Annotated in this window: 44 protein-coding genes, 2 tRNA genes and 1 pseudogene; 21 read left to right on the top strand and 26 right to left on the bottom strand. The window is 43.7% G+C overall.

The genetic code is table 11. The features are described 5' to 3' along the window. Window positions 1–113, top strand: a pseudogene (locus tag NI468_RS10035) (ABC transporter permease); the annotation flags it as partial. Next, window positions 110–1,210: an ABC transporter permease gene (locus NI468_RS10030; RefSeq protein ID WP_253101636.1), complete on the top strand. Its 1,101-nt coding sequence runs from the start codon at window positions 110–112 to the stop codon at window positions 1,208–1,210. The pseudogene NI468_RS10035 and the gene NI468_RS10030, both read left to right, overlap by 4 nt. A gap of 27 nt (window positions 1,211–1,237) precedes the next feature. Here NI468_RS10030 and NI468_RS10025 read toward each other — a convergent pair whose 3' ends face one another. The 6 genes from NI468_RS10025 to NI468_RS10000 all read right to left on the bottom strand — a co-directional run bounded on the left by NI468_RS10025 (window position 1,238) and on the right by NI468_RS10000 (window position 8,706). Further along, a complete protein-coding gene (locus NI468_RS10025; protein WP_138743382.1) occupies window positions 1,238–1,663 on the bottom strand; it encodes a DUF3887 domain-containing protein in 426 nt (141 codons plus the stop codon). 68 nt (window positions 1,664–1,731) lie between these two features. Next, window positions 1,732–4,713 carry a DNA gyrase subunit A gene (gene gyrA / locus NI468_RS10020; RefSeq protein WP_253101634.1) on the bottom strand — a complete coding sequence of 994 codons (2,982 nt, stop codon included), beginning with the start codon at window positions 4,711–4,713 and terminating at the stop codon, window positions 1,732–1,734. Window positions 4,714–5,033: 320 nt separating this feature from the next. After that, window positions 5,034–5,693, bottom strand: coding sequence for a hypothetical protein (locus tag NI468_RS10015; protein ID WP_004731795.1), 660 nt, complete (start codon window positions 5,691–5,693; stop codon window positions 5,034–5,036). A gap of 180 nt (window positions 5,694–5,873) precedes the next feature. Beyond that, entirely contained in the window at window positions 5,874–6,806 is a 933-nt protein-coding gene (locus NI468_RS10010; RefSeq protein ID WP_005252481.1) for an FAD-binding protein, read from the bottom strand. Between the two features lie 18 nt (window positions 6,807–6,824). After that, window positions 6,825–7,577, bottom strand: coding sequence for an electron transfer flavoprotein subunit beta/FixA family protein (locus NI468_RS10005; RefSeq protein ID WP_004280496.1), 753 nt, complete (start codon window positions 7,575–7,577; stop codon window positions 6,825–6,827). Window positions 7,578–8,100: 523 nt separating this feature from the next. Further along, the gene (locus NI468_RS10000) at window positions 8,101–8,706 is read right to left on the bottom strand and encodes a LysE family translocator (RefSeq protein WP_004645711.1); all 606 of its coding nucleotides are present in this window, start codon (window positions 8,704–8,706) and stop codon (window positions 8,101–8,103) included. Window positions 8,707–8,818: 112 nt separating this feature from the next. Between NI468_RS10000 and NI468_RS09995 the strand changes: the two genes are divergently transcribed. Continuing rightward, window positions 8,819–9,313: an Lrp/AsnC family transcriptional regulator gene (locus NI468_RS09995; RefSeq protein ID WP_004645712.1), complete on the top strand. Its 495-nt coding sequence runs from the start codon at window positions 8,819–8,821 to the stop codon at window positions 9,311–9,313. Window positions 9,314–9,521: 208 nt separating this feature from the next. Here the strand turns inward: NI468_RS09995 and NI468_RS09990 are convergent, their stop codons facing one another. The 7 genes from NI468_RS09990 to NI468_RS09960 all read right to left on the bottom strand — a co-directional run bounded on the left by NI468_RS09990 (window position 9,522) and on the right by NI468_RS09960 (window position 15,662). Further along, the gene (locus NI468_RS09990) at window positions 9,522–9,905 is read right to left on the bottom strand and encodes a hypothetical protein (protein WP_164543195.1); all 384 of its coding nucleotides are present in this window, start codon (window positions 9,903–9,905) and stop codon (window positions 9,522–9,524) included. A 231-nt stretch (window positions 9,906–10,136) separates the two neighbouring features. Beyond that, window positions 10,137–11,072, bottom strand: a complete 936-nt coding sequence (gene xerA, locus NI468_RS09985; RefSeq protein WP_253101631.1) for a site-specific tyrosine recombinase/integron integrase — start codon at window positions 11,070–11,072, stop codon at window positions 10,137–10,139. After that, window positions 11,073–11,678, bottom strand: coding sequence for an alpha/beta fold hydrolase (locus tag NI468_RS09980; RefSeq protein ID WP_253101628.1), 606 nt, complete (start codon window positions 11,676–11,678; stop codon window positions 11,073–11,075). Window positions 11,679–11,765: 87 nt separating this feature from the next. Then, entirely contained in the window at window positions 11,766–12,611 is an 846-nt protein-coding gene (dapF, locus tag NI468_RS09975; protein ID WP_044111426.1) for a diaminopimelate epimerase, read from the bottom strand. 12 nt (window positions 12,612–12,623) lie between these two features. Further along, the gene (gene lysA, locus NI468_RS09970; protein ID WP_253101624.1) at window positions 12,624–13,868 is read right to left on the bottom strand and encodes a diaminopimelate decarboxylase; all 1,245 of its coding nucleotides are present in this window, start codon (window positions 13,866–13,868) and stop codon (window positions 12,624–12,626) included. Between the two features lie 24 nt (window positions 13,869–13,892). Next, window positions 13,893–14,126 carry an LPS translocon maturation chaperone LptM gene (gene lptM / locus NI468_RS09965; protein WP_005252493.1) on the bottom strand — a complete coding sequence of 78 codons (234 nt, stop codon included), beginning with the start codon at window positions 14,124–14,126 and terminating at the stop codon, window positions 13,893–13,895. Between the two features lie 132 nt (window positions 14,127–14,258). Further along, window positions 14,259–15,662, bottom strand: coding sequence for an amino acid permease (locus NI468_RS09960; RefSeq protein WP_213687528.1), 1,404 nt, complete (start codon window positions 15,660–15,662; stop codon window positions 14,259–14,261). Between the two features lie 319 nt (window positions 15,663–15,981). Here NI468_RS09960 and NI468_RS09955 point away from each other — a divergent pair, with 319 nt between their 5' ends. Next, on the top strand, window positions 15,982–17,328 hold the full coding sequence (locus NI468_RS09955; RefSeq protein WP_253101621.1) for an alanine/glycine:cation symporter family protein: 1,347 nt from the start codon (window positions 15,982–15,984) through the stop codon (window positions 17,326–17,328). 98 nt (window positions 17,329–17,426) lie between these two features. On the opposite strand, the gene NI468_RS09950 is transcribed toward NI468_RS09955, so the two are convergent. Next, window positions 17,427–17,831 (bottom strand): hypothetical protein, encoded by a 405-nt coding sequence (locus NI468_RS09950; protein WP_004645721.1) that lies wholly within the window; start codon window positions 17,829–17,831, stop codon window positions 17,427–17,429. A gap of 174 nt (window positions 17,832–18,005) precedes the next feature. Between NI468_RS09950 and radA the strand changes: the two genes are divergently transcribed. From radA to NI468_RS09890, 12 genes are all read left to right on the top strand, one after another. Then, complete coding sequence (gene radA / locus NI468_RS09945; RefSeq protein WP_004731817.1) at window positions 18,006–19,397, top strand: DNA repair protein RadA; 1,392 nt, start codon at window positions 18,006–18,008, stop codon at window positions 19,395–19,397. Window positions 19,398–19,515: 118 nt separating this feature from the next. Beyond that, entirely contained in the window at window positions 19,516–20,520 is a 1,005-nt protein-coding gene (locus NI468_RS09940; protein WP_004731819.1) for a Tim44 domain-containing protein, read from the top strand. A 224-nt stretch (window positions 20,521–20,744) separates the two neighbouring features. After that, window positions 20,745–21,101, top strand: a complete 357-nt coding sequence (locus NI468_RS09935; RefSeq protein WP_253101618.1) for a hypothetical protein — start codon at window positions 20,745–20,747, stop codon at window positions 21,099–21,101. A 1-nt stretch (window position 21,102) separates the two neighbouring features. Further along, window positions 21,103–22,836 (top strand): PepSY-associated TM helix domain-containing protein, encoded by a 1,734-nt coding sequence (locus tag NI468_RS09930; protein WP_253101615.1) that lies wholly within the window; start codon window positions 21,103–21,105, stop codon window positions 22,834–22,836. After that, window positions 22,833–23,171, top strand: a complete 339-nt coding sequence (locus NI468_RS09925; protein ID WP_005103916.1) for a DUF3325 domain-containing protein — start codon at window positions 22,833–22,835, stop codon at window positions 23,169–23,171. Before NI468_RS09930 ends, NI468_RS09925 begins: the two co-directional genes overlap by 4 nt. A 97-nt stretch (window positions 23,172–23,268) precedes the next feature. Beyond that, entirely contained in the window at window positions 23,269–23,793 is a 525-nt protein-coding gene (locus NI468_RS09920) for a tetratricopeptide repeat protein (RefSeq protein ID WP_168386981.1), read from the top strand. A 353-nt stretch (window positions 23,794–24,146) separates the two neighbouring features. Continuing rightward, on the top strand, window positions 24,147–25,529 hold the full coding sequence (gene ahcY / locus NI468_RS09915; RefSeq protein WP_219308782.1) for an adenosylhomocysteinase: 1,383 nt from the start codon (window positions 24,147–24,149) through the stop codon (window positions 25,527–25,529). Between the two features lie 181 nt (window positions 25,530–25,710). Beyond that, window positions 25,711–26,547 carry a methylenetetrahydrofolate reductase [NAD(P)H] gene (gene metF, locus NI468_RS09910; RefSeq protein ID WP_005265840.1) on the top strand — a complete coding sequence of 279 codons (837 nt, stop codon included), beginning with the start codon at window positions 25,711–25,713 and terminating at the stop codon, window positions 26,545–26,547. Window positions 26,548–26,584: 37 nt separating this feature from the next. Continuing rightward, complete coding sequence (locus tag NI468_RS09905) at window positions 26,585–27,295, top strand: 16S rRNA (uracil(1498)-N(3))-methyltransferase (protein WP_004645734.1); 711 nt, start codon at window positions 26,585–26,587, stop codon at window positions 27,293–27,295. A 176-nt stretch (window positions 27,296–27,471) separates the two neighbouring features. Continuing rightward, a complete protein-coding gene (locus NI468_RS09900; RefSeq protein ID WP_004645735.1) occupies window positions 27,472–30,348 on the top strand; it encodes a putative bifunctional diguanylate cyclase/phosphodiesterase in 2,877 nt (958 codons plus the stop codon). A 140-nt stretch (window positions 30,349–30,488) separates the two neighbouring features. After that, complete coding sequence (locus tag NI468_RS09895) at window positions 30,489–32,768, top strand: NADP-dependent malic enzyme (protein WP_004645736.1); 2,280 nt, start codon at window positions 30,489–30,491, stop codon at window positions 32,766–32,768. 94 nt (window positions 32,769–32,862) lie between these two features. After that, window positions 32,863–34,098, top strand: a complete 1,236-nt coding sequence (locus NI468_RS09890; RefSeq protein ID WP_004645737.1) for a multifunctional CCA addition/repair protein — start codon at window positions 32,863–32,865, stop codon at window positions 34,096–34,098. A gap of 83 nt (window positions 34,099–34,181) precedes the next feature. Here NI468_RS09890 and epmA read toward each other — a convergent pair whose 3' ends face one another. From epmA to greB, 5 genes are all read right to left on the bottom strand, one after another. Next, on the bottom strand, window positions 34,182–35,156 hold the full coding sequence (epmA, locus tag NI468_RS09885) for an EF-P lysine aminoacylase EpmA (protein WP_004645738.1): 975 nt from the start codon (window positions 35,154–35,156) through the stop codon (window positions 34,182–34,184). After that, window positions 35,153–36,220, bottom strand: a complete 1,068-nt coding sequence (locus NI468_RS09880; RefSeq protein WP_004645739.1) for a 4-phosphoerythronate dehydrogenase — start codon at window positions 36,218–36,220, stop codon at window positions 35,153–35,155. Before NI468_RS09880 ends, epmA begins: the two co-directional genes overlap by 4 nt. A gap of 180 nt (window positions 36,221–36,400) precedes the next feature. Then, window positions 36,401–36,490, bottom strand: a tRNA-Ser gene (locus NI468_RS09875). A 273-nt stretch (window positions 36,491–36,763) separates the two neighbouring features. Beyond that, window positions 36,764–36,853, bottom strand: a tRNA-Ser gene (locus NI468_RS09870). Between the two features lie 88 nt (window positions 36,854–36,941). Next, on the bottom strand, window positions 36,942–37,436 hold the full coding sequence (greB, locus tag NI468_RS09865) for a transcription elongation factor GreB (protein ID WP_004645740.1): 495 nt from the start codon (window positions 37,434–37,436) through the stop codon (window positions 36,942–36,944). A gap of 362 nt (window positions 37,437–37,798) precedes the next feature. Here greB and NI468_RS09860 point away from each other — a divergent pair, with 362 nt between their 5' ends. Beyond that, window positions 37,799–38,914, top strand: coding sequence for an MltF family protein (locus NI468_RS09860; RefSeq protein ID WP_005252511.1), 1,116 nt, complete (start codon window positions 37,799–37,801; stop codon window positions 38,912–38,914). Window positions 38,915–39,007: 93 nt separating this feature from the next. On the opposite strand, the gene NI468_RS09855 is transcribed toward NI468_RS09860, so the two are convergent. Both NI468_RS09855 and ttcA read right to left on the bottom strand, forming a co-directional pair. Beyond that, window positions 39,008–39,394 (bottom strand): SCP2 sterol-binding domain-containing protein, encoded by a 387-nt coding sequence (locus NI468_RS09855; RefSeq protein WP_004280536.1) that lies wholly within the window; start codon window positions 39,392–39,394, stop codon window positions 39,008–39,010. 206 nt (window positions 39,395–39,600) lie between these two features. Then, window positions 39,601–40,527, bottom strand: a complete 927-nt coding sequence (ttcA, locus tag NI468_RS09850; RefSeq protein WP_004280538.1) for a tRNA 2-thiocytidine(32) synthetase TtcA — start codon at window positions 40,525–40,527, stop codon at window positions 39,601–39,603. 499 nt (window positions 40,528–41,026) lie between these two features. On the opposite strand from ttcA, the gene NI468_RS09845 reads away from it, so the two are divergent. Both NI468_RS09845 and htpX read left to right on the top strand, forming a co-directional pair. Continuing rightward, complete coding sequence (locus tag NI468_RS09845) at window positions 41,027–41,899, top strand: lytic transglycosylase domain-containing protein (protein ID WP_253101612.1); 873 nt, start codon at window positions 41,027–41,029, stop codon at window positions 41,897–41,899. A 176-nt stretch (window positions 41,900–42,075) separates the two neighbouring features. After that, window positions 42,076–42,981, top strand: a complete 906-nt coding sequence (htpX, locus tag NI468_RS09840; protein WP_004280540.1) for a protease HtpX — start codon at window positions 42,076–42,078, stop codon at window positions 42,979–42,981. Between the two features lie 81 nt (window positions 42,982–43,062). On the opposite strand, the gene NI468_RS09835 is transcribed toward htpX, so the two are convergent. From NI468_RS09835 to NI468_RS09815, 5 genes are all read right to left on the bottom strand, one after another. Then, complete coding sequence (locus NI468_RS09835; protein WP_004280542.1) at window positions 43,063–43,644, bottom strand: DUF4112 domain-containing protein; 582 nt, start codon at window positions 43,642–43,644, stop codon at window positions 43,063–43,065. Between the two features lie 74 nt (window positions 43,645–43,718). Then, the gene (mgtE, locus tag NI468_RS09830) at window positions 43,719–45,059 is read right to left on the bottom strand and encodes a magnesium transporter (protein WP_168386990.1); all 1,341 of its coding nucleotides are present in this window, start codon (window positions 45,057–45,059) and stop codon (window positions 43,719–43,721) included. A gap of 163 nt (window positions 45,060–45,222) precedes the next feature. Continuing rightward, window positions 45,223–48,351 carry an efflux RND transporter permease subunit gene (locus NI468_RS09825; RefSeq protein ID WP_253101609.1) on the bottom strand — a complete coding sequence of 1,043 codons (3,129 nt, stop codon included), beginning with the start codon at window positions 48,349–48,351 and terminating at the stop codon, window positions 45,223–45,225. A gap of 172 nt (window positions 48,352–48,523) precedes the next feature. Then, window positions 48,524–51,619 carry a multidrug efflux RND transporter permease subunit gene (locus tag NI468_RS09820; RefSeq protein WP_253101607.1) on the bottom strand — a complete coding sequence of 1,032 codons (3,096 nt, stop codon included), beginning with the start codon at window positions 51,617–51,619 and terminating at the stop codon, window positions 48,524–48,526. A 257-nt stretch (window positions 51,620–51,876) separates the two neighbouring features. Next, window positions 51,877–53,478: an isocitrate lyase gene (locus NI468_RS09815; RefSeq protein WP_004280550.1), complete on the bottom strand. Its 1,602-nt coding sequence runs from the start codon at window positions 53,476–53,478 to the stop codon at window positions 51,877–51,879. 660 nt (window positions 53,479–54,138) lie between these two features. Here NI468_RS09815 and NI468_RS09810 point away from each other — a divergent pair. Further along, window positions 54,139–55,128: a LysR family transcriptional regulator gene (locus NI468_RS09810; protein ID WP_004280551.1), complete on the top strand. Its 990-nt coding sequence runs from the start codon at window positions 54,139–54,141 to the stop codon at window positions 55,126–55,128. Window positions 55,129–55,255: 127 nt separating this feature from the next. Further along, complete coding sequence (gene paeA / locus NI468_RS09805; protein ID WP_004280552.1) at window positions 55,256–56,578, top strand: polyamine export protein PaeA; 1,323 nt, start codon at window positions 55,256–55,258, stop codon at window positions 56,576–56,578. Window positions 56,579–56,702: the final 124 nt, after the last annotated feature.

The following is a 56,702-nucleotide window of genomic DNA, read 5'->3' as shown; positions in this document are numbered from 1 at the left end:
GTCCATTGCATATTTCACTGCAAGCTGGATTAATGCTGCTGATCTATGCCCTAGTCTACGCTCTGCTGGCTTATCTGTTTCTTAAAAAAATCGCCAAAGGAGCAACACCATGAAATCCCTTTGGTTTTACTATCTACAAAGCTTTAAAGATATCGTCAGTCACGGCACGATCTTTACCACGCTGATTCTATCCGTCTTGTTTTACAGCTTTTTTTATCCAACCGCTTATCAGGCACAGCAGGCTGAAGCCTTACCGATTATTATTGTCGATGAAGAACAAAGTAGCTTAAGCACCCGTATTATTGGTCAGGTGGCACAAAGCCCCAATGTCGAAATTCAGGCGATTACCGGCAATTTTGCCGAAGCCAAACAATGGGTTGAATCTCAAAAAGCCGATGGTATCTTGTTACTACCGGACAATTTATCGCAAAGCTTAAGGCATGGTGAAACAGGCGGAATTGGACTGTATTTAAGCACTGCCAACTTTTTAGTGACCAAACAAATTGGTCTGGGCTTAGCTACATCAGTTGAGCAAACTTTGGCAGACTATACTGAACGCTTTAGCAAGGTCTCGGATTTTTCACCTGCTATTTCAGTGCATCAAATTCCTTTATTTAATCCGCTGTCCGGCTATGGCAGTTATGTCTTTCCTGCGGTTGCACCTTTAATTATCCACCAAACCATTCTTTTGGGTTTGAGTATGCTGATTTTAGTATATCGGGAAAGAAAAGTAGAATTAAATACAAATGCGTTGATTGGAATGTGTTTAGCGGTCTTCACCATTGGCTGTCTGGGATGTTTCTATTTATTCGGCTTTAGCTTCTGGCTATTTGATTATCCGCGCGGTGGCAACCTGCTTGGAATGCTACTGGCTGTTCCGGTTTTTATCTACACGATAATTGGCATGACCTGTCTATTTGCCAGTTTTCTGGATCTGCCAGAACGTGCGGGTCATGTAATTGTGTTTACTTCCATTCCGCTGTTCTTTTTATCTGGTGCTGCCTGGCCGCATGCAGCCATGCCTATCTGGATGCAAGTCGTTGGCGAAATCCTGCCCTCTACCCAAATTGTGCAGATGTTTATTCAACTCAATCAAATGGGTGTGCCTACAACACTGGTCTTACCTAAACTGCTCTATCTTGGAATGATCGGCAGCATGTGCTTTTTCTTGGCTTATCGACGTTTAATTTCTGGTCATCAAAGCAGATAGAACATTATAGCAATGCTCCTATTCCACTTATTTATTCGACTCGCCAAAGACCTGAATATTGAAATTACGAATCTTGTTGCTACCATTCGGCTTGTCAAAACTCACATCATACTGAACCAGATTCTCCGGATAGGCAATTTCATAGCTAACCTTATATTGTCCAGGCTGATTGGTTGCTTCTTCAATCTCTTTGGTCATTAAAGTCTTAGACTTGTATTCACCTTGAGGAATTGAACGTGAAAAGCGTTTCATCAGCTTTTCATTATCCTTAAACTGGGTTTGCAACTGCGGTTCTAACTGATCCAGAAATTCCTCATATTTCCCGTCACGCAAATCCTCATAGGCTAGCTGTGCCGCCTTTTCCTGTTCAGGACTCGGATTCGGAATATTGTCCATTGAATTACAGCCACTCAATGCAACCGCTGCTGCTAACAACATTAATTTGGTTTTCATCGCTTACCCTTATGCGGTCAAGGTTTATAAAAAAGGACGCCGAAGCGCCCTTTTTATCAGTAAAAAACTTATTCTTCTACTGAATTTTCACCATCTTTTTCAACTTGCTCAGTTTCAGCTGCTGAATCTGTTTCTGCCACTAAAGCGTCTTCGCTTTCAATCGCTTCAACAAACTCATCTTCTTCAACAGCTTCGATTGAAACCACACCGACCAGCAATTCCTCATTACCTAAGCGGATCAGACGAACACCCTGTGCGTTACGACCAGTTTGCGCCACTTCAGATGCACGGGTACGAACCAGCGTACCGCCATCTGAAATCAGCATCAGTTCTTTAGACGCATCAATGGCAACAGCGCCCACTAATTGACCATTACGTTCAGAGGTCTTGATCGCAATCACGCCCTTACCGCCACGTTTCTTGGTCGGGAAGTCGTCTACTGGAGTACGTTTACCATAACCATTTTCAGATGCACACAGTACTTCGCCAGTTTCAGGTACAACCACCAGTGATACGATTCGGCTAATCAATGCTGAATCTGAACCATCTTCGTCATCAGACTCGATCTCAGTTTCGTCATTTTCTTCTAGCTGTGCAGCTGCACCAATGGTCACGCGCATACCGCGTACACCTTTGGCAGAACGCCCCATTGAACGTACATCCGTCTCTGCGAAGCGAATAGCTTTACCTTCATTCGAGAACAACATGATTTGCTGTTCACCGTCAGTAATCGCTACACCGATGAGGGTATCATCGCCATTCAGCTCAATCGCACGTAAACCGTTTGAACGAACATTCGAGAACTGTTCAAGCTCTACACGTTTAATCGTACCGTATTCAGTCGCCATAAACACATAGAAGTTTTTACGTACCGCTTCAGCCTGCTGAGCAAAGTCATTGATGATGTCATCATCAAGATCTGTTGCAGAAAGCTCCAAGCCCAACTGTTTCAATTGAATACGCAATGCATCAGAAATATCATCCGCACCATCTTCAGATTCTGTCAGCGCTGCTTCAAGCTCGGCAAAATGAGCATTGATCACTTCATTGGCTTGCAACTGCGCTGCATTGGCTTTGACAAATGCCTTGAAGTCAGCCAGACGTTCTTTGAATTTCTTCGGCGCATCGATCACCGGCAAGATCGCGGTAATGGTCTCGTTTTCATCCAGCGGCAACAAGTTCACCATTGGGCGACCTTTGGCACCACGTGAGGCTTGTGGCACTTCATACACTTTCAGACGATAGACCTTACCAACGTTGGTAAAGCAAAGTACTGTCGCATGACTTGACGTCACAATCAGATGTTGAATGTAATCGTCTTCTTTCATGCTGGTCGCAGACTTGCCACGGCCACCACGACGCTGTGCGGCGTAATCAGACAATGGTTGAGTTTTCGCATAGCCTGTTTTTGAAACCGTCAGCACCATTTGCTCTTCAGGAATCAGATCTTCACGAGAGAAATCGATACGTGATTCAACTATCGACGTTTTACGTGCATCGCCATATTGCTGCAGAATTAACGCAAGCTCTTCGCGAATCACATTCATCAACAGATTAAAGTCATTTAAAATTGCAGTCAGTTCAGCAATTTGCGCCAGAATTTCACTATATTCAGCATGTAACTTGTCTTGTTCAAGACCGGTTAAACGATGCAGACGCAGTTCCATAATCGCATTGACTTGGGTTGGTGACAGACGATAAATATCGCCATCCAGACCAAACGGACGACTTGGGTCTTCACCTTCAATCTCATCCGGACGTACAGAAACTGAGCCAGCTTTTTCTAGCAATGCCAATACACCGCCACCTGCCCACTCACCTGCCTGCAAACGCTCACGCGCTTCAGCCGGGTTTGCAGAACTTTTGATGGTTTCGATGATGGCATCAATATTCGCCAGAGCAACGGTTAAACCTTCCAAGATATGACCACGTTCACGCGCTTTGCGTAATTCGAACATGGTACGACGCGTGACTACTTCCTGACGGTGACGGATAAACGCTGCAATAATATCTTTCAGGTTCATCAGTTTAGGCTGGCCATTGTCCAGGCAGACCATGTTGATGCTGAAAGAGTTTTCAAGTTGCGTATTCTGGAACAGGTTGTTCACGATCACTTCGGCGTTTTCGCCACGTTTCAAGTCAATCGCGATACGCATACCGTCTTTGTCAGACTCGTCACGCAGCTCGGAAATACCTTCCAGTTTTTTCTCTTTAACCAGTTCAGCAATACGTTCAATGGTTTTTGCTTTATTGACCTGATATGGAATTTCCGTAAACACGATCGTGGTACGGCCATTCTTCGGATCTTCTTCGAAGTGATACTTGCCACGGATGTGTAAACGGCCTTTACCTGTACGGTAGGCATCCACGATGCCCGATTTACCGTAAATAATACCGCCTGTCGGGAAGTCCGGACCAGAAATGTGTTCCATCAACCCTTCGATGCTGATCTGGGGATCATTGGCATAGGCCAGACACGCATTCACAACTTCAGTCATGTTATGCGGCGCCATATTGGTCGCCATACCCACCGCAATACCGGTTACACCATTAACCAATAAGTTCGGTACACGGGTGGGCATCACCTGAGGAATACGCTCAGAGCCATCGTAGTTGTCTTCCCACTCGACGGTATCTTTTTCAAGATCCGCTAACAGTTCGTGGGTCAGTTTACGCATACGCACTTCGGTATAACGCATGGCTGCTGCGCTATCGCCATCGACCGAACCGAAGTTACCTTGACCATCAACCAATTGGTAACGCAAGCTGAAATCTTGCGCCATACGTACAATGGTTTCGTATACGGCATAATCACCATGCGGGTGATATTTACCGATCACGTCACCGACTACACGTGCAGACTTTTTATAAGCTTTGTTATAGTCATTGCCTAATTCGTGCATTGCGAAAAGCACACGACGATGAACAGGTTTTAAACCATCTCGTACATCGGGCAATGCACGTGACACAATCACGCTCATCGCATAATCGAGATATGAGCTTTTAAGTTCATCCTCAATGGCAATCGGTCTAATTTCCGATACGCTCATGCATACTCCTTATTCTACAAGCCAATTTTGGCTTGTATTTATATGTCGTAAAACTAGCAAAATCATTAACTCAAACGACTGAGTTAAAAACTAAAATACAGCCCTAAATTATAGCATAAACACTTGTATTTTTGTGTCGAAATATTCAGCTTAACCTTGTTAATTATCTTCATTTTAGTGATCATTTTCTTGTTATTTGAAAACCGAAAATTAGCGCATCCAGACAGGATTTTTCAATACCTCAAATTTTGAGAAATACAGTACTACAAAAACAAAATGCGCCAATCAACTGGCGCATCTTCATCGTTTTTTCTATATTTTTATTGTGCCTGGTTCAGTACTTTACGATAGCTCAGCACAGCCACAATCAATAAAACTGGCAATAACATTTCTACCCCTTCCTCAATGGTCATAATCATGATTTGAGTATGCGGTACCAACTGGATGCCGAATTCTTCTTTCAGGGTTGAGGTCGTGCGATCCAGCACCTTGCTCAGTCCGCCACAGGCAATGGTGAGAAAGATAAAAAAATGTGCAATATTCAAAGAATTCTTCATGCTTCGTATGGTTTGAACCAGCTTTTTCGCCAGTACCAGAAAGACAAAAATAATGCCGAGCAATAAAATAAATCCGAGCAGCTTATCCATGAGCGGAATTTCAGCACTGCGATAGAAATTAGTTTTGATAAAACTCATTTCAAACACCTGCTTATGGAAATCCATTTCCCTTAATCCCAACAATGTCGCTGCTATAGCCGTAAACACTCGGGTATTAGGTTTGATTTCAACATTAAGCAAACACAGCACTGCCAGCAAGTACCATAACCATGGACTCATGACTTCAAAAGCGCCTGATTCACTAAATAAATACTGAGTTACCGAAGCTGGTGCATTCAGGGCAGTATGAATACAAATACCCAGATAAAGCGCAATCAGCAAAAAACTAATAAACAGGATATGGGCGGCTTTGGAAAAGGACATGATTAAAAACAGGAGAAAAAGCAAACCGGGATTTTATCACTTTTCATGCAAATGAAATACTCTAGTTTCGACTGTAGAGTATTTTTAAAATTTTTGCATAAAAAAAACGCCCTTGGACAAAACAGTAAAGCATTGCTTTCACTGCTTGCACAAGAGCGTATTTTGAACCCGATTCAGAAATTAGATTTTAGAAACCAATTCTGGAATTACAGTGTTCAGGTCACCGACTAACCAGTAGTCAGCGACTGCATTGATTGGCGCTTCTTCATCTTTGTTGATCGCAACGATCACTTTAGATTCTTTCATACCAGCCAAATGCTGAATCGCACCAGAGATACCTACAGCGATGTACAGGTCAGGTGCAACGATTTTACCAGTTTGACCCACTTGCATATCGTTTGGTACGAAGCCAGCATCTACCGCAGCACGTGATGCACCTTGAGCAGCACCAAGCTTGTCGGCCAATGGATCAAGGATCTTGTGATAGTTCTCACCAGAACCTACACCACGACCACCAGAAACCACAATACGCGCAGCTGTCAGTTCAGGTCGTTCAGATTTTACGATTTCTTCGTTGATAAACTTAGAAATACCGGCATCACCAGTAGACGCAGCAGCTTCAACAGCAGCAGAACCACCCTCAGCAGCTACAGCATCAAATGCTGTACCACGAACAGTCGCCAATACGATGCTTTCGCCTGATTCTACAGTCGCAATTGCGTTACCTGCATAGATCGGACGTTTGAAAGTCTTAGGACCATCTACCGCAATGATGTCAGTGATCATGCTTACGTCAAGAAGCGCAGCTGCACGTGGCAAAATGTTTTTACCAGTTGTTGTAGAAGCAGCAAGGATATGTGTATAGCCTTTACCTAATTCAGCAACAAGTTTAGCCACATTTTCAGCCAATTGGTTTGCATAAGCAGCGTCATCAGCAAGTAATACTTTGCTTACGCCCGCAACTTTAGCCGCCTGGTCAGCAACTGCCTGAGCGCCAGAACCAGCAACCAATACAGTGATATCACCACCGATTTTTTGCGCTGCAGCAACAACGTTTAAAGTAGCAGCGTTTAATGCTTTGTTGTCGTGCTCAGCGATAACTAAAATACTCATGATTTTTATCCTTCTGTATTAGATCACTTTCGCTTCGTTTTTCAATTTTTCTACAAGCTCGTCTACAGACTTCACTTGTACGCCAGCTTTACGCTCTGCAGGTGATTCAACTTTCACTGTTTTCAGTTTAGTTGCAGGGTTTACACCGAAATCTGCAGGTGACTTGGTATCCAGCGGTTTTTTACGCGCTTTCATGATGTTTGGAAGTGCCGCATAACGAGGCTCGTTCAAACGCAAGTCCGTGGTAATGATTGCTGGAAGTTTCAGCTCAACAGTTTGTAAACCGCCGTCTACTTCACGTGTTACTTGTACTTTATCGCCATCTACTTTTACTTCAGAAGCGAATGTACCTTGACCTGCACCCATTAGAGCGCCAAGCATCTGACCAACCTGATTCGAGTCATCATCAATTGCTTGCTTACCCAGAAGGATCAATTGTGGTTGTTCAGCGTCAACAACGCCTTTCAGAATTTTAGCGATTTCCAGCGCACCCAGTTGGCTGTCATCAGCTTCAACCAGAATACCGCGGTCAGCACCAAGCGCCATTGCAGAACGGATCTGTTCTTGGGCTTCTTTAGGACCAATAGAAACAACAATGATTTCTGAAACAGTTCCTTTTTCTTTTAAACGAACCGCTTCTTCCACTGCGATTTCACAGAATGGATTAATTGACATTTTAACGTTAGTTAAGTCAACACCACTGTTGTCCGGTTTAACACGAACTTTAACGTTGGCATCAACCACACGTTTTACAGCAACAAGAGCCTTCATGTAATCCTCGGCTGTTTTAGCAAATGTAAATGTTGAGAAAAGTTAGTGTAACTCTTCACTTAAATTTTTTTAGGTGCCCTATCTTGCAATGTGTACGGCATTTCGGTCAAGTCACAATTCAACAAAGAGGTGTAAAAATGCGTAATTTTCCCTGAACGATGCGTTCACAATTAATTGTTATCGTTTTATTACAATGAAATGTATCAATATTTACTTAAAATTTAACCATTGATTTATATTATTTTTTTATCTGATTAATCACATCAGAAGTTTTGATTGATCACATTTAATTTAAATTGATTTAAAGCAGCTTGAAGCAAAACAGCCGGAATATACGTATGTCAGCTTTTGTCATTTTGGACAGAACTCTTTTTGAGAGCGAATTAAACCTAATATAAAGACAAATTGACCAAATAATAAACCAGCGCATTGAATTCTACGCCGACAAAGTGAATATTTAATTTCAAATCTTCGCAATTATAAAAAAAGCATACTGCGAACAGTATGCTTCTTTGCAACCAGATTAATTGATGATGAGCCAGCTTGCAGCAAGTGCCAGTAAACCACCAGAAGTTCCATCCACCCATTTTTGTTTACGTTCATCCATTTGGGTTTTTTGGCTGATTTTGCTGAACAAAATACTTAAGCTACAATACACTACAAAAATCAGACTGATAAAAATAAAGGACAGGATCAAACCTTGGCTGACAGTATTGGCGGATTTATCAATAAACTGCGGCAAAATCGCAAAATAAATCAACATGCCTTTTGGATTTAACAGCGCAGTAAAAAAACCTTTTTTAATCGGATTGGCTGAGGTCTTTTTCTCAATGTTCAGCGCTTTTTTACTGAATACCGATTTGAGCAAATTAAAGGCCAAATACAACAGATACGCAATCCCAAGCCAGCGAATTGTTTCAAACAGCACCGGAAAAGAGATAATAATAGCCGCAATTCCGAGTGCCACCAGAATAGAATGCACCAGATAACCGCAACACACCCCTAAGGTTGCCATCATGCCTGCTTTTGCATCTTTACCCATCACTTGAGACAGGATAAATAACATATCGGGTCCAGGCGTAAAAATCAGGGGAAGCACGGTCAGTGCAAAGAGTACAAATACAGACATTTCCTTTTCCTTTCAAACTCCAGAAAGTGAAACAAGTATCTGCGATTTTTTACAAAATTGGCTTTCAATTTATTTTATAATAAGTATTATTTTTCGAATATTATTCTAATTTATGAAAATATCCACCAAGTCTGTGCGGGTAAAACTTGATCGAATTGATAAAAATATCATTCGACATTTACAGGCCAATGGCCGTATTCAGAATAATGATCTGGCACGTGAAATCGGACTTTCACCTTCATCCTGTTTACGCCGGGTAAAATTACTGGAAGATGCAGGCGTGATTCAGAATTACACGACTATTGTCGACCAACAAAAAATTGGTTTTCAGCTGATTTTATTTTCACGCATCTGGTTAGTCGGTCAGGATGCCGAAACCATTGATACCTTTATTGAGGCGATGAAAGAACTGCCTCAGGTGATGGAGTGCTACATTATTTTGGGAGAGAGCGATGCTATGTTGAAAGTCGTGGTGCCTGATCTGGAAAGTTATCGCAAATTCCAGTCCACACATCTAACTAAAAAAAATGGTATTACCAGTGTCAAAACGGATTTACCCAGCCAGATTATTAAACAGAGTTTCCAGCTGCCTTTAGAAGATTTATAGGCAAACTGATTTTAGACAACGACGCTATGTTCTTAATTTAAGATTTGCATAATGGTAGCTTGCTTAAACCATAACCTGTGCTGCAAGCGCATAGATTACAAGTTCTACTATAAGAAAAGGTTGCCTATAGAAGACAACCTTTTCCTCGTGAACAAAGCCAAACCACAGGACTGAATCTTATTATTATGCTGTGTGGATACTTCAGAATTTACTCAGTTTCTTGTGCTAAAAAATCACGATGTACATGGCTTAAATCTACCAGCTCATAGTCTGCCAATTCAAAAATTTGCCAAATTGCAATCGCATCTTCTTTTAAATCGACTGCCTGGGTCGCACGATTCGACAATTGCCATTGCAAATCAGAAATCCATAAATAGTATTGTCCAGTCGCCGCATTAAAGGCCTGAACTTTTCCATCGGCATTAATCCCTTGAATGATGGCGCCTTCAGGTAAGGTCGCTTCAAGATTGGGTAAGCTAATTTCCACAAAATGCTTGATTTGTCGCAGACCATAACCCGCAAACATTTCTTTTTGAGCTTCACTTAACTGTGCATATTTTTGCTCAATATCTGCAATTACCAGTGTGTCCATATCACCTCCCATCGGTCAAATACTGAGACACTGCTCAGCAATATTTCATTTTAAATATTAAATACTAGTTATTGTTATACCTGAAATGGCGCATTTAACGAATAAGACAATAGTGAAATGCTTACCCGAACGCCAATGTTCAGTTCAATTCTATTTTAAGGTTTATATATGAAAGTTTTGTGCCAAAAATACAATTTTCATGATTTTTATTCTTTAAAACTGGGCACATGATCAATCTTCTTTATGCTGCGCACGCGGATGGGCCTGATCATAAATCTGGGCCAGATGATCAAAATCGACATGGGTGTAAATTTGCGTGGTGGTTAAATTGCTGTGACCTAGCATTTCCTGCACGGCTCGTAAGTCCCGGCTATTCGACAACATATGACTGGCAAAACAATGTCTTAATAAATGTGGATGCAGATCGACATTGACGCCTGCGCGCTGTGCCTGAAACTTGACCCGATTTTCAATTTGTCTTGCACCGAGCGGATTGCCTTTCTGGGTAATAAATACATTCGCCTCCGGCACAAAATCACCATTCCATAAGGGATAGACGTGCAACCAGGCCATCACGCTGTCTTTGGCCTTGGAGCCAAAAGGCACAATCCGGGTTTTATTGCCTTTACCAGTAATGCGTAATAACTGCCGGTTGAAATCAATATCTTTAATTCTCAGGCTTTGCAGTTCTGCCAGACGCAACCCACTCGAATAAAGCAATTCCAAAATCGCTTTGTCCCGGAGCCACATTTGCTGTTGTATTTCATTTTCAGGCGCAGGCTGATCAATAATTTGGTTGACGGTTTCAATATCCACCATGCCCGGCAAAGGACGCGATTGACGTTTTAACTGAAAATCATCCGCCGGATTAAAAGCCATATGCTGAGCCTGCTCGGCCCATTTCATAAACTGACGAATAGCCGAAAGCATACGTTGCAGGCTGCTAGGACTGAGCTGATGCTGTTCCACTTTTTCAGCCAGAAACTGGCGTAAATCGGTGGCTTCTACATCATTTAAATTGAGCTGCTCACGCTGGCAAAACTCTAAAAAATCTGAGACATCACGTTCATAGGCTTGCAAGGTATGTTTGGACTGGTTTTGAATTTCACGTTCTTTCAGCCACATATTGAGCAAGAGTTGAGGTGGGACAATCACTGCTTGCTCCATTTAGAGTTGCTCCAAATAATCTTGAATCAGCATTGCAACCTGATTTGCATGAGAATTGGCAAAGAAATGATCTCCACCTTGGATAATATGCAATTTTGCATTTTTAAAAATTCCTGCCAAGTATTGTCCAAGCTGAACAGTACTTAAAGGATCATGATCGCCCCAGATCAGTAAGATCGGAATGTCAAGACTTTCAAGCTGAATGCGGCTAAATTCAGTTTGGTCTTGTACAAACCAGTCCGGTGCTGTTTTAAAATGTTCATGATAATCTGTTCGCCAGTCTGCACAATGAAATGATTGCAAATTCAGGCCACCAGATGTCGCCAACAATACCAGCCCTTTGACTTTCTGCGGATGATTGAGTGCCAACCCAACGGCCAAGACACCGCCCATAGACTGGGCAATCAGAATGGAATCATCCTCAATTTTTTCTTTCACGAATTCTTGCAGATCATACAGGTTTTGAATGGCCAAATTTGGTGCTACGCCATCAAAGCCCGGATAGGCAATGACTTGCTGATCTGGATATTTGGTTAATGCTGCCCTTAATGGCTGCCAAAAGTGCTGGCTTCCTGAAGCACCCGGCAGGAAAACAAGCGTATTCATCTCATTCAAATTCTACGGTTTTTCCCATCCTAGCATAAAAAAAGCACCATCGATCAGACAGTGCTTCTTTCTCAAGCGGAACCAAGCTTAACCCTGGAAATAACGTAAATCCAGACGTCCTTCATACACAGTCGCCGTTGGTCCGGTCATCCAGACCACATCACCTTCTTTCCACTCAATTTGTAACTTTCCGCCTGCCAGTTCAACTTCGACTTTACTCGAAAGCAGACCACGGCGCATACCTGAAATTGCGGCAGCACAGGCGCCTGTACCACAAGCCAAGGTCTCGCCTACACCACGCTCATATACACGTAAACGTGCATGTTTTTCATCAATAATCTGCATAAAGCCAGCATTGACTCGTGCCGGGAAGCGCGCATGCGTTTCAACTTGTGGACCAATACGTGCGACATCGGCAGCAATCACATCCGGTACAATCGTCACCGCATGTGGATTACCCATATTGACCACATCAATGGTCAGCTTTTCACCGCCAGCGAGATCAATGTCATACAGGCTTTCTGGTGCATCGGCCAGGAATGGAATTTCCTGAGGCAGGAATTTTGGATAGCCCATATTGACCCGTACCCAACCATTCGCGCCCAATTCAGGCTCTACAATACCAGATTTGGTTTGTACCTTGATTTTGGTTTTGGTCGTGAGCTGACGATCATGTACAAATTTGGCAAAACAGCGCACGCCATTGCCACATTGTTCCACTTCTGAACCATCGGCATTAAAAATCCGATATTTAAAGTCTGCACTTGGGACATCGGGTGGCTCAACCACCAAGAGTTGATCAAAACCAATGCCAAAGTTACGATTGGCCAAACGCTGAATGGTCAAAGTGTCTAAATAAGCACGCTGGCTGATCAGATCAACCACCATAAAGTCATTGCCCAGACCATGCATCTTGGTAAATTCTAATAACATCCTGATTTATCCTTAAGGCAATAAACGCTCACGTTCCCAAAGTGATTCAATCGTCTCACGTTCACGAATCAAATGTGCCTGATCAGCATCGACCATTACCTCAGCAGCACGTCCACGGCTGTTGTAATTTGAACTCATCACAAAACCATACGCACCTGCACCGAGTACTGCCAGCACATCATTTTCCTTGATCGCAAGCTCACGCTCTTTACCCAGAAAATCACCAGTTTCACAAATTGCGCCCACGACATCCCATTCTTTCGTTTCGACATCGGTACGAGGTGTAACAGATTGAATGTCCATCCATGCTTCATATAAAGCAGGACGAATCAGGTCATTCATCGCAGCATCAATAATCGCGAAATTACGGTGATTCGTTGGTTTTAATAGATCCACTTTAGTCAGCAGCACACCTGCATTGGCAGAAATACTACGTCCCGGTTCCATATACACTTTCAAGCCCAATTTTTCTAAAGCTGGACGCAGCGCATTGGCATATTCTTGAACCGACGGCGGGGTTTCATCTTTATACGTCACACCCAGACCACCACCGATATCGATGTGTTTGAGGTGAATGCCCAGCTCTTTTAACTGGTCAATCATCACAATGACACGATCCAGTGCATCCACAAATGGCTGGGTTTCAGTCAGCTGTGAACCGATATGGCAGTCAATCCCGACCACATCCAGATTTGGCAATAACGCTGCATATTGATAAGTTTCAAACACGCTATCCGATGGAATACCGAATTTATTTTCTTTTAAGCCGGTTGAAATATAAGGATGGGTTTTGGCATCGACATCAGGATTCACACGTAATGAAATCGGCGCTTTGATATTTAATTCAGCCGCAACCTTCTGGATACGATCCAGCTCGGCATAAGATTCCACGTTGAAACAGGCAATGCCGACTTCCAACGCTTTTTTGATATCCGCTTCAGATTTACCCAAGCCCGAAAATACGATTTTCGATGCATCACCACCGGCTTTCAGCACACGCGCCAATTCACCACCGGTCACAATATCAAAACCGGCACCCTGTTTGGCCAATACATTCAATACCGCAAGATTAGAGTTGGACTTTACCGCAAAACAGATTTGATGGTGGATAAAATCAAAAGCACGATCCATATCTAAAAAATGCTTTTCCAAAGTGGCTTTAGAATAAACATAGAGTGGTGTGCCGAATTGCTCCGCGAGCTGTTGTAATGAACATTGCTCAGCGTGCAATACCCCATTAATGCGGGTGAAACTCATGAAGGTATCCTTTCTGTGAAAGCGTTATGGTGTGGTTTTAACGTCTGAATCGGTAGGTGCAGCAAACTGTTGTTGCACAGGTGCCTCGCGTTCTTCATCGGACGCTTTAGGCTCAGTTTCAGTATTTTTGTATAACAGATACTTGGCACGCTTGTCGTAATTCGGATCATTCGGCAAGTGCAAAGCACCTGACTGTCCACAACTTGCAAGAGCAAGACCCGTCGCTAAGATACTGATGTAGCAAATGACTTGGCGCATCTGACCACCTAATGTAATAGTTTCGATGAAGTATAACGCGATCATTCGGCATGACCCAAGCGTTAAACGCTAGAGAGTATCTTTAGACAAAAAAAAACGCCAGCAGATCGCTGACGTTTTTATTGATAAGGTTTATTTATGTTTCTGTTTATAGAAACCAAAATAGCCAATGATTAGCAGGATAAACCAGATCGGACTGATCATCAGTGCCTGGCGAGTATCCTCTTCCAGCGCTAAGACCACGATCATGCTCAGGAAGAAGATAATCACGATCCAACAGGTCACTAAACCACCTGGTAATTTAAAGGTCGATTTGGCATGCAGCTCTGGTCGTGTTTTGTAATACACGATATAGCTCCAGATAATGATGATCCAGACACAGATAAACAGAATCGTAGATAAAGTCGTTGCCAAGGTAAAGGCCCGAACTGTATCCGGAACAAAATACTGCAGTGCTGCTCCCAGCAACAAACATACCGCCGAGAAATACAAGGCATTGGCAGGCACTGCGCGACGGTTCAGACGACCAAAAGCCATCGGTGCCTGCTCTTCACGCGACAGGCCAAACAGCATACGGCTGGTCGAGAATACGCCACTGTTCATCGATGACATCACCGAGGACAATACCACCAGGTTCATGATGATCGCAGCCGCTGCAATGCCAGCCTGACTGAACAGGTTTACAAAAGGCGAGACATTCGGGTCAATCTGGTTCCATGGAGTTACTGACATCACAATGAGCAGTGCCAATACATAGAAAATAATGATACGGATCGGAATAGAGTTCACCGCTTTTGGCAGGTTCTTTTCCGGATCTTTGGTTTCAGCCGCGGTAGTACCCACCAGTTCCACCCCCACAAAGGCAAAGATTGCAATCTGGAAACCGGCCAGGAAGCCCATGGCACCCGTCGGGAACAAACCGCCATGCTCCCAGATATGACTAAAGGATGCGACCGTACCGACATCATTGGTAAAGCCGGTAAATACCATCCACAGACCAACGGCAATCAGCACCACAATGGCGATAATTTTGACCAGGGCAAACCAGAATTCCATTTCACCAAACAGTTTTACCGTGACCAGATTCAAGCCCATGATAAACACAATCGCGGCAACACTGATCATGACGCCTTCTTCAGGGCTAAAGGGCAAGCCATTATTGAAGAATTGCAGATAGTAAATAATGGCTGACAGATCCGCGATCCCGATGGTAATCCAGCACAACCAGTAGGTCCAGCCAACAAAGTATCCGGCCCAAGGCCCGATCAGATCCGTGGCAAAATCAATAAATGATTTATATTGTAAATTGGAGAGTAACAGCTCACCCAATGCACGCATCACCAGAAAGACCATAAAACCGATGATCATATAAATCACCAGAATCGAAGGACCTGCAAGACTGATGGTTTTACCCGAACCCATAAACAGGCCGGTTCCAATGGCGCCCCCAATGGCAATTAACTGTAGGTGCCGATTGGACAAACTCCGCTTTAATTCACCGTGCTCTGCCGATGAATTGTTATATTTTTCTGACATTATTAATTACAACTTTGAGTTTTACTCGCGACAAATTAACGTAAAAAATGCTGAATACAAAAATAAAATTTGCATCATTTGTATTTCCTGATTAATTGAAGAAGTTAATTTATTTTTCTTATATCGCTCTCCAGTTACATTTTTGCTTTATTTTTGACCTGAAAGATTCCAGTAATTTCTTGTCAAATTTTTAAAACTGTGTAAAAAATAAAACACTATTCAGCCAATTTATGCATTCAGGATGAATGCATCTGGCATAGCAATTGCTTTTTAATCAATATCTCGAACTACACAGACATGGATCAATAAGAAGAATTTTATGCAAAATTTACAAAGTTTAATGGAAACTTTAAGCGGCTGGGTCTGGGGCCCTTATATGCTGGTACTGATTGTTGGTACCGGGATATTCCTTACCTTCCGTTTATTGTTCTGGCAGTTCCGCATGTTGCCCCTAGCCTTTAAACAGGTCTTTGGCAAGCATCCTGACCATTCAGGTGATATTTCCCAATTCGCTTCACTCATGACCGCACTCTCTGCCACGATTGGTACCGGTAATATTGCTGGCGTAGCCACTGCCTGTGTCCTCGGTGGTCCAGGTGCGGTGTTCTGGATGTGGATGACTGCCCTGTTTGGTATGGCGACCAAATATGGCGAAGGTGTTCTGGCAGTCAAATACCGAGTGAAAAATGAGAAAGGTGAAATGTCCGGTGGTCCGATGTACTACATCGAGCGGGGTCTGAAATGGAAATGGCTGGCGCTGATTTTTGCCTTGTTCGGGGCACTGGCTTCTTTTGGGATCGGCAGCTCCGTACAGTCCAATACCGTAGCATTGGCAGTGCAAAACAGCTTGGGCATCGAAACCTGGATGACAGGTATTATTATTACTGCCTTTTCGGCACTGGTGATTTTGGGCGGGATTAAATCGATTTCCAGAGCAGCGTCACTGATTGTTCCTATTATGGCTATAGGCTATGTGGCAGGGGGATTAATTATCATTTTTAATAATCTCGAACTGGTCGTTCCTGCGCTTAAAATCATCTTCACCTATGCCTTTACTGGAGAAGCCGCAGTGGGCGGTGCAATTGGTGCGGCGATTCGTTATGGTGTGGCACGTGGTGTATTCTCCAACGAAGCCGGCATGGGTTCTGCGCCGATTGCTGCTGCAGCGGCAAAAACCGATCATCCAGCCCGTCAAGGTCTGGTGTCTATGACCGGTACCTTCATTGATACCATTATTGTCTGTTCAATTACCGGTATGGTTCTGGTAATGGGCTATATCATGGCCGGTAATTCATTCGGAGATCAAACCGGTGCGGTACTGACTATCGGTGTATTCGACAAGCTGCTACCTGGTATTGGCGGCTGGGTGGTGACTTTCGGGATCATTTTCTTCGCTTATTCCACCATTTTGGGCTGGAGCTACTATGGCGAGAAATGTGCCACTTATTTGCTCGGTGAGAAGTTTGTGCTGCCCTATCGCATTATTTATATCGCTTCGGTATTTATTGGCTGTGTGGCGACCCTTGATCTGGTTTGGCTCTTCGCCGATACCTTTAATGGGCTCATGGCGGTTCCGAACTTAATCGCATTATTATTACTGTCTGGCGTCATTGCCAAAGAATCGAAAGACTTCATTGCAAGACGTAAATCTGGTGAACTTTATTAATTGATAAGTTATTATTTAACTACTCAATTCAAATAGTAAAAAGCCACGTTAATCGTGGCTTTTTATGCTTCATCTTTTCCATTCTTCATCATGAAAATTTAGCAACGTAAACCACTACAAGCCAGCTTGTCCCACTCAGATTCAAGCTCCAACGCTAGTCCTAAAGATAAAACAAAAAACTGAATGCCTTTAATTTTCATATTGCCCTGTTCATCTTCCAGATATCCACTCAATTTTTGATAGGTTTTATGATGCAGATCAAAAGGTACATCCAGATAAAGACCACCCAGGTAGATTTCACTATGGACGGTTTGATCCACACCTAAACACGGCATATAGACAATGCCCTGTTGCTCTAGCCAGCCGATCAACATTTGGCGAACCGAGTTTGCGTCCCGATCTGGATGTACATAATGATCAAAATGCACAAATAACACATCACGGTTTTTTTCACGTGCGATCGCATCAATGTGTTTCAGCAATTGTGACAAGATCTGTTCCATTCCAGCATAACAAGATGGGCATTATAGACGGCGTTACCGCACAGTATTCAAATCAGCATAAATAAAAACGACAAACCTTGTCGTAAAAACCATGATTTTTCAGGTGAAAGGCTTGGTCTTTGATAGCATTCACCGCTATGCTGTCACTCAATTTCAATCGCTTCATCTTCAAATATGGCTAAAGCAAAAAGTGTGTATCGTTGTGAACAATGTGGTGCCGATCATCCAAAATGGTCGGGGCAGTGTTCTGAATGCGGGGAATGGAACAGCCTGGTTGAGGTAACCATTGCACCGGCAGTGACGCATCGTGCTCAGCCAAAAATTGGTGGTGGATATGCGGGCCAGGCGTCCAGCATCACGACTTTAAATCAGGTTTCAGTCTCTCATGAAACCCGTCTGCCGACGGGTATCAGCGAATTTGACCGGGTCTTGGGTGGCGGACTTGTCACTGGTTCGGTGGTCCTAATCGGCGGTGATCCCGGGATTGGTAAATCCACCATTTTGCTACAAACAGCCACGCACATGGCATCTGCCAAAAATCCGGCCCTGTATGTGACCGGTGAGGAATCTTTGTCTCAGGTGGCTTTACGTGCCCAGCGTCTGGATCTGCCGACCGACCAGCTCAAAGTCATGGCAGAAACCTGCGTCGAACGTATTTGTGAAGTACTGGCCCAGCAACGTCCTGCGGTGGCAATCCTGGACTCGATCCAAACCCTGTACACCGAAACCCTGCAATCTGCACCAGGTGGTGTCTCACAAATTCGTGAATCAGCGGCCTTGTTGACCCGTTTTGCCAAAAATAGTGGCACGTCTTTGTTTCTGGTCGGTCATGTAACCAAAGAAGGCGCACTGGCCGGCCCACGTGTACTGGAACATATGGTGGACTGTGTGCTGTATTTTGAAGGCCAGTCGGATTCACGTTACCGGATGATCCGAGCGGTCAAAAACCGTTTTGGTGCGGTCAATGAGCTCGGTGTGTTCGGCATGACCGATAAAGGTCTGCGCGAAGTTTCCAATCCTTCAGCCATCTTTTTAAGCCGTTATGATGAAGCGATTCCCGGTTCGATTGTAATGATCAGCCGCGAAGGTACGCGCCCGCTACTGGTTGAGGTTCAGGCACTGGTCGATGATGCACATGGCCAACCAAGACGCGTAGCGCTTGGTTTGGATCAGAACCGTCTAAATATGCTCCTTGCAGTCATGCATCGGCATGGTGGTGTGCAAACCTCCGGCCAGGATGTTTATGTCAATATTGTCGGTGGATTGAAAATTACCGAAACAGGTTCGGATCTGGCGGTACTTCTCGCCTGCGCTTCCAGCATTCGTGGCAAAGCCTTACCGCAACAGCTGGCGGTTTTTGGGGAAGTCGGACTGTCTGGAGAGATTCGCCCTGTGCCGAACGGTCAGGAACGGCTGAAAGAAGCGATTAAACATGGTTTTAAATACATTATTGTCCCTCGCGGCAATGCACCGCAAAAATCCATCGAGGGCGTGCAAATTATTGCAGTTGCGCGTTTACATGAAGCCTTGAGCGAGGCAATGGCGCTGAGTGATGAACTCAATTAACTGTAAACCGGCTCATTTCGTACAAAGAGCAAAAAAATACAGATTTTTGATTGAAATTCCACACAAAGCCTATATAAATAGACTGTACAAACAGGTTTTATTCTCATAGGAAAAATGAATGGAAGTTCGACAGCGCGGTTTGATCACAGGTATCTTGACAGCAGTTTTATTGGTTGCGCCTTTTGCAGCTGAAGCAAAACGTGCCGGTGGCGGTAAAAGTCACGGCATGCAACGTTCTGCACAACCTACTCAATCTTATCAACAACCTCGTCAAGCTGCGCCTGCTCAACAAGCGCCAGTTGCCGGTGCTGCAACCCAGCAAAAATCCGGTCCGGGTGTCGGCGGCATGGTTGCCGCGGGTGTAGCCGGTGCTGCGATTGGTGCAGTTGCTGCCAATGCCTTGGCGGATGATCAAAGTGTAGCAGCATCTGAAGCTCAGGCTGCTCAAGCCGAAGAGGAAAAAGGTGGTATTCCAGGCTGGATCTGGATCCTTCTTGCTGCTGCTGTTGCCTTCTTCATTTTCCGTAAGATGGGCGCAAAAAAAAAAGTAGCTTCTAACCCATACGCACCAAATAGCGGTGCTGGTAATACAGCACCTTTTGGTCAGGCACCGACTGCACCTCGCGGTGGTGACAGTACCAATATTTTTGGTCAGAATGTGGGTGGTCAAACGTCAAGCAACAATGCTCCGTTCGGTTCTGCTCCGGTAAATAACGCGCCTTTTGGTGCAGCTTATACCCAAAGTGGCAGCCAGTTACCGGATGGTACTGAACCTGCAGCATTCTTGCGTGTAGCGCGTCAGCGTTTTAACCATATTCAGTCCATGAATACAGCAAGCAACATTTCTGAAATTCAGCGTTATCTGACTCCTGAACTTTATCAGTCAATGTATAACGACATCATGAGCAATCAGGATCAGGATGTTGCCGAGTTTTCAAATCTGAATGCGATGGTCGTCGACTCATCGACTGACAATGGCCAGTATATTGTCAGCGTACGCTTTACAGGTACGGTAAGCGAAGACTTAAACAGCTTGCCGCAACCGTTCGCAGAAATCTGGCATTTCACCAAACCAGCAGGTTCAAATCAGGACTGGGTGGTTGCAGGTATTCAGCAAGACTAATCGTGAATAAATGAAGTTTAGACAGCGGCCTTCGAGCCGCTGTTTTTATTTGTAAGCCTTACATTTTGATCTTTTTTAATTCCCTTCCCCCCTCTCTTTTTTAACTTAACTTCCAGTTTTACTTATTTTTCATATAAATAGTTCAACAACCCATATTTAAAATCTAAACAATAATTGTTATCATTATCATTAATTACTTCATAAGTTTGTAAATAGAATTTTCGATGATGAATAGTCCGAATATGCAAGCTATAGCGACTGAAACAGTCACTGCACCGAAACCATCAAGCAAAAATAAAATCAAAGCCAATATGCTGGCTTACCGTGGGATGATTTTATATCGCTTTATTCTGGCGAGTGCTGGCGGTTATCTACTGGCTACACTGACAACGATCGTGATTGCCCAGCTTTTTATCGACAGTGGAAGCAGTGCTGCCATGTCCGCCACCCTGATTGGCTTTAGCTTGAATACTGCTGCATTTATCTGGGTATTTATGGTGAATAAGACGCTCAAAGCTACGCTCGGGATCGCGATTCCCGGTGTTTTGCTCTATATCGCCTATAAGCTTTTAGGAAATTAAAATGAGAATAGATGCAAAACCCGAAGGTCCGCGCCAGTCGATGGCATGGTTGCATACTTGGGCCACTCTGATTTTAGGCTGGCTTTTATATGCGATATTTTTAACGGGAACCTTAAGTTTTTTCCAGAATGAAATTACCGTCTGGATGAAACCGGAATTTCATCAGTCAGTTCCACCAAAGACTCAAATCGAACAAACCCGCGTGGCACTGGCTTATCTGCAACAGCACCATCCGGATGCCGGCAGCTGGGCGATCCAGCTTCCTAACTCACGCCAAAATACCACCACCCTGACTATTCGTAGTGTCAGCGAATATCCGCGTGCCCGTCGTGGCGGTACCCGTGTGACGATTGACAGCGCCACGGGTGAAGTTTTGCAAGCGCGTGAAACACGTGGCGGTTCATTCTTATACCGTTTCCACTTTGAATTGTACGGTTTGCCAAGAATCTGGGCGCGCTGGATGGTCGGCGTTGCGACCCTGCTCATGTTGGTCGCAATCATCAGCGGTGTCATTACCCATAAGAAAATTTTCAAGGATTTTTTTACTTTCCGTCCCGGCAAAGGTCAGCGTTCATGGTTGGATGCACACAATGCTACTGCGGTATTTGCCCTGCCCTTTCACATCATGATTACCTTCAGTGGCTTATTATTATTGCTTTTTACCCTCATGCCCTGGGGCGTAAACCAGATTTATGAAAATCGTGGTGCTTTCCTTCAGGATCAACGTAAGAGTTTGGTTCAAGACAACAGTATTCAGGCTGAATCCCGTGAAAGCCATAGTGAGAGCAAAGAACGTCGACCGCAAGCTGAGAGAGAAAATCGTGGCGAGCGCGGTGAAATGTCTGCACGCAGTGAAGGTCGCCGCTCTCGTGATGAAATGCAAGCTGCACCTCCTGCACCGTTAACCGATCTAGCTCCGATCTTGGCAACAGCCGAAAAAGAATGGAAAAATAATCCGGTGGGTATGATAACTATTATCCAGCCAAATACCGTAAAAGCAGAAATTGAGCTTCGTGCCTTAAACGGAGTCAGCGTAGCTTATCGCAATGTTTATCCGAGCCTTGCTTTTAATGGCGTAACAGGTGAATTAAAGCCAGATCAAACCACACTGAAAATGCCTTCAATCGCAAATGGTATTTATAATGTATTCACCACATTGCATGAAGCACGTGGCATGGATCTGGCTTTACGCTGGTTATTATTCATGTCAGGGGTGGTCGGCACCTTGATGATTGCGACCGGCTTGATTCTATGGTGTGTTAAACGTGCACCGCAGCAACAGAAACAAGGCTATAAATCCTTTGGCTATCGCGTGGTTGAAGTCACCAATATCGCTGCCATTATTGGTTTACCGATTGCCTGTGCTGCCTATTTTTATGCCAACCGTTTTATTCCGGCAGACATGGACATGCGTCTGAACTGGGAAATTCGTAGCTTCTTTATTGTCTGGTTGCTGACTTTACTGTATGCCATGATTCGCACTCATCATCAGGCCTGGCTGGAACTATTACTGCTCGCCACTGCTGCATTTGCCTTGCTGCCAATTGTGAACTTTATGACGGGTGGTCAAGCGATCTGGAACACCATTATGCATGGTCAATGGGTCATTACTTCTTTTGATCTGGCGATGTGGGTGCTTGCGATCTTGTTCTGGTTTTCATTTAAAAAAGTGAAAAACCATAAAGGCTTACCCTCTAAAAAAGCCAAGGCTGCTCTCAAGGAGAATCAGGCATGATGTTCTTCTTATTGATTTGGGCTTTAACTTCACTGGGTTTCTTTGCACTTGCAATGTCGATGTCCAAACATCAAAAACAGATTTTTGACACAGAACTCAACCCTAAAAAAACACAACTTGCGACTATTCTGGGTTGGGTATTGCTCATAATTGCCCTGATTCTGTGTCTGTTAACAGGATTTGCCAGCAATATGATCAGTTACTGGCTGGGTAGTCTAACTTTTGCAGCACTGGTGGTCGGTTTAAGCCTGAGCTATCTGGCAAGTAAAATTAAAGTGATCGTAATGTTCTGTGTGTTCATCGCTTCAATCTCAGGGATTATTTGCTTGATCTAATCATTTGATTGACCAATCTCTTTAAAAAGCTGACCTTCGGATTGGCTTTTTTGCTTTAAACCTTTTAGTCTACGCACAATATTTTTGAGATGTTGATATGACCCAGCGTGTTTCTCCCTCTGCTGTCCTGACCAATCTTGCCTTAGCAGGCAATGCTGAAGCGCAATTTGAACTGGCTGAACTGTATATGCAAAGCGAGCATGATGATGACATCATTCTTGCTGAAGAATGGGCTTTAAAAGCAGCAAATGGCGGTCTGGTGGATGCAATGTATTGGCTAGGTGAAGGTTACACCGTGTATGCCAAAGAATTAGCAGAAGAAGATCCGGAAGAATCTAAAGCTCACTTTGAGTTAGCCTATTACTGGTTAAGCAAGGCCAATATCGAGAAGCACCCTGCTGCGACTTTAGAGCTGGCCGGTTTCTACCGTCGCGGTGATGTGATTGAAAAAGATGTAGAGAAATCAATTTCTTTAGTCAAACAGGCTGCGGAATGGGGTGAAGTTCAGGCCATGCGCGATCTTGCTTTTATTTATGCAAATGGTTTAGGTGTAGATGGCGATGAAGAACTAGCTGAGTTCTGGACCCAAAAAGCGGATGCTGCTGAGCAAGAAGCTAAATAAAACGAAAAGCCCGTCAAATGATGGGCTTTTTATTTAACGCTCATACTCCCTCCTACATGATGCAGAAGAATCAAAAGAATCTTAAAAGAAAACATTTAATTTACCGTATTTATATTGATAGGCTTTTGATCAATTAAAAGCTCAAAATACAGAAAATAAATAATATTATCTTTTTCAACTTGGCTCATGTTTAGATTCCAAGTACAATACGGCGCTAGTCGAGGGATGCTGCGACGTTTTACAGGCACTAAATGTAAAATCGCTAGGCTCGACCATCGGTCAGACATTCGTTCTGATCAACAACGGCATCCGCGAACAGAACGATCCAATCTATTTTTTCCTAGGAGATCCTGATGAACGCGGTTACTGCTTCATTTACAGATTACAAAGTTGCTGATATTTTACTTGCTGATTACGGCCGTAAAGAAATTAAACTTGCTGAAGCTGAAATGCCAGCCCTAATGGGTCTGCGTAAACGCTACTCGGCAGTAAAACCACTTGCAGGCGCGAAAATTCTCGGCTGTATCCACATGACCATCCAAACAGCTGTTTTAATTGAAACACTGGTTGAATTAGGCGCAGAAGTTCGCTGGACTTCATGTAACATCTTCTCGACTCAAGACCATGCTGCTGCTGCAATCGCTGCTGCGGGCATTCCTGTATTTGCTTGGAAAGGCGAAACTGAAGAAGAATACATGTGGTGTCTTGAACAACAAATCAATGTAAATGGCACGCCTTGGGATGCCAACATGATTCTTGACGATGGCGGTGATTTAACACTACTTGTTCATGAAAAATACCCAGAAGTGATTGAAAAAATTCACGGTGTAACTGAAGAAACAACGACAGGTGTTCAACGTCTGTATGAAATGCTTCGTGATGGCACTTTAAAAGTTCCTGCAATCAACGTAAACGATTCAGTAACCAAGTCTAAAAACGACAACAAATACGGTTGCCGTCACTCACTGAACGATGCAATCAAACGTGGTACAGATATGCTTTTATCTGGCCGTCGTGCACTTGTGATCGGTTATGGTGACGTAGGTAAAGGTTCTGCGCAATCCCTTCGTCAAGAAGGCATGATTGTACGCGTAACTGAAGTTGATCCAATCTGCGCAATGCAAGCATGCATGGACGGTTACGAAGTTGTATCTCCATACAAAAATGGCGTGCAAACTGGCAAGAAAGAAGACATCAATGTTGACCTTCTTCAAAACACTGACCTTATCGTAACTACAACAGGTAACTACCACGTATGTGACGCTGCAATGCTTGATTCATTAAAAGCTGGCGCAGTTGTTTGTAACATCGGTCACTTTGATACTGAAATTGATACAGCTTACCTACGTGGCTACAAGTGGGTTGAAGTTAAACCTCAAGTACACCAGGTGTATCGTTCAGAAAATGAAAATGATTACCTGATCCTTCTTTCTGAAGGCCGTTTGGTGAACCTTGGTAATGCGACTGGTCACCCATCACGTATTATGGATGGTTCATTTGCCAACCAGGTATTGGGTCAAATGCATTTATTCGCTGAGAAATTTGCTGATCTTCCAGAATCTGAAAAAGCTGCACAAATTCGTGTAGAACTTCTTCCTAAGAAATTAGATGAAGAAGTTGCTGCTGCGATGGTTGCTGGTTTCGGTGGTGTCTTGACTCAATTGACTCAAGAACAAGCGGATTACTTAGGCGTTCAAGTTGAAGGTCCATTCAAGTCTGATGCTTATAAATACTAATTTTTGTTTTTACCTCTCCCTAGCCCTCTCCTAAAAGGAGAGGGAAACTTCTATTGTGAAAATAGTTAGAGGGTAAGTTTTAAAGACTTTAACTATCGTAATGGAAGTCCCTTCTCCCTTTGGGAGAAGGTTAGGATGAGGGCAATCCAAAATTACAAGTATTTATAAAAAGGATTTGAACATGTCTAAACAGATTCCAATTTCATTTGAATTCTTCCCGACCAAAACTGATGTAGGTGCGGAAAAACTCAAAGTTGTGCATCAAGAGCTACAACTCTTAAATCCAGAGTTCTTCTCTGTGACCTATGGTGCTGGTGGTTCCACTCGTGAACGCACCCTGTCTACTATCAATGACTTTAATGGCAAAGGCGCACCTGTTGCCCCTCACTTGTCTTGTATTGGCGATGACAAAGCACGTATTGCTGAACTTCTAGACCTGTACAAATCTCAAGGCATTAACCGTATTGTTGCCCTGCGTGGTGACTTGCCTTCAGGCCAAGTGGGTTTGGGTGAATTACCTTATGCAGCTGATCTGGTTCGCTTTATCCGCGAACATTCAGGCGATCATTTTAAAATTGAAGTCGCAGCTTATCCGGAAATGCATCCACAGGCAGAAAGCTTTGACAAAGACATTCAGCACTTTGTTGAAAAAGTTCAGGCCGGTGCCAATGCCGCTTTAACCCAGTTCTTCTTCAATCCAGATGCTTATTTCTACTTTGTAGATCGCATCCAGAAAGCAGGAATCGATATTCCAGTTGCGCCAGGCATCATGCCAATTACCAATGCCAGCAACCTGATTCGCTTTGCTGATGGTACCGGCGCTGAGATTCCACGCTGGATTCGCAAGCAACTGGCAACCTATGGTGACGATACTGCTAGCATTAAAGCCTTTGGCCATGAAGTTGTGGTTAAATTCTGTGAGCGTCTGCTTGCAGGTGGTGCGCCAAGCTTGCATTTCTACACCATGAACACTACTGACCCGACCCGTCAGCTGGTCACCGATCTTGGTTTAGCTTAAGCCTTTTATTTCACCGATTTTTTGAGTAGAACGATCAATGCCACGTTTTTATATAGATGCTGATTTAACTGTTGATGTCAGCCTTGAGCTTACGGAAACTGTATTTCATCATTGGGTAAAAGTTTTACGCGCGCAAGTCGGTGAAAGCGCGACCCTGTTCAATGGACAGGGTGGCGAATATGACGTGACTTTAACCGAAGTTGCTAAAAAATCAGCCACCGTCTCGGTCAATACATTTAGTCCTGCCAATCGCACACCCAAGTTTCAGGCTTTACTCGGTCAAGTAATGAGTAAAGGCGACCGCATGGATTATGCGATTCAGAAAGCAGTCGAACTGGGCGTATCCGAGATTCAGCTGCTGACTTCGGATCGTTGTGAAATGCGTTTAAAGTATGATCGCGACCAGAAAAAACTAGATCACTGGCAAGGCATTGCTATTGCGGCTTGTGAACAATGTGGTCTGAATATTGTGCCTAAAATTTTAGCGCCCATATCACTTGAAAAATGGCTGGATACTGAACTACCCAACACCAAACTGGTTTTGGCACCCAATAAAGATGAAACAGATGTACTGGCAGAGGCGACCTTGGATCTTGTCCTATTGATCGGCCCTGAGGGTGGCCTGAGTGAGGCGGAAATTAGTACCGCAAATCAAAAAGGTTTTCTTAACTGGTGTATCGGCGAGCGCGTCCTGCGTACCGAAACTGCTCCTGTTGTTGCCCTGTCAATTTTAAATTATGTGCTTTAGTTCATCGGATGAGTAAAAATTTGCCTTTAATTTTGTTGATTTTTATTTTTAAGACATCTAATCTCGACTAAAGAATAACAAATACTTATTAATTAATTTCACACATTTCCTGGGGTTTTTATAACAACAATGCACAAGGACAAAACCGTTTAGGATGAATACAGGCATTGAATCACATGGTTGATAATCAGGACGACTATATTCAGCAACATTTACATGATGCTCAGATTGCGAACACGCTTCGCCATAGTCGCTATTTTTTGCTCAGTATAATGGTAATTTGCCTTTATATTTTTTGTATTTATCACATTCAATATAGCCCGTCTAATACGTATTTTAATACCTGGTTTATTCTGACAGAACTCCTGGTCAGCATGTGCTGGCTGGTGAGTACGCTGTATTTTAAACCTGAACACTATAATCAAAAAAGTGCACACCGCTGGTTACAGATCCAGAGTCTGGCTGTTGGGATCAGTATCGCGGCAGGTATTTTTACGATTTACTATTATTTGCCACAGGCCAATCCTGCATTTGAAGATATTGAAGCACTGACCTTGTCTGCCTTGTTGCTGATTGTAAGCCAAGCATTTGGCCTGACCTACCTGACCCAGAAACTGAGCTATTTTTGTCTGGTCTTTTTGCCGTCATTATTCCCTTTTTTACTGTCGCAGCTTGACCATGTCGGTCATTCCAATCCCTTTTTTGGTCTGGCCTTAAATTTCGCCATGATTGTGATTTTGCTGTGCGCGACGAGTAGTTATCGAATTCACAGCCGTACCTCACGCCTGTATGCGGAAAATGATATTCTGGTGAAAAATGCCGAACAGCAAGTGCATTGGACTGATGAACTGTGCCAGCAACTCAAAACTGAAGTTAATAAATCCAAAGATGTTGAACTGCAATTACAGCTCAGCAATCAATTGCTGGAGCAAAAAGTACGGGAACGTACCTATGATATTGAACAGATCAATCATGACCTGAAGAATCAGCAGCAAAACCTAGAACTTGCACATGAAATTGCCGGTATTCGGCCATGGGACTGGAATATTCAAGAGCGCAGCATCACCTTAACCAATCATAAAGACGAAAAGATTCTGCGCGATTCCAAAGATCACCATCTGCAATTACAGTATCTGATTCACCCTGAAGATCTGGACTATTTTAAGCGCAATATGAAACAGCATCTGCGTGGCCAGATTGAACGCTATGATGCCACTTACCGGATCAAGCTCAGTGAAGGTGGCTGGAGTTGGGTGCATGATATTGGCCGGGTGATCAGTCGTGATCCTAAAAATAAAAAACCCTTGCGCATGGTCGGTATCCGTCGTGATATTCAGCAGGAACGTCTTTCTCAAGAACGTTTAAAACTGGTGGCCAGTGTACTAGAACAGGCTGCGGAAGGCATTTTTATTCTGAATCCTGAATTAGATTATATCGATGTCAATCCTCACTACGAATACCTGAGCGGTTTTGAGCGTGACGAAATTATCGGTAAATCCTTATTTGATATTGCGGTGCAAAATAAATCCCAGCAACGTACTTTTCAGGCCAATATTGTCAAACAGATTCAAAAGATTGGCTCTTATGATGGAGAGGTTTATGCCAAATTTCTGTCTGGCAAAGAATCCACCTTATGGCTGCATATTAATGCCGTGACTGATGATGAAGGCCGGATTACCCATTATATTGGCATCGTATCAGATCTGACTGAACGTAAATTACAGGAACAGCGCCTGTCCTATCTGGAAAATTACGACACACTGACTGACTTGCCGAACCGCTTTTATTATAACTATCAGCTACATCAGTATCTGGTTTCGCAAAAAGACTCGATTAAAGAGATGGCTGTGATTCGGCTTAATATCGACCGTTTCCGCCCATTGAATGAATATCTATCCAATAACGGCGGTGATGAACTTCTACGCCAGGTGGCGCAGCGGCTGCGGATGACCAATGCAGAAGCGCTATTTGTTGCACATCTAAACGGTGATGATTTTGCGATTCTCTATGAAATTTCACATATTCGCCCTTCAGTTCAGCACCATTGTGAACGCATTGCTCAGGCCTTTAGCAGACCGTTTAATATTTACGGTCAGGATCATGTGATTACCCTGTCCATGGGCGTGGCATTCTATCCGGATCATGGCCGTCAGCTGGATTATTTAAATAACTGCGCCGAACAGGCATTGAACGAAGCCAAAAATCTCGGTGGCAACACCATTCATTTTTATTCTAGTGAAAATCATTCATTACAGAATAAAGGGGTTTTCCTGGAACGGGATTTGCGTAAAGCGATCCAGAATAATGAGCTGGTGGTGTATTATCAGCCAAAAATCAATTTTAGCGATCAAAGCATTTATGGCTTTGAAGCGCTGATTCGCTGGAACCATCCAGAAAAAGGCATTATTGCACCCGGGCTGTTTATCCCCTTAGCGGAACAGACCAGCCTGATTTCAGACATTGGCCGTCTGGTGATCCAGCAGGCCGCTAAACAGATTCGCCAATGGAATGATCTGGGCTTTAATCATATTTGTGTATCAGTCAATATCGTGGCGCAGCAATTGCGTCGTGGTCAATTACTTGATGATCTGGACCAAGCCATTGCAGACAACCATATTTCTGGCGCCAGCCTGGAGCTGGAAATTACCGAATCTTCTTTAATTGAAAATTCGGAAGCGGTCAAAAACCTGCTGAATGAAATTAAACAGCGACATATTCATATTGCCCTAGATGATTTCGGTACAGGTTATTCTTCTCTCTCCTATCTTGCTGATTTTCCTATTGATACCTTGAAAATTGATCGCAGTTTTGTTTGCAAGATTGGGGAAAACAAACAGGCAGCGATTGTCAGCGCCATGGTGGCCATGGGTAAAGCCATGGGCATGACCGTGGTCGCGGAAGGGATCGAGACTGAAGAACAGCTAGAATATCTACGTGATTTAGACTGTGATATTGCCCAGGGTTACTTATTTTCCAAACCGCTTCCTGAGCAGGATGCAACCGCTTATTTAGTGCGAGACAAGACGCATCAGACTTATATACCCCAAGTCTAAGTCCATACCCCACCACAATAAGTTTGTTGGAAAAACGGCCGTCTTTGTCTGTCCGAACTGGCTAACAAATGGTATATTCAGGAACATAAATAAATTCTTTGCCCGCTGACCGGGTAATCTTTACAACGATCGAGAGACTGATGGACGAACAATCTTTAAAGCAACAGGCCCTTTACTATCACGAGTTTCCTACCCCGGGGAAAATCAGCGTTACACCAAGCAAACAATTGGTCAACCAACGTGACTTGGCCCTTGCTTACTCGCCTGGCGTAGCTGCACCATGTCTTGAGATTGAACGCGATCCTTCAACTGCTGCATTGTATACGGCTCGTGGCAACCTGGTTGCTGTAGTGACCAACGGTACTGCCGTGCTTGGCTTGGGTAATATTGGTCCTTTGGCTTCTAAACCAGTGATGGAAGGTAAAGGCGTATTATTCAAAAAATTCGCTGGCGTTGATGTATTCGATATCGAAATTGCTGAAAATGATCCAGACAAAATTGTGGATATTGTAGCTGCATTAGAACCGACTTTTGGCGGGATTAACCTTGAAGATATCAAGGCGCCAGAGTGTTTCTATATCGAGCAAAAATTGCGTGAACGCATGAATATTCCAGTATTCCATGATGATCAGCACGGTACTTCGATTATTGTCGGTTCTGCGCTCCTCAACGCGTTACAAATCAACGGTAAAAAAATTGAAGACATCAAGATCGTGGCTTCAGGCGCGGGTGCTGCTGCACTGTCTTGTTTAAATCTGCTTTGCGCTCTGGGTGCTAAAAAAGAGAACATCATCGTTGCCGATTCACGCGGTCTGCTGACTACACATCGCGAAGGCCTGGATGAATCTAAGAAAGCCTATGTACAAGACATTGAAGCTACTCAGCTTGGTGACGTGATTTCAGGTGCAGACATGTTCCTTGGTCTTTCTGCTGCGGGCATTTTGACCAAAGAAATGGTCAAGGTCATGGCTGAAGATCCGATCATCTTTGCCTTGGCGAACCCGGATCCAGAAATTCTGCCTGAACATGCGCATGAAGTTCGTGATGACGTGATCATGGCGACTGGTCGTTCTGACTATCCGAACCAGGTGAATAACGCACTGTGCTTCCCGTACATCTTCCGTGGTGCGCTGGACGTTGGCGCAACCACCATTAACGAAGAAATGAAAATTGCCTGTGTCCACGCGATCGCGCGTATGGCACACGTTGAAGCTGATGCGGCGACTTATGGTGAAAAATCGGCATCATTTGGCCGTGAATACCTGATTCCGGGACCACTGGATCAACGTTTGATTCTAGAAATCGCACCTGCTGTTGCACAAGCAGCCATGGATTCTGGCGTGGCAACACGTCCAATCACGGATTTCTCGCATTATCGTCAACGTTTGTCTGAGTTTGTCTACAACTCTGCATTCATGATGAAACCGATTTTCGAACAAGCCAAATCTGATCCTAAACGTATTGCTTATGCGGAAGGTGAAGACCTGCGTGTACTTCGCGCAGTTCAAATTGCGGTAGATGATGGTTTGGCAATTCCAATTCTGGTGGGTCGCCCAGCGGTAATTGAAGCCAACATCAAAAAATTGGGTCTACGTCTTGAAGATGGCGTGAATATCACGATTGTTGATCAGGAAAAGAACCCCAACTATGAAATGTTTGCGGATGATTACTACAATATCATGCAGCGTAAGGGTGTAACACCTGAATATGCACAGCGTGAAGCACGTCGCCGCTCTACCCTGATCGCAGCGATGCTTGTGAAACATGGTATGGCAGACGGTATGCTGTGTGGTACGTATTCAAGCTACGACATTCACCTGGACTTCGTCAGCAATATCATTGGCAAGAAAGATGGTCATAACACCTTCTTTACCCTAAATGCCTTGATGCTTGAAGACCGTAACTTGTTCATTGCCGATACCTATGTCAACACCAATCCAACAGCTGAACAGCTGGCTGAAATGACCATTCTAGCCGCTGAAGAAGTTCGCCGTTTTGGTATGACGCCACGTATTGCCCTGCTTTCTCACTCAAGCTTCGGTTCAGACCAGCATGATGCCAGCGCGCAAAAAATGCGTAAGGTGTATGACATCCTGTCTGAAATCGCGCCTGAGCTGGAAGTTGAAGGTGAAATGCACGGTGATGCTGCACTGGATGAGAACATTCGTCAGTTTGCATTCCCGAATTCACGTTTCAAAGGCTCTGCAAACTTGCTGATCATGCCGAATCTGGATGCTGCCAATATCTCGTTTAACCTGTTAAAGGCAACTTCAGGCAACAACGTAACGATTGGTCCAATTCTGTTGGGTGCTGCGAAACCTGTCCACATTTTGACGCCGACTGCGACCACGCGCCGTGTCATCAACATGACTGCACTGACTGTTGCAGAAATCCAGCAAGCGGAACAAGATGCACTTTAAGCCAATGACAAGATAACGACGCATCAGCCTCGTTTCTTAACTTGAGAAAACCTCTATTCTGTAGCATGATGCTTGTAAGAATAGAGGTTTTTTCATGCAAGTTTATTTAGTAGGCGGCGCAGTTCGAGATCATTTGCTCGGACACCCCTATCACGAAAAAGATTATGTGGTTGTTGGTGCAACTCCCGCGCAAATGCTTGACTTAGGCTATCAGCCCGTAGGCAAAGATTTCCCTGTTTTTCTACATCCCCAAACAAAAGAAGAATATGCACTGGCGCGTACCGAACGTAAATCTGGCACCGGTTATCATGGTTTTGAGTTTCATACCGATGCCAGCGTTACGCTAGAGCAGGATCTGATTCGTCGCGATCTGACCATTAATGCCATGGCCATGGATGATGCCGGCCAGGTTTATGATCCTTATGGTGGTCAACAGGATCTGGAAAAGCGGACTCTACGTCATGTTTCCGATGCTTTTGTCGAAGATCCATTACGCGTGCTACGCATTGCCCGTTTTGCTGCCCGTTATACCAGTGCAGGCTTTGTGATTGCCGATGAAACTTTGGCGTTAATGCAACGCTTGACTGAATCGGGTGAATTAAATGCCTTGACACCGGAACGCGTCTGGAAAGAAACTTCCCGTGCATTATCCGAACGTCATGCTGATGTGTATTTTGAAGTATTACGCGAGTGTGGTGCTTTAAAGGTACTCTTCCCTGAGATTGACGCCTTATATGGCATTCCGCAACGACCTGAATATCATCCGGAAATTGACTGCGGCATTCACACGATGATGTCCTTGCAGCAGGCATGTCGTCAAAATTATAGCCTGGATGTACGTTTTGCCGTTTTAGTGCATGACTTAGGAAAAGCTTTAACGCCGGTTGAAGAATTACCGCGACATATCATGCATGAAGAGCGTGGCATCAAGCCAGTGAATGAACTGTGTGACCGTTTAAAAGTGCCGACGTATACCAAGCAGCTGGCTTTGGCGGTGTGCAAAGAGCATCTGAAATGCCATCAGGCCTTCAATCTTAAGCCGGGAACCTTATGGCGATTATTGCAACGTCTGGATGTGTTACGTCGCCCTGAACGTGTCGAAGCTTTCGTCCAGGCGTGTGAATGTGATTCACGTGGCCGTCTAGGTCTGGAAGATCGTGCTTATCCACAAGCACAATATGTCCTCGATGCCATGCAAACCGTACGCGCCATCAAGGCACAAGACCTGCCTGCCGATATTCAGGGTCCGGATATTGGTGAAATGCTGATTGAACGACGGATTCAGGCACTCGGTGAACTCAAAGCACAACAAACCGTAGCGATTGAATAATAAAAAAGCACCCTCGGGTGCTTTTTTAATAGCTTAATTTCTCTTTATCACAAAAGGAATTAAGAAATATTGGATCAGTACCATCAGGAAATATCTGCCGGAAAAGTAATCACTTGCTCCAGTTTCATTTGATTGGTTGCAATCATCAACAAACGGTCAATTCCAAGGGCAATTCCAGAACATTCCGGCATATTCGGTAAAGCTGCCAATAGATATTTATCGATCGGCATGACATGCAAGCCCAGCTTGGCCCGTTCTGCATTATCCGCCTCAAAGCGCGAACGCAATACGTCGGCATCAATCAGCTCATCATAGGCATTGGCCAATTCTAAACCTTCGATATACAATTCAAAACGTGCGGCGACCAGTTCACCATCTTCATCGGTTCGGGTTTTGGCCAGTGATGCCATTTCAGGGGGGAAATCAGTCAGGAATACTGCAGTATCAAAACCCAGACTAGGTTCAACCATATGTGAAAATAACAGGTCGATATAACCGAGACGATCCTCGCCTAAATCCAGATTGAGTCCAACGCGGCGGCAGCAATCTTTCAGTTCCTGTAAAGTGGCTTGAAGTGGATTGAGATCCAGACGATCCATGAAAGCATGTTTATAGCTTAGAATGGTCGGACGGATTTCGCCAAAACGTGCTTTCAAAGTCACATTCAGCAAATCCGATACTTCAAACATCAGATCTTTTAAGCTAAATCCCGGGCGATACCATTCCAGCATGGTGAATTCGCTATTGTGCTTGCGTCCATGCTCATCATTGCGGAAGACCTTACAGATTTGGTAAATGGGTCCACTACCACTGGCCAATAAGCGCTTCATAGCAAATTCGGGTGAGGTCTGCAAATAATGCGTATTCAGTTTACCCAGCACATGGCGCTGTGCCTGTACCGAGGCTAAATGCACATCGGTCACACCGGCTTGAGACAAAATCGGTGTTTCCACCTCTAATACATCCCGCTCAGCGAAAAATTGACGGATTTGACGATATAAGGTCGCCCGTGCACGCATGGCTTGAAGGTCACAAGTGGGTTGATACGTCATCGTCATGCCTTCGGCCCACCATGTGCTGCCCACTCACGACGCAGCGGATAGGTTTTACGTAAATGATCAAATGCCTGCTGATCGATTTTGCCTTCTTTGAGACAGGCACGTAGATTGGCATCATCACGAGCAATGTCATAAATTTGGGATAAATGCTGTTGCAATGCCATTTTTAAATCCTGCCCCTGAAAAAACTGCTCACAGATAGGCAGCTGGGATTCAAACTGTTTATTGGCTGCAAAACCGAAAGTTTGACAAAAAGCTTCGTAAATCATCTGGGTACCACGTGCCTTGCCTTCCAGGCTATAGCCGGCAATATGCGGAGTCACCAAAGTCACCAGATCCAGAAGTTCTGCTGAAATCAGCGGTTCGTGTTCAAAAACATCCAAAATTACGGGGCGTTGTGTCGCTTTAATATCTTGAATTAAGGCAGTTTCTTCAATCACTGGTCCACGCGCTGAGTTAATCAGGATCGCGTCAGGCTGCATTTTTGCCAACGCAGTAGCATTAAATAAATGATAGGTTGGATATATGCCTGTTTTGGTTAAAGGGACATGAATTGAAACGGCGTCCGCCTGCTGCAGCAGTTCATGAAATTCGACTTGATCAACCTGCTCTCTTTGCACAAAAGGATCGCAACCGATCACGCGCCAGCCCAAGAGCTTCGCCATGTAGGCCAGTCGGGTTCCGACATTACCCAAACCGACAATACCCAGGGTAAATGTCGTATTGGCATCGAGTAATTCAGGACGTACCTGCAATAATGCGGTAATGACATATTCAGCCACTGCTTGCGCATTACAGCCGGCTGCATTACTCCACTGAATCCCATGTTGTTCTAATGCAGCAATATCCAAATGATCTGTACCAATGGTGGCACTGCCCACAAATTTGATCGAACTATTCTGTAGCAGTACTTCATTGACCTGAGTCACTGAACGTACCAGCAAGCTATCGGCATCTTTGACATCATCTGCGCTTAAGGTTCGCCCTGCACAATGTTGAATGTCACCAAATTCGGAAAAGAAATAATCGGTAAATGCCAGATTTTCATCTGCGACAATTTTCATAATGAGATCCATATGATGCTTGGGCGTATAATAGCGCGTTGACGCCTCTGACTCTATATTTGGCCGATACGTCCATTTTTCAAGATTTTATGAATTAAGTTCAGGACTGAAGAATTTAATATTCAAGATCTGCAGCCTAAAAAGAAAAACCCCAATCTTTCGACTGGGGTTTTAAAAATTTGGCGGAAGCGGTGAGATTCGAACTCACGGAGGACTCACACCCTCGTCGGTTTTCAAGACCGGTGCATTAAACCGCTCTGCCACGCTTCCTTGGCCGCCATCATATAAATAAATTAGATTTTTGGCAATAAAATTTAGCGAAACTTCTATAAAAAGCGGCTTATTCAGCTAAAAATCATCCGAAATCAAAGCCAACCTGGGCATTTTCATTCAAAGATTTGAATCTTGAAATGATCTTGAGTTGTATTTAACTCAGTAGAGAATAATGAGAGAAATAATCACATTCAGCATCAAGCGGATCAACAACTGAAAAAATATTCAGACATAAAAAAACCCAGTCAAATTGACTGGGTTTTTAAAATTTGGCGGAAGCGGTGAGATTCGAACTCACGGAGGACTCACACCCTCGTCGGTTTTCAAGACCGGTGCATTAAACCGCTCTGCCACGCTTCCATGGCCGACATGATATAAACAAAAATCATGCTTGGCAAATATTTTTATGCTTTCACTGCATCAACTGCACAAAATAAAATCAATTACATTAATCTGCTGAATTTTCTGGCTTTTCATAACGAATTGAGTTGATGAACCAAAGTTTCTTGCCGGAGGGGGTCAATACCTCGGCCTCATCATCGACCTGCTTGCCTAATAACGCGCGTGCCATCGGTGAACTGATCGAAATATGCTGCGGATGATGATCATAAATTTCATCTACACCGACAATACGTAAAGTTTTTTGTTCACCTTCTTCATTTTCAATGTCCACCCAGGCACCAAAATAGACCTTGCCCTCTTGCTCCGGGGAAAAATCGATGATTTTCAGTTCTTCGAGGCGCTTGCCGAGATACCTGACCCGTCGATCAATTTTACGCAAAATTTGCTTGTTATATTGGTAGTCTGCATTTTCAGAACGGTCGCCGAGACTAGCGGCCCAGTTTACTTTTTTGGTAATTTCAGGGCGCTCTTCATGCCAGAGATTCTTAAGTTCTGCCACCAATTTATCGTGTCCAGCACGGGTGATTAAGTTGGATTTCATACGTCTTGCTGATCATATTTTCAGTGTTTTAACTTACAAACAGCTTATTTTATTTACCATTTTAACACAATGACAAAATTCCAAAAAAATTAACCCTATATTTCAATATCTTAAAATTATTTTTAAAAATAATTTGTGTACAAAATTTGACAATCGTTTTTCAGATCATTAATATGCCAGCAACTCCCGGAAATGCTTACTTTTTAATCTATGTAGTTTTTCTACATAATTATCTTTAAATCTCTTGTCATTTTGAATGACGTCATGACTGCCCAACCCTTATTGAATTTATCAAACTGTTAAAATTTCTGGCTTTATTGGCTGTGATTTTTAGGGCATAAATTACTTGTAGCGGAGACAACATGCACAGTAGTTCATCCACTGGGTCGAGGCTTTGCCTAAGATCTGTAATTTCTTCTCTCCCTTTGAAAGTACTTGTACTGAGCACTGCATTTATTCCCCTACACAGTATCAATGCAAGTAAGACCACACTTCAGTTTGATCATGTGGTCAATAGCAATAAGTTGACCGTGGTTGCGGTTGAAAATCCGACTACCGTATTCCAGGATGGACAACATCTACATGGCTTCGGTTATGATCTGGTTCGTAACTATGCCAACAATCTGAATGTAAAGCTCGATTTTAAAATCGTCCCTGATAATAATACGGCACTACAATGGGTTGCTCAGGGTAAAGCCAATCTGGCTATGACAACTACCGATATACGCACCATTGAAAACAAGCGTTTGACGTCATTCTCAGCCACTTGTGGCGATGAATCGATTCTGTCGAGTAATGGCTTGAATACCAATTTAAACCTAGTATTTAAATCTGCTACAGATCCTTTGAGCCAGACGGCCAGTGCTTTTGTCTGCAAAGGTAAACAAAGTGGTGCCATCAAGCAGCTTGCTTCATTTTATAATCAGAATGTGGTGAAAGAGGAATCCTGGACCACCATTCAACGTGATTTGAACAATCGCCTGCCGATCTATGAAGCGAGTTTTAAACAGACAGCGCAGCAGTATGATCTGGATTGGCATTTACTGGCGGCCATTGGTTATCAGGAATCTTATCTGAAACCGAATTCAGTTTCTCCGACGGGTGTGCGTGGTTTGATGATGCTGACCAACAGTACAGCAAAAGCCATGGGCGTGAGTAACCGTACCGATCCTGCTCAAAGTATTCAGGGTGGTGCCAAGTATTATGATCAAATGCTTAGTCGCTATGAGCATATTCCTTTTCCAGATCGGAACTGGTTTGCACTGGTAGCGTATAATATGGGTCCAGGTGCAGTGAATCAGTTGCAAAAGCGCATTCAGTCGCAAGGCAAGAACCCGAATAACTGGGTGAACTTATATGCCTATCTGGATCAGAATAAGGCCAATAATGGTCGTTACCGTCAAGCGGTGCAATATGTAACCCGTATTCGTGCTTATCTGGAGCATATCAAGACTACACCGCAATTGGTGAATATCTAAGCTGAAATCTTAGCGTTAATCAAAATGCCATAAAAAAAGCTTACCTCAGGGTAAGCTTTTTTGGTCTTTATTCGGGCGAATGTCTTAGCAGAATTAAGCCGTGGTATTTTCAAGTACTTTCTTGAACAAATCTTTTTGTTCCTGACTTGGTTTTGCAGTTTGAAGTGCCATCAATTGTGACATATCACCCTGTACTTTGATTTTACCTGTCATGAAGGCCTGCATCGCAGCAGCCATATCAAACTCTAGAAAAACTTTACGTAGAGTTTCGCCATCCATATTCAGCGTAGTTTTGGCATTTGAAGACAAACCTTTTTTGATTGCCCCACCATCTAAAGATAGTTCAGTATTACCTGTAGTGTCCGCTACAACCAAATTAATCGCAAGGTTCGCCAAAGCTGGTGGCAAATTCAAATCGCCAGCTTGCGCAGTTAGAGTTTCTACAGTTGAAAACCAATCATCAGTTAAAAAAGCAGGCATGATCTTTCCTCAAATTATTTGTTCATTTGTGTCGACTATCCAGACGACATCATGTTGAAGCTATTATGCTTGTGCTTTGTTATATCATGATCATTAGCGCAAAGGCTAACGAATTTTGTACGCGCCGTTCAATTTTTGTAGTTCTATTTTTATTTATGTTTATAAGCAGACATCAACCCGCAGGCTGATGTCTACACGTTCTAAAATTAGTCTGCAGCAAAGCCCAGATTGACCATATTGATCCGACGGTTCTCGCCTTCCACAGCTTCTTCAGTTGAATCACCGCCTTTGAAGTCGAATTCACGCTGGCTGTCCAGCACTTCAAAATCAAATAATTCACGATCGACCAGCTGCGATGGCGAAACATTTTGCAATGCGCCAAAAATGCTGTGCAGACGTTTTGGATGTGCTTTATCCCAATCACGTAACATGTCATTGATAATTGCGCGCTGCAGGTTGTCCTGAGAGCCACATAAATTACATGGAATAATTGGAAATTGACGCATTTCTGCATATTTGATGATGTCTTTTTCTTCCACATAGGCCAGTGGGCGAATCAGAATGTTCTTTTTGTCTGAAGACAACAGTTTTGGTGGCATAGCTTTCAAGCTGCCGCCATGGAACAGGTTCAGGAAGAAAGTCGCCAAGATATCATCACGATGATGGCCTAAAGCAACTTTGGTCGCGCCAATTTCCTGCGCAAAACCGTATAAAGAACCACGACGCAAACGCGAACAGACTGCACAATAGGTTTTGCCTTCTGGCGTCAGTTTTTTGGTAATGCTGTAGGTGTCTTTTTCCAGAATGTAATACGGAATATTATTTTCTTCTAAATAACGCGGTAGAACATCTTCAGGGAAGCCTGGCTGTTTCTGATCCAGATTTACAGCCACTACATCGAAATTGATCGGTGCGATGCGCTTGAACTGTAGCAGGATATCCAACAGGGTATAACTGTCTTTACCACCAGAAATACACACCATGACCTTATCGCCTTCTTCAATCATCTTGAAGTCACGAATGGCATGTCCGACCTGGCGGCGAAGCTTCTTCAACAAACGGTAGTAGGCTGAGCTTGTTGGCAGTTCAGGTTTGAAATTAAATCCTTGTTCGGACTCAACTGGCGAGTACATAGACGAGATTAACCCATAAAAAAAATACCGCGCAATTTTAGCCGATTCAGACCGCTATCGCATCAAAAGAATTTATTTTCATGAAAATGTCTTATTAGTTTCATTTTCATGTTTTATTTAGATTGATATATTGAACGATTGCGTTCATTTTTTAGTCAAGATGCTTATCTTTTGGACTTTTCCACAGTTGTCCACAAAAGCTGTGGATAACTTTGTGGATTGAAACAGACTTGACAACTTGTCCGGCTCAAAAGATAAGGCTTTTCTTTAAATTGATCATTTTTTGATCAATTTAATTATTTATAAAAATCAATTAGTTAACCCTGTCAAGCCTAAGGTTTTAAATTAAATCATATTTTTTTTTCTACTGCTAAAATGTAAAAAATGACTTGCATTTACAAACTCGTTTATAAATGCAGCGCACAAGTCTTTTCATTCCGTAATTTTTTGTTAAACTCTTTATTGAATTTTTCTCGCTTGTGTTTACTTAATATAAACAATGAAAATAAATGTGTATGTTTTGGGGCGTTATGGGATCAGTGGTTTGCTATTGGCAAGCTGTTGTCATTTTGCTTATGCCGGTCAAACGATCTATCAATTACGTGACAGTAATGGCAGTACTTTATTGACCAATAAAAAAAGTCGCTATAACCATCTACAGGTAGAAAAGAAAACCTATTATCCAGACAGCAATATTCACAGTTATAGCAACTGGGGTTCAAGTGAAGCTTCGGTATTGCCAAGTTATAGTAAAAATAAAAATGCCTATGACTCGATCATCCGTCAGGCAGCACAAACCTATGGTGTATCTGAAGGCTTGATTAAAGCTGTGATGCATACCGAATCCGGTTTTAATGTACAGGCACGCTCTCCAGTCGGTGCACAGGGCTTAATGCAACTCATGCCGGCGACTGCCCGTCGTTTTAATGTCAGCAACGCTTATGACCCGCAGCAGAATATTATGGCAGGTGCCAAATATCTGGCCTGGTTATTGAAACGTTTTAATGGCAACACCACCTTGGCACTGGCAGGCTATAATGCCGGTGAAGGTAATGTTGCCAAATATAAGGGTGTGCCACCGTTTCGTGAAACTCAGGACTATGTCCGTCGTGTCAGCAGCCGTTATCAGAACTTATATGCTCAGGGAATTGGCAATACTAGTTCTACCTATACAGCATCTTCTGGTACTGGCCGTGTGATTGCCAGTTCTGACAATTATTCGATTGAAACCACCACAGCTTCCAATATTCAGGCTGCCAAGTATCAGCGTCAGATCATTGCTCAAGCGGATGGCAGTTTCACCGATGCACCGGCAGGCTCATATGCCACCGCGAATGCGTCAGCATCTGCAAAAATATATTTAAGTGAATAACTCCTAAACAGCTTTGTTTTTAAAGACCTATGTTTCAATTTGCACAAAAAATATCCTGTGTTTTTTGTAGCCAAATGCTATTTTTTCCTTGAATTCTTCTCGATTTCACCGCATATTGATTTCAATGATTTACATTTAATAATCAGATTATTTTTCTGTAATAAGAGGATTTCTCAATGATGCGGATTGGTTTGTTCTTGCTAACCAACCTCGCGGTACTGGTTGTAGCTGGCATTATCTTGTCACTCTTCGGTGTCGGTAGTTACCATGGCGCAGGTGGCTTGAATCTAGGCAACCTGTTGGTCATCTGTTTTGTGTTCGGTATGGTCGGCTCAATGATTTCCCTGTTCATGTCTAAATGGATGGCGAAAAAGACCACGGGTACTGAACTGATTGACCCGAATGCACCTCGTAACCAAGCTGAAGCCTGGTTGCTCCAAGAAGTTGCACAACTTTCTCAGCGTGCAGGCATTAAAATGCCGGAAGTGGGTATTTTCCCCTCTTACCAGTCGAATGCCTTTGCCACCGGCTGGAACAAAAATGATGCTCTCGTTGCGGTATCAACTGGCTTGCTTGAGCGTATGAACAAAGACGAACTTCGTGCAGTATTAGCGCATGAGATTGGTCATGTCGCCAATGGTGACATGGTCACTCTGGCACTAATCCAAGGTGTTGTGAACGCCTTCGTGATGTTCTTCGCACGTGTCGCAGGTGATTTTATTGACCGCAATGTCTTTGGTCGTGAAGAAGGTGAAGCCCCGGGTATTGCCTATTTCGTGATTACTATTGTGCTGGATATCGTGTTCGGTATCTTGGCATCGTCGATTGTGATGTGGTTCTCTCGTCACCGTGAATACCGTGCTGATGAAGCAGGTGCACGTCTGGCAGGTAAACAAGCCATGATTTCAGCATTACTGCGCTTACAGGCAGAATCTGAAATGCCAGATGCCATGCCGAAAGAAATGAAAGCATTTGCGATTTCTGCGGGTAAAGAAGAAGGCTTTAGCCTTGCTGCATTGTTCCAGACGCATCCAAGCATCGAACAACGTGTCGCTGCATTGCAACAACTTGATTGTGCTTAAGTAAAACTTTATTTTTGATTCAAAAAAAGCCTGCAATTGCAGGCTTTTTTTATTGGATTCAATTATTCTTTAGCTGACCTATCATTGGCTGAACCATTGATACAGCGCCATAGCACCCCACCCGATCGCGAAGACAAATACAATCAGGAATAAAGTACCTAAAATATCGGGGATATGAATCCAGATCCAGGCCACCACGGGATTGCGCCAGAATGCTGATTGCTGTTGTTTGCGTTCCAGACTTTCATGCAAAAATGGATGCACCACATGTCGATCGCTATTAATCTGATATTCCTCGCGAATATGCAGGTGCACGACATCGAGCGCTTTGCGACTGGGCCGAATAAAAATATCAAAGACCGTGCCTGCCACCGGAATAAATCCTACTACCGCATCGATCGCCGCCATTTTCATCACTGGATTGAGTTTGGCACTCGGCACCCCAATCTGTTTGGCCTTATGAATGGCATAACAGGTCAGTACAAAACCGGCAATATCTCCAGCAACCGGAATCGTACTCAAAGCCGCGTCTGCCCCCACCCCTTGCTTGGTAAATGGAATACGCACCACGGAATCCATCATATTGGCAAACTTGGCCAGATCACGTTCCAGACGTATCACCTCTTGTTGGCTTAATTTTGGTTTTTGTCCAGACTCAGGCATAAGTTATTCCAGAAATAATGCTGATTTTCTTGAGCATAAAGTATTTTTTCTAGGCTGATGTATCAATCTGTGAATTAAAACAATAATTTGGAAGCAACGAATAAATACAGAATCACACCGGTAGCATCGCAGATAGAAGTCACTAACGGCGCCGAAGCACTGGCAGGATCAAGTTTGAGTTTATTTAAAATAAAAGGCAGACTCATGCCGATCAGGCAGCCCGTCAACACAATCCCGAGCATACTGATGGCCAGCACCACAGCTACCATAATATCTCCCCGAATATAACCCAGAATGGATACCGCAATCGCCATAGTGCCGCCTAAGCACAGCGCCACCAGAGATTCGCGACTGAGCAAATTAAACCAATCCTTAAATTCGACATCGCCTGTGGCCAAAGCACGCACCATCAAGGTGGCTGATTGCGAACCGGCATTCCCGCCACTGCCCACCAAAAGTGGCAAGAAAAATACCAGCACGATATGTGCGGCAATGATCTCTTCAAAGTGTGCAATCCCGACTCCAGAGAGCAGACTGCCAAAAACCAGAATGACCAACCAAAAGACCCGCTTCTGATACAGGGTCAAAATCGGGGCAGTTTTAAGGCTCAACTCAGTCAACGGGGTTACTGCACCCGACTTTAAAATATCTTCAGTGGTTTCGGCTTCGACAATGTCCATAGCATCGTCATAGGTGACAATTCCTAAGAGTTTTTGCTGGGCATCAACCACTGGCAAGGCAATAAAATCATAATAGGCCAAGGCTCTAGCCACAATTTCCTGATCATCTGTTACCTGGGCAGAAATGACGTCACGTTGCATCACTTCGGCAATGCTCAGCTCAGCTAAGGCCTGAATGATCTGCCTTAGGGAAATCACACCGATCAGCCGTTTTTCTGCATCGACAATATATATCAGATACAGGGTTTCCTGCCCGGCGGCCACCACACGTAAAGCCTTTATCGCTTCATCCATGGTTAAATCGGGTGAGAGCGTCACAAAACGTGAGCTCATCATGGCACCTGCTGTACCTTCCGGATAGATGGCCAGATCTTTGAGTGTCTGCTGGGATTCTTCAGATAATGCGCCCATCAATTGCAGCTGTAGCGGCGGCGAAAACTGCTTATAAATATCGACAAAATCATCAGAAGGCATTGCATCCAGAATAGGAACAAGTTCTGAAATAGATAAGTGCTGTGCCACGTTTAACTGCTGCCCTAGGGGCATAAAAGCATAGACCAAGCTCGATTCATTCAGTTCCTTTAAAATTCGGGCCTGTTGCCGAGCATCTAAACGACTTAAAATGCGTGCCTGATCGGCGACATTCAGCTGACTGAGTAAACCTACAGCGATGTCGTGATTTTCAGAATGAAATTGTTGTTGGATATGCTGGATTTTTTCTGAAATTGTCGGCATAAGCAGCTCATTATAAAAGTCTGGCAGTCAAGAGAGGTTTGTCCTGATCCCTATGTATCCTAATTTTTTCATGTGAATAATTTTAATGATCATGCTGCAATATGACGATATTTTTTGTATAAATCAATTCCTCGATATTTAGCCATAAAAAAGCCTGACTGAGTCAGGCTTGTTCACTTTCTAAAGATGGATACTCTATCACCACTGATTGAGAAACCGTTTTTTTAATCATCAGACTACGAATCAATACATACATAAAGGGAATAAACAGCAGTACCAGGACAGTGGCAAATAGCACCCCACCAAAAACACTACTGCCAATCTCCTGCCGGCTGATTGCACTGACGCCGGTGGCAAACATCAAAGGCAGTACGCCCGCTGCAAATGCAATGGAGGTCATGAGAATAGGACGCAAGCGTAAGCCCGCGGCCAGTATCGCGGCCTGAACCGGAGTATGACCTGCCCGCTCTGCTTGTGCAGCAAATTCTACAATCAAAATTGCATTTTTACAGGACAGACCGATAGTCGTCAGCAAGGCGATATGAAAGTAAATATCGTTCGCAAAACCAAACCAGACACAGAACAGAATACTTCCTCCCACGCCCAGAGGAATCGCGGTCAACACCACAGCAGGAATCGTCCAGCTTTCATAGAGTGCCGTTAAACATAAGAAAATAAAGGCAATCGAAATTAGATACAAGAAAATAGCTTGCCCACTGCTACGTTTTTCTTCTAAGGCGGCTCCACTCCAGGCCAAATTTACTCCGTCTTGTTCATCGACTAAAGCTTCGACATCTTGCATGGTTTGACTCGAAAATTGATCTTTGGGAATACCTGCATATACAGGCACGGCGTTATAGCCCATATAACGGTTGATACTATTCGGTCCACCTTGCCAATTCAGCGTAGTGAATTGATTAAACGATAACATTTCGCCTGTGCTATTACGAACATGCCAATGTGCCAAATCTTCAGGTTTAGAACGGAACTCCGCTTCGCCTTGCATGATGACCCGTTTGATTTGTCCACGATCAATAAAGTCGTTGATATAAGTACCACTCCAAGCCGCAGCCAACGTACTATTAAAACTTTGCTGAGGTACGGCATATTTGAGTAAACGTTCTACATCCAGTTTAATATTCAGCTCGGCACTTTCTTTGGGTACATCAAGTTGTAAATATTCAATCGATGATTTTGCTTTGGCACGAGTTTCAATCTCAGAGAAGGATTGCTGTAAAAACTCGCTACCCCGTGAATCTAGATCTTGTAACCAGAAGTCGACCACACGTCCATTACTTGACATAGAAGGTGCCATAAAGAAAATCTGGGCATTGGCATGATTGGCAAAGTGCTTTTGTGCACGATCTACAATAGCAAAGACGGTATCTTCAGGATTTTTACGCGCTGCCCAGTCCTTTAATACGACAAATAGCTGACCACGATAAGGCCCAACCCCAACATTGTTTCCGCTATACCAAATCCCAATGCTTTGAATGCGCTCAGATTCATGTTGCATTAAATAGTCCTGGACTTCACGCCCTACTTTTTCTATCTCAGAACGTGGTGCATTGCCCGGCATCACAATTTGACCCATGACAAAGCCCATATCTTCCGTTGGCATTAGCCCTTCGGGCAAGGTTTTATAAAGCCAGCCAAAGCCTAAAACACATATACTAAATACAGCCAACATCGTCATTTTAAACTGCATGCTACGTGCAGAAAGCTTTTGGTAACGTATGGTGAGCTTATCCATGCCACGATTAAAACGCTGTGCCCATTTTGGTTGATGTGGTTGACGTTTTAGCAGTTGCGCTGCAAATGTAGGGGTGATGATGAGTGCCACCAATAAAGAAAGTAGCATTGCCACGACCAACGTGATGGAAAACTGACGATAGATGACTCCTGTCATACTGCCAAAAAATGCCATGGGAATAAATACAGCAGTTAAGACCAAAGTAATCCCGATCAATGCACCGCTGATTTCCTTCATTGACTTTAAAGCTGCAGCCTGAGCATCCAAATGTTCTTCATGCATCAAACGTTCAATGTTTTCCACGACCACAATGGCATCATCGACCAACAGGCCAATCGCCAAAATCAGGGCAAACAAGGTAAAACTGTTTAAGCTCATTCCCAATACATACAGCACCGCAAATGTGGCTAAAACTACAATCGGAATCGTGACTGCAGGAATAATAGTAGCGCGCCAGTTTTGCAGGAAGATAAACATCACCAAGACCACCAGTACCATCGCTTCGACCAAAGTTTTCGCGACTTGTTCAATTGAACTGGTAATAAATGGGGTTCTGTCCATAGTCATACGCAATTGATAATGTGCAGGCAAATTGGCTTGGGCATTTTTCAATACCGTTTGCATCTGCTCTGAAACCGCAATGGCATTACTCCGTGGCGCCAATTGAATCGATAATGCAGCGGATAAATGACCGTTGGTATAATTTAAATGATTATAACTTTCTGCCCCTAATTCAACACGTGCGACATCTTTCAAGTACAGGACCGAACCTGAATCTGTTGTTTTCACAATAATTTTTTCAAATTCATCAATGCTACTTAAACGTGAATCCGCACTGACCTTAGCATTCATGTATTGATCTTGTGCTGTCGGTAATCCACCAATAGAACCAGACACAAGTGGTGCATTTTGTGTCTCGACTGCATTGCGAATATCACTCGGCATCAAATTAAATTGGCGTAGTTTATGTGGATTGAGCCAAATGCGCATCGCATAGCCTGCGCCATAAAGCTCCACTTCACCCATCCCGTCAATACGGGAAAAACGCGGTTCGACATGCACCATTAAATAGTCAGCAAGCTCTGTAGGTGTCGCCTTCCCTGATTCATCATATAAACTCAGTAATGCAAATTGATCATAACCTTGTTTATAAACAGCCACTCCATTTTGCTGGGTTTCTTCAGGCAATCGACTTAGCACACCATTGACCGCATTTTGCACTTGCAACAATGCCTGATCGAGATCCACGCCTTGCTCAAACGACAGGGCCAGATTTGCACGCCCCACGCTACTGTTGGACTGAAAGCTTTCCAAACCTTCAATGCCTTTTATCGCTTGTTCTAAAATTTGCGTGACCGATTGCTCAACGGTTTCCGCAGATGCACCACGATACCCCGCAGAAACACCTAACGCAGGTGCATCCATATTCGGCATATGCTCAATCGGAATTTTTTGCAGTGCAAAAATTCCTAATACCATCATGATAATGGCAATCACGGTTGCAAATTTAGGTCGATAAATAAAAAAGCGTGACAACATGAATAAAAATCCCCATCAGATGCATTCTCACGACGCATTCTTGTATGAATAGATGATTTTTATAGCAATTTTCACACCATGCTGAAAACGCAACCAGTCATTGGACGAGTTTTGGCGATAAAAAAATCCCCGTATAAACGGGGATTTTTCAGCTCTAAAGTTTTCCTTTATTTTAAGCACGCGATTTTTTGATGATGAGTCGACGAATTAAAACATACATAAATGGAATAAAAATCAGCACCAGCAATGTTCCAAAAATGACACCACCAAATACACTCACGCCAATTTCCTGACGACTCACCGCACCAGCGCCTGTAGCAAAGACCAGCGGTAAAATCCCTGCGCCAAAGGCCAAAGAAGTCATCAAAATTGGACGTAGACGTAAAGACGCACCTTCTAATGCGGCTTCTACTACCGATTTACCTTGTTGCTGCGCTAATGAAGCAAATTCCACAATCAGAATGGCATTCTTACAGGACAGACCAATGGTAGTCAGCAAGGCAATCTGGAAATAGATATCATTCGGGAAACCAGCCAGATAACTGAAAATAATATTGCCGCCAATCCCGAGTGGAATAGCTGACATCACGGCGGTTGGAATGCTCCAGCTTTCATATAAAGCCGCCAGACAAAGAAAAATAAAACCAATTGAAATCAGATACAGCCAGATCGCCTGATTATTGGACTGTTTTTCCTCGAAAGAAAGACCGCTCCAGACCACATCCACCCCTTCCTGCTCGGCAATTAAAGCTTCCACATCTTGCATGGCCTGGCCGGAACTGCTGTCTTTGGCCCGATCGGCTTCCATTTGCAATGCGGTATACCCCATAAAGCGGTTGACCACTTCAGGACCACCACTCCAGCCCACTTGCGAGAAGTTACTGAAAGGCACCATCTGATTTTGGTCATTTCGTACATGCCACTGTGCCAGATCTTCCGGCTTAGAGCGGAATTCAGCATCACCCTGCATAATCACCCGTTTAATCCGACCACGATCAATAAAGTCATTGATATAACTGCCGCCCCAAGCACTGGATAAAGTACTGTTGATTGCCGATTGAGTCAGGCCGTTGGCCATGGCCTGTTTCTGATCAATATTGACACGTAGTTCTGCTTTGTCAGGATTAGAACGCTTGCCCAGATTTTCAAAGCTTGTATAGTTGCCCGCCCGAGCTTCCAGCGCTTTAAATTGCTGTTCCAGATATTGCCGGCCATTGCCATTGATATCTCGAATCCAGAAATCCAGACCATCGGTTTGTCCAAGACCATTGACTGAAGCTGGCATGGACACGTTAATTTGTGCATTGCGATTACTTTGAAAATGCTTCAAGGCCCGTTCACGAATCGCTTGTGCAGTATTGTCCTGACCGGAACGCTCATCCCAATGTTTCAACGCTACAAAACCGGTCGCAAGGTTCTGACCAGTTCCAGAGAAATTTCGCCCATAACGGATCATCACCAGATTGACATTAGCTTGTTCCTGATCCAGAAAATACTTACGGACTTCTTCACCGATCTGAATGGTATTTTTCATCGGAGCGCCTTCCTGCAATTTGATTTGCAAGCTTAAGATCCCCTGATCCTCACTCGGCAAGAAACTGGTCGGCAAAGCACGATAGAACAGCGCAAACACACCGATCAATCCAGCAAACAATAGTAGACAAATCGCCTGACGCTGAATCGTGAGTTTAGACAAATTCAGATAACGATGTTTTAAATGATCCAGTTTCTGGTTAAACCAGGATGCCCATTTTGCCGGTTTAGGATTCGGTTTTAGAATAAGCGCGCACAATGCTGGGGTTAGAATCAATGCCACCATTAAGGACAGCGACATGGCCGCAACCAAAGTGATAGAAAATTGGCGATAGATCACGCCAGTCGAACCACCAAAGAAAGCCATCGGAATAAAGACTGCGGTCAAAACCAAAGTAATCCCGATCAGTGCTCCACTAATTTCCTGCATGGATTCCAGGGCCGCGTCCTTGGCAGACAGTTGCTTTTCATGCATCAACCGTTCGACGTTTTCCACCACAACAATCGCATCATCCACCAACAGGCCGATCGCCAGAACCAGCGCAAATAAGGTTAAGGTGTTGATACTCATACCCAGTGCATACAGCACCGCCATCGTACCCAAAATCACCACTGGAACAGTCACGGTAGGAATCAAAGTGGCACGCCAGTTCTGCAAGAAAATGAACATCACAATGATGACCAAGATCACGGCTTCGATCAGGGTTTTGATCACTTCTTTAATTGATTCTTGTACAAAAGGCGTATTGTCACGTGGGTAAGCAATTTTATAGCCTTCAGGCAATTGCTGGGAAATACGGGCAATTTCAGCCTTAATCAGATTAGAGGTGGCAATGGCATTGGCCCCTGAGGCCAGTGAAATACCCAGACCTGCTGATGGATAACCATTATTGGTACTATAAGACTGATAATTTTCAGCACCCAGTTCTACCCGCGCAATATCTTTCAAATAAATAAAGCTGCCGGCACGATCCGATTTGACAATAATATTCTGGAATTCTTCTACAGTTTTTAGCCGTGAACCCGAAGTAACTTTGGCATTCAGGTATTGCTCGTCTATGGCTGGAAGATCACCAATCGCACCAGCAGCGACCTGAGTATTCTGGGCTTCAATCGCAGCACGCACATCACTTGGCATCAGGTTATATTGTTTTAATTTTGCCGGATTCAGCCAGATCCGCATCGCATATTGTGAACCAAAAACATCCACCTCACCAATGCCTTCAATCCGGGAAATGTCCTGTTCCAGATGGGTCATCAGATAGTCGGAAAGTTCAATATTGTTGCTGCGCCCCGACTCATCATACAGGCTGATCACCATATGGGTATCACCGAGCGATTTAAAGACATTAACGCCTTGGCGTTGTACATCTTCCGGTAATCGGTTTAGTACCCCATTAATCGCATTTTGTACCTGAACCTGTGCAGTATCTGGGTTGGTGCCATTTTCAAAGCTAATACTGACCCGGCTGCGCCCTGAAGAATCACTACTCGAACTGAAATACAGCAGATGATCAATGCCTTTGATTTGCTGTTCCAGCACTTGAGTCACACTTTCTTCCACAGTTTCTGCAGAAGCACCGCTATAAGTTGCTGCCACCGTTATCCTTGGCGGGGCAATGTCCGGATAACGTTCCACTGACAGGTTCATCACTGCGAACAAGCCGATTGCCATGACAACAATCGCCAGTACCCCAGCGAAGATCGGGCGGTGGATAAAAAATTTAGACAGCATAAGTCCGGGTCACTTTTAATTAAATAGGGGTAAATTGATGCAGAACATAAGCATGCTATATCCAAATATTCAGTGACATAGCACTAGAATGCAAGAATTAAACACATAAAAACTGCGATAAAAACCAATCATGGAGAAATTATGGATAATCCCTCTTGAGCATATTCTTGAGATTGCTCTTCCCTATTTATTAATAGCATTTTTCCAAACAAAAAACCCTGCATCTGCAGGGTTTTTTGGTGAATCAATTGAGCGGATTAAGCGCTGAACTGGTTCATTGTGTTTTTAGAATCATCACCAGCTTTCAATGCATTGTCACCAGCGAAGATTTCTTTGTGGTCATCACCGATGTCAGAACCAGCCATTGCTTGGTGTTTAACACATGCGATACCGCCGCGGATTTCTTTACGTTGTACGCCAGCAACATAAGCCAACATACCTTCAGTACCGAAGTAACCTTGAGCAAGCTCATGAGTAGAAAGTGCAGCTGTGTGGTAAGTCGGAAGTGTGATCAAGTGATGGAACACACCCGCTTCACGAGCAGCGTCAGCTTGGAATGTACGAACTTTTTCGTCAGCTTCAGCAGCCAGTTCAGTTGCATCGTACTCAGCGCTCATTAACTTAGCACGGTCGTAAGCAGAAACGTCTTTACCTTCAGCAACCCAACGGTCATACGCTTGTTGACGGAAGTTTAAAGTCCAGTTGAACGAAGGCGAGTTGTTATAAACAAGTTTCGCATTTGGAACTGTTTCACGTACACGGTTAACCATGTGAGCGATTTCAGCAACGTTAGGCGTCGCAGTTTCGATCCAAAGCAAGTCAGCACCGTTTTGTAGGCTAGTTACACAGTCAAGTACAACGCGGTCGATTTGCGTGCCTTCACGGAACTGGTATAGACCAGAAGCAAGACGTTTAGGACGGTGAAGTTTACCATCACGCTTGATCAGAATTTCGTCTTCTTGAGCTTCTGAAATGTCGATTTCAGTTGTGTCTAAGTAGCTAATGTATTGAGAAGCGATGTCGCCTGGCTCTTTAACCACTGGGATTTTTTGAGTCAAGTCAGCGCCTTCAGAGTCAGTACGTGCAACGATGATACCGTCATCAAGACCCATTTCTAGGAATGCATAGCGAAGAGCGTGGATTTTCGCGATGAAGTCTTCGTGTGGAACTGTTACTTTACCAGCTTGGTGACCACATTGTTTCGCATCAGAAACCTGGTTTTCGATTTGTAGTGCACAAGCACCCGCTTCGATCATTTTCTTGGCAAGTAAGTAAGTCGCTTCTTCGTTACCGAAACCAGCGTCGATGTCCGCAATAATTGGCACAACGTGAGTTTGGAAGTTGTCGATTTGTGAAGTGATTTCAGCTGCTTTAGCAGTGTCGCCCGCTTCTTGTGCTTTTTTAAGTGCACGGAACAAGTCGTTTAATTCTTTCGCGTCAGCTTGACGTAAGAATGTGTAGATTTCTTCGATCAATGCAGGAACAGACGTTTTTTCGTGCATAGATTGGTCAGGAAGTGGACCGAATTCTGAACGAAGCGCTGCAACCATCCAACCAGAAAGGTAGATGTAGCGACGTTCAGTTGTACCGAAGTATTTTTTGTTCGCAATCATTTTTTGTTGCGCGATGAAACCGTGCCAGCAACCTAGTGATTGAGTGTATTTGCTAGAGTCTGCATCATAAGCAGCCATATCACGACGCATAATTGCCGCTGTATATTTCGCAATGTCTAAACCAGTTTTGAAACGGTTTTGAAGTTGCATACGCGCAGCATCTTCAGGACTGATGTCTGCCCAAGTGTTACCGAATTTCGCTTTTAATTCGCGGATTGCATCAATCGCTGTTTGGTATGTAGTCATGATATATTCCTGTAATAATATTAGGATTTTTCTGCAACGAACCGCTCAAATCACACCCTCAATGACTTGTTCAGATTTTCGACGATCCGTTGGGATAGCTAAAGATTAGTGGGCTTATGAAAATTAATCCAATAGTCTGCAAGAATCTTCAGTATTTATTTAAAAAATGAGTAGATCAAAGTCTTATTACAATCTTGATAGATTAAATTAAGATTATGTTTTATATATATTTATTTAAAAATAAAAATGGATAAAATTTCCACATGTTGCTTAAAAATAATTCATTAGACTTAAGTCTGGATATGGGGTTTATGCCCTTTTATCTTTAAAAAATACTGATCTTTGATGATTTATTCAACTTGATGAATTCTCGATTTAGTGTACTTTTCACTCAAATACTGAACGTAAGAACAGCCTTTCTCATGTTCTTTTAAAGCGAAAAGATGGTTTTCATTTCCCTCTATAAAAAGGCTAAATGATATTCTATTTAACGTGCATCTTTTTCTTATGTACACTTTGAATAATGGAGCTTAAGCCTGTGTTAATTTTGTAAACTTTATCAGTGAGCACATGGCTTTTTTTCATCGACGCTTTACACAAGGCCCGGCAATTATGGCATAATCTTCATAATTTCTTGTATTTATTCTCGGTATTTCTTTTATGAATCTGGAGCGGGTCGATCTCAATCTATTAATTTATCTTGATGTACTTCTTCGCGAAAAAAATGTCACACGTGCAGCAGAACAACTGGGCGTTACCCAGCCTGCCATGAGTAACATCTTACGCCGATTACGCAATTTATTTAATGATCCCCTCCTGATTCGTTCTTCTGAAGGCATGACACCCACTGAACGTGCCTTAGAATTGCAGCCCCGCATTCGAGATGCGCTCGCTGATCTGTCGATGATCCTGGAACCACGTACCGAGTTCCGTCCATATACCTCAAATCGTGTCTTCCGGATCATGACCTCGGATTATGCAGAAGCCACGCTGGTTCCACGTCTGGTTAAAGCCCTACGTTCAGAAGCACCGAACGTGGTATTAGACTTCCTGACGCCAAGTGACGTGTCATATCGTGACATGGAACAAGGCAAGGTCGATCTGGCAATCAACCGTTTTAATGAAATCCCGCAAAGTTTTCATCAGGTTTTGGTCTGGCGTGACAGCTTTTCTTGCCTTTTAAATAACAAGCATCCTGCCGCAAGCAACTTAAACCTTAAAAGTTACCTGGATGCACAGCATATCTGGGTTTCCAAAACCGGTATGGGTGTTGGCTTCGGGGTAAATCCTGAAAAACAGGCCGGTTTAGGCTGGATCGATCAGGCTTTAGAACGTATTGGCCAGAAACGTAAAATCTCAGTCTTTACCCGTCACTACCAGATGCCGGGGTTATTGGCTGCCAATGTCGATCTGGTCGCAACACTGCCTTCACGCATTGCACGTTTGCAAGCCAAGAATCACAATTTAATTCTCAAAGATCCGCCGTTTTATATTCCTGAATTTGAATTGAAAATGGCATGGTGTCCTTTATTGCATCATCATCCGGCGCATCGCTGGTTACGTCAGCTGATTTTATATGTCGCCCGCCAGATGATTGAAGAAGAAAACCGTGAATTCCTGAGCAATAATTCTCAATTTTCACATTATTAAACTCAAAATCTTCTAAATTCTTATTTTTTAAGATTATACTTCGAAGACTTGAGATGTCATTGTTACACCTCAAGTCTTTTTTTGTGTTAAAAATATCCCAAGATACTATTCATCCACAGGTGGATTTGTGAGCCTCTTACAAAATATCGTGATTATCTTAATACTCATCACGGGGGCCGGTTTTTTATCTTTAACTGAAATCGCCCTCGCTGGTGCCCGTAAAGTCAAACTCAAAATTCTGGCTGAGTCGGGTGATCATCGCGCTCAAAAAGTTTTAGATCTACAAGAAAATTCTGCAGACTTCTTTGCAGCCTCCCAAATTGGTTTAAATGCAGTTGCCATTCTTGGTGGTATTTTAGGTGAAGGTGCCTTCCGTCCTTATATTTATAATTTTGTTTCCCGCTTTTACCAAGGACCTTGGGCTGACAATATCAGCTTTGCGCTTTCGTTTACGGTCGTCACTTCATTATTTATTTTATTTGCAGACCTGATGCCGAAACGTCTGGCCATGATTGCGCCAGAAAAGATCGCAGTCTCAGTCATCGAGCCAATTCAGATTTTCATTAAAGTCTGCAAACCTTTGGCTTGGTTTATCAATGCGATTGCCAACATGCTGTTCCGTCTGTTTAAAGTAAATACTATTCGTGATGACAATATTACTTTTGATGATATTTCTGCAGTGATGGATGCCGGTGCACAGGCAGGCGTGCTCCAGAAACAGGAACACCATTTCATTGAAAACGTATTCGAGCTGGAAGAACGTAACGTGCCTTCGAGTATGACCACACGTGAAAATGTGGTGTTCTTCACCTTGAATGAACCGGAAGAAAGTATTCGGCAAAAGCTGGCAGAATATCCCTACTCCAAGTTTCTGGTATGTAGCAATGACATTGACAGTGTGATTGGCTATGTCGATGCCAAAGACATTCTGGTGCGTATTCTGAACAACCAGTCGCTGCTGCAGCTCAATGAAAATACCATCCGTAATGTGTTGACCATTCCTGACACTTTGACCTTATCGGAAGTTCTGGACCGTTTCCGCTCTACCAAGGAAAAGTTTGCCGTCGTCATTAATGAATATGCGCTGGTCGTTGGGGTGATTACCCTTTCCGATATTATGATTACCGTGATGGGTGACTGGGTGACGCCTATTGAAGCCGATCAGCAAATTATTAAACGAGATAATAATTCCTGGTTGATTGAAGGCAGTACACCGATTGAAGACATCAAGCATGCGCTTGAAATTGATGAGATGCCTGATGATGAAAACTATGAAACCATCGCTGGCTTCATGATGTATAAATTACGCAAGATTCCACGTCCTGCAGATGCAGTGATATTTGGTGCTTATAAGTTTGAAGTGGTGGACGTCGATCACTTTAAAATTGACCAGTTACTGGTGACCCGCCTAATCGAAACCAATTCAGTTATTCAAGAAGAATCAGATTAATCTGGTTCTTCTTTTTAGCCCTCTATTCAAAAAATTAGGGTGTGTTGACACTTTTAGCTTAAAAAAATAGCGAAGTAGTAAAATCAAATCGCCAAACCCAATTTTACTATTCGCTATGCCTCGT

Origin of the sequence: Acinetobacter lwoffii, assembly GCF_024129355.1 — a bacterium.
Taxonomy (GTDB): domain Bacteria; phylum Pseudomonadota; class Gammaproteobacteria; order Pseudomonadales; family Moraxellaceae; genus Acinetobacter; species Acinetobacter lwoffii_I.
This window is presented reverse-complemented; position numbering and strand designations above follow the sequence as displayed.

What these genes read in the sequence shown, in the direction of transcription:
- NI468_RS10030 (WP_253101636.1), top strand. Translation starts at nt 110, where the DNA reads ATGAAATCCCTTTGGTTTTACTATCTACAAAGCTTTAAAGATATCGTC.
- NI468_RS10025 (WP_138743382.1), bottom strand. Translation starts at nt 1,663, where the DNA reads ATGAAAACCAAATTAATGTTGTTAGCAGCAGCGGTTGCATTGAGTGGC.
- gyrA (WP_253101634.1), bottom strand. Translation starts at nt 4,713, where the DNA reads ATGAGCGTATCGGAAATTAGACCGATTGCCATTGAGGATGAACTTAAA.
- NI468_RS10015 (WP_004731795.1), bottom strand. Translation starts at nt 5,693, where the DNA reads ATGTCCTTTTCCAAAGCCGCCCATATCCTGTTTATTAGTTTTTTGCTG.
- NI468_RS10010 (WP_005252481.1), bottom strand. Translation starts at nt 6,806, where the DNA reads ATGAGTATTTTAGTTATCGCTGAGCACGACAACAAAGCATTAAACGCT.
- NI468_RS10005 (WP_004280496.1), bottom strand. Translation starts at nt 7,577, where the DNA reads ATGAAGGCTCTTGTTGCTGTAAAACGTGTGGTTGATGCCAACGTTAAA.
- NI468_RS10000 (WP_004645711.1), bottom strand. Translation starts at nt 8,706, where the DNA reads ATGTCTGTATTTGTACTCTTTGCACTGACCGTGCTTCCCCTGATTTTT.
- NI468_RS09995 (WP_004645712.1), top strand. Translation starts at nt 8,819, where the DNA reads ATGAAAATATCCACCAAGTCTGTGCGGGTAAAACTTGATCGAATTGAT.
- NI468_RS09990 (WP_164543195.1), bottom strand. Translation starts at nt 9,905, where the DNA reads ATGGACACACTGGTAATTGCAGATATTGAGCAAAAATATGCACAGTTA.
- xerA (WP_253101631.1), bottom strand. Translation starts at nt 11,072, where the DNA reads ATGGAGCAAGCAGTGATTGTCCCACCTCAACTCTTGCTCAATATGTGG.
- NI468_RS09980 (WP_253101628.1), bottom strand. Translation starts at nt 11,678, where the DNA reads ATGAATACGCTTGTTTTCCTGCCGGGTGCTTCAGGAAGCCAGCACTTT.
- dapF (WP_044111426.1), bottom strand. Translation starts at nt 12,611, where the DNA reads ATGTTATTAGAATTTACCAAGATGCATGGTCTGGGCAATGACTTTATG.
- lysA (WP_253101624.1), bottom strand. Translation starts at nt 13,868, where the DNA reads ATGAGTTTCACCCGCATTAATGGGGTATTGCACGCTGAGCAATGTTCA.
- lptM (WP_005252493.1), bottom strand. Translation starts at nt 14,126, where the DNA reads ATGCGCCAAGTCATTTGCTACATCAGTATCTTAGCGACGGGTCTTGCT.
- NI468_RS09960 (WP_213687528.1), bottom strand. Translation starts at nt 15,662, where the DNA reads ATGTCAGAAAAATATAACAATTCATCGGCAGAGCACGGTGAATTAAAG.
- NI468_RS09955 (WP_253101621.1), top strand. Translation starts at nt 15,982, where the DNA reads ATGCAAAATTTACAAAGTTTAATGGAAACTTTAAGCGGCTGGGTCTGG.
- NI468_RS09950 (WP_004645721.1), bottom strand. Translation starts at nt 17,831, where the DNA reads ATGGAACAGATCTTGTCACAATTGCTGAAACACATTGATGCGATCGCA.
- radA (WP_004731817.1), top strand. Translation starts at nt 18,006, where the DNA reads ATGGCTAAAGCAAAAAGTGTGTATCGTTGTGAACAATGTGGTGCCGAT.
- NI468_RS09940 (WP_004731819.1), top strand. Translation starts at nt 19,516, where the DNA reads ATGGAAGTTCGACAGCGCGGTTTGATCACAGGTATCTTGACAGCAGTT.
- NI468_RS09935 (WP_253101618.1), top strand. Translation starts at nt 20,745, where the DNA reads ATGATGAATAGTCCGAATATGCAAGCTATAGCGACTGAAACAGTCACT.
- NI468_RS09930 (WP_253101615.1), top strand. Translation starts at nt 21,103, where the DNA reads ATGAGAATAGATGCAAAACCCGAAGGTCCGCGCCAGTCGATGGCATGG.
- NI468_RS09925 (WP_005103916.1), top strand. Translation starts at nt 22,833, where the DNA reads ATGATGTTCTTCTTATTGATTTGGGCTTTAACTTCACTGGGTTTCTTT.
- NI468_RS09920 (WP_168386981.1), top strand. Translation starts at nt 23,269, where the DNA reads ATGACCCAGCGTGTTTCTCCCTCTGCTGTCCTGACCAATCTTGCCTTA.
- ahcY (WP_219308782.1), top strand. Translation starts at nt 24,147, where the DNA reads ATGAACGCGGTTACTGCTTCATTTACAGATTACAAAGTTGCTGATATT.
- metF (WP_005265840.1), top strand. Translation starts at nt 25,711, where the DNA reads ATGTCTAAACAGATTCCAATTTCATTTGAATTCTTCCCGACCAAAACT.
- NI468_RS09905 (WP_004645734.1), top strand. Translation starts at nt 26,585, where the DNA reads ATGCCACGTTTTTATATAGATGCTGATTTAACTGTTGATGTCAGCCTT.
- NI468_RS09900 (WP_004645735.1), top strand. Translation starts at nt 27,472, where the DNA reads ATGGTTGATAATCAGGACGACTATATTCAGCAACATTTACATGATGCT.
- NI468_RS09895 (WP_004645736.1), top strand. Translation starts at nt 30,489, where the DNA reads ATGGACGAACAATCTTTAAAGCAACAGGCCCTTTACTATCACGAGTTT.
- NI468_RS09890 (WP_004645737.1), top strand. Translation starts at nt 32,863, where the DNA reads ATGCAAGTTTATTTAGTAGGCGGCGCAGTTCGAGATCATTTGCTCGGA.
- epmA (WP_004645738.1), bottom strand. Translation starts at nt 35,156, where the DNA reads ATGACGATGACGTATCAACCCACTTGTGACCTTCAAGCCATGCGTGCA.
- NI468_RS09880 (WP_004645739.1), bottom strand. Translation starts at nt 36,220, where the DNA reads ATGAAAATTGTCGCAGATGAAAATCTGGCATTTACCGATTATTTCTTT.
- greB (WP_004645740.1), bottom strand. Translation starts at nt 37,436, where the DNA reads ATGAAATCCAACTTAATCACCCGTGCTGGACACGATAAATTGGTGGCA.
- NI468_RS09860 (WP_005252511.1), top strand. Translation starts at nt 37,799, where the DNA reads ATGCACAGTAGTTCATCCACTGGGTCGAGGCTTTGCCTAAGATCTGTA.
- NI468_RS09855 (WP_004280536.1), bottom strand. Translation starts at nt 39,394, where the DNA reads ATGCCTGCTTTTTTAACTGATGATTGGTTTTCAACTGTAGAAACTCTA.
- ttcA (WP_004280538.1), bottom strand. Translation starts at nt 40,527, where the DNA reads ATGTACTCGCCAGTTGAGTCCGAACAAGGATTTAATTTCAAACCTGAA.
- NI468_RS09845 (WP_253101612.1), top strand. Translation starts at nt 41,027, where the DNA reads ATGAAAATAAATGTGTATGTTTTGGGGCGTTATGGGATCAGTGGTTTG.
- htpX (WP_004280540.1), top strand. Translation starts at nt 42,076, where the DNA reads ATGATGCGGATTGGTTTGTTCTTGCTAACCAACCTCGCGGTACTGGTT.
- NI468_RS09835 (WP_004280542.1), bottom strand. Translation starts at nt 43,644, where the DNA reads ATGCCTGAGTCTGGACAAAAACCAAAATTAAGCCAACAAGAGGTGATA.
- mgtE (WP_168386990.1), bottom strand. Translation starts at nt 45,059, where the DNA reads ATGCCGACAATTTCAGAAAAAATCCAGCATATCCAACAACAATTTCAT.
- NI468_RS09825 (WP_253101609.1), bottom strand. Translation starts at nt 48,351, where the DNA reads ATGTTGTCACGCTTTTTTATTTATCGACCTAAATTTGCAACCGTGATT.
- NI468_RS09820 (WP_253101607.1), bottom strand. Translation starts at nt 51,619, where the DNA reads ATGCTGTCTAAATTTTTTATCCACCGCCCGATCTTCGCTGGGGTACTG.
- NI468_RS09815 (WP_004280550.1), bottom strand. Translation starts at nt 53,478, where the DNA reads ATGACTACATACCAAACAGCGATTGATGCAATCCGCGAATTAAAAGCG.
- NI468_RS09810 (WP_004280551.1), top strand. Translation starts at nt 54,139, where the DNA reads ATGAATCTGGAGCGGGTCGATCTCAATCTATTAATTTATCTTGATGTA.